Genomic DNA, 57,105 nt, shown 5'->3' on the forward strand with positions numbered 1-57,105 from the left:
TATCCCGCCGCCATGACCAGCCTGTGCAAGGAGCTGTCCGTGGAGGCGATCGCGGCGGGGATCGAGAACGACCTGCCGCCACTGCTGGAGATGCGGGACGACCTGGCCGCTTTGGGGGTGAAGGTCTGGCTTCCGGACGCGGCCTCGGTGGAGACCTGCCTGGACAAGGCCGCCTTCCACGACGCCCTCACCGCGCACGGCATCCCCACCCCTCGCACGTTCCTCCCGGAGGAGGTCGACGCGACACCCGCCAGCCTGGAGCTGGTGGTCAAGCCCAGGCGCGGCCACGGCGCGCAGAACGTCTACTTCTGCCACAGCCGCGAGCAGGCCCGCGTCCTGTGTGAGCTGGTCCCGGACGCCATGGTCCAGGAGCGGATCTATGGCAGCGAGTTCACCGCCGACTGCCTCGTGGACCGTGCCGGCGGCGCCTCGGTGATCCTGCGGCACCGCGACCTGGTCAAGGCCGGGCTGGCGGTTGTAGCCAGCACCTTCCATGACACCGCTGTCAGCGACCGGGTGAAGGAGACCTTGCGCGCGGTCGGAGCGGCCGGGCTGTGCTGCGTCCAGGGCTTCATCCCCGACGGGGAGCCCAGCCGGATCACCATCACGGAGCTGAACGTGCGCGTGGCGGGCGGCTTCGCCCTCGCGGAGGCCGCCGGAGCCGACCTGGTGGGCCAGTGGGTGAGCGGCCTGTTCGGCCTCCCCGTCGATCACGACCGGCTCACGTACAGGCCCGGGGTGTTCCTCACCAAGTACGTCGAGACCCTGGCGACCGGTGACGTGGACACTCTCCCCCTCCCCTGACTACCGATAGGAGCACCGCCATGCGCCAAACCCCTGTCAGGCCCGATGCCAGCCACAACGCCGGCCCGTTCCTGTACGGGCAGGAGGCGGACGCGGTGGCGCGGGTGTTGGAGATCGGCCAGTACGGGCACACCGACGTCACCGAGGAGTTCGAGGCGAAGATCGCCGCGTTCCTCGGTGTCGAGGACGCGGTGGCCGTCACTTCCGGGACGGCCGCGCTCCACACTGCGCTCATCGCCGCCGGGGTCGGCCACGGCCAAGAGGTGATCGTCCCGTCCCTGACGTTCTGCGCCACCATCCAGGCGATCCTCGCTGTCGGGGCCGTCCCTCGGTTCATCGAGATCAACCCGGCCACCCTGTGCGTCGAAGCGCAGCAGGTGGTGGAGGCAGTCACCCCGGCGACCCGGGCCGTGATGCCCGTCCTGTTCGGCGGGCGGGCCGTCGATCTCGACCCGATCCGCGGCACCCTCGCCGATCGGGGCATCACGGTCATCGAGGACGCCGCCCACGCCTTCGGCTCCTACGCCGACACCTCTCGCCGTGTCGGTGCGACCGGTGTCCTGACGTGCTTCTCCTTCGGGCCGATCAAGAACCTCACCTGCGGCCAGGGCGGCATGGTCATCCCCCGCACTGCCGAGGAAGCCGAGCAGATCCGGCGGCTTCGCCTTCTCGGGGTGGTCCAGTCGCAGGCCGAACGCGCGACCATCACCTCCTACCAGGTGGACGGCTTCGGCCTGCGCTACCAGCTCTCCTCGATCAACGCGGCGATCGGCCTCGCCCAGTTCGACAAGTTCGCTACCACCGAGGTGAGCCGGAAGGAGCTGTGGCGGGCCTACCGGTCCGCCCTGCACGGAGTGGAGGGGGTGGAGCTGGTTGACGTGGACGTGGACTACTCGGTGCCGCACCTGTGCGTGGTACGAGTGCCCTTCCGGGACGAGGTGTTCCAGTTCATGCGCGCCCGGAACATCGGGGTGGGCGTCCACTACCCGCCGAACCACCTCCAGCCCGCGTTCGCCCCCTGGCACCGGAGCCTTCCGGTCACCGAACAGGCCGGGCAGGAAATCCTGAGTCTGCCGTTCCACCAGCACATGACCGAGGACGACGTCCACCGAGTCGTCGCCGCCCTGGAGCAGGCCCTCTCGACGGGGGCGTCCCGATGACCGACGAGCCCGCACCCCGGCGCATCCTGACCGTCTGTCTGGGGAACTACTGCCGCTCCCCGCTCGCCGCCGCCGTTCTCGCCCAGCAGGTCGGCGGCGCCGTCGAGGTCCGGTCGGCCGGTCTGATCGGCAAGTGGCAGGACAAGCCCGCCCACCTGGGCATGATCGCCGCTGCAGCCAAGCTCGGCTACGACCTCACCGCCCACCGTGGCACCCAGGTCACCATCGAACTGCTGGACTGGGCCGACCTGATCCTCGCCATGGACAGCTCCGTCCTCGGCAAGCTCCGCGCCCTCGGCGGAGAACAAGTGGACGCGAAGCTGCGTCTCTACCTCGGTGACGAGGACGTCCCCGACCCCATTGACCAGCCCGAGGAGGTCTTCGCCTCCTGCGCCGCCCTCATCAAGGCCGGGGCCGCCCGCTACCTGCCCCTGTAGTCCTTCGGCAACATCCCTCCCGTCAGTGACTCGTTGACGAGAGAGATCGACTTGACCCTGTTGGGGTGCCCGGCAAGGCTCAGTCGGGCACCCTTCGACTGATGGAGACCTCGCACCCCATGACCCGATCTCCCGTTCTCCGTATGGCCGTTACCGGCGGCGGCACCGGAGGGCACACCTACCCGGCCCTGACGACCATCACCGCGCTGCGCGAACAGCTCGCCCAGCAGGGCCGGACCTTGGAGGTGACCTGGTACGGCAACCCCAAGGGCCTCGAAGCACGGATCAGCGCCGCCAACGGCATCGCATTCCGGCCGATCGCCACCGGCAAGGTCCGCCGCTCGCTGAGCCCCGCCGCCCTGACCCGCACCCTGGTGGACATGGCCCGCGTCCCCTACGGCATCCTCCAGGCCACCGTCCATCTGGCCCGGCAGCGTCCGGACGTGGTGCTCTCGACCGGCGGCTACGTCGCCGTCCCCGTCGGACTGGGGGCCGCGCTCACCGGCCGCCCGCTGGTGATGCACGAGCAGATCACCTCCGTGGGTCTAGCGAACCGGCTCCTCGCCCGCGTCGCGAAAGCCGTCGCCCTCAGCCACGAGTCCTCCAGGGAGGCACTACCCCGACGCGCACGTGCCCGTGCCCACGTCACCGGCAACCCCGTCCGTCCCGCCTTGTTGCGAGGCAACGGAGACAAGGCCCGCGCCGAGTACGGTCTGGAGCCCGGTGTTCCGCTGGTCTACGTGACCGGCGGAGCACAGGGCAGCGCCCAGGTGAACAACCTGGTCCTGGAGGTGCTGCCGGCGCTGCTGCCAGGATGTCAGGTGCTGCACCAGTGCGGCCCTGACCACCACCAGAAGATGACCGACCACGCCACCACGCTGGACCCTCGCCTGGCGCACCGGTACCGGCCCGTGCCTTACATCGACGGGGAGCTGGCTGATGTGTTCACCGCCGCCGACGTGGTGATCTCCCGGGCCGGGGCCGGGACGCTCGCAGAGCTGACCGCAATCGGCAAGCCCGCCGTTCTCATCCCCCTGGAGCCCACCGCTGCCGACGAGCAACGCCGCAACGCGGATTACCTGGCGGAGCATGGCGCAGCAGTCGCCATCACGCGCCCGAACGTCACTGCGGACCGCCTGGAGCAAGGCGTCCGGCGGCTGATCGAGGACGACGCGCTGCGTACCGAGATGGCCGCGAAGTCACGGGCATTGGGACACCCAGACGCGGCACAGGCACTCGCGGACCTGGTTCTCGCCCAAGCACGCTGAGACACCGGGCGTCTCCACTCATGAATGTGCCGTCCACCATCACGGTGGGCAGGCACTTCGTCAACGCTGGGGCCGCAGGCCGGGCGGGCCGCTCACCGCATTCGTGAGCGGCCCGGCGTCGTGGCATCGGCAGCAATCGGGACAGCAGGCGCGGGGCGTGCTGCCAGGCAGGCTGCAGGTGGGTGGCGGCCACCCACAGGGTCACTGCGTCCAGGGCGTGCTCGGACGGCAGGATGACGAACCGGGCGATGGCTGACCGAAGTTCGGACAACAGGCCTGCGCCTGGTGTGGCCGGAGCGACCGGGGCAGAGGTTTCGTCGGTCACCCCATCGGATGTCGCCCGGTCACCAGACCAGGCCCCCGGGTCGTCGGTGTCAGACTCGGCGGTCGGCCGGTCACTCTGTCCACCGACCATGGACGGCACGCGGTCAGTGACCGGGGTGACCGGGCCACTGACCGGCTGGTCCACGGTCGTGTCGGCCAGCCCGGTCACTTCGGTGGAGTTCCGGTCAGCGTCACCGGTCAGTTCGGCGTTCTGACCGACCACAGATCGGTACTGACCGGGCTTTCCGGGGACAGCGGTGGGGGGCCAGCCCGGCTTTGGGCCTCCCGGCAGGGGGTGCGGGGAAGTAGAGTCCATGGTGAAGCTCCTCGCTGGAGCGCGCGACCGGGTAGTCGGGCGCCGCCGGTTCGAATGGTTTGGCTGATCTGGGGTGGCTTCGTCAGGCCCTCGGTGTTCGCAGCACCGGGGGCCTTCGCATAGGTGGGCACAAGCAGGTGCTCGTCGACGCCTGCCTCAACCTGCAGACGCCCTTGGATGGTTGCCGAGTGGTGGTCCCTCGGCATTTCGCTCGCCGAGGGACCACGAAGCTATGTCCACAGGACCGGAAGATCCACTCCACCCGTGCAAGTACGCCAATGGCAGACAGGCTTGTGGATCGGCCTCTCACGACGTCAAGCTGCATCAGCCGCCAGGCCTTCAGCGCCCGGCGCCTCGACACCGAGCAGCCGCAGGAGGTCCGCCGTGATGACGCGGTACTTCTTGCCCAGCCGGAGCACCCGGCACGGGTAGGCGTCACGGCGCGCGAGCTCGTAGCCCTTGCTGCGACCCAGCCCGATAGCCCGGTTGGCCGTATCCAGGTCGATGGCCGCCGGGAGGGCCAGGAGCTCAGTCCGACCCATACCCGGCAGGGCAATCGACGTCATATCAGTTCGCATAGGAATCTCCGAATTAGACAGCACAAAGAGGCGGGTATCGGCGCGTCACCGAACCCAGGAACAGAGTGCACGAACCTAAAGTGTCGATATGACACACGACGATGTGGAACCGTGGGCAACCCGGATGACCAAAGCAGTAATCGCCGAGGTCCAGAGACTCAGAAAGGAGCTGGGCATGACCGCACAGGACCTAGCAGACGCCTGCGAGGAGCTCGGGCACCCGATCCCGCGCAACGTCATCGCCAACTGGGAGTCCGGGCGGCGACTGACCCTCACCGTTCCCGAGCTCCTCGTCCTCGCGCAGGCCCTCGACACACCGCCGGCCGCCCTGGTCTTCCCGCTCGCCGGGACTACCAACGTCGGCTACCTCCCCTTCGAGAGCGCATCGCGCGCGGAGGCGTTCGCCTGGTTCACCGGCGACGGATCGATCGCCCTCCACGGAGACCTACAGCTCCTCCGAGATCACGCCTCTCGGGAGAGAAGGATTCGCGCAGCGCACCGCGACGCCTGGCAGCTCCAATTCCTGCCCGGCCGGGAAGCCTGGCCTCCTGGATCTGACGAGCAGTTCGAGCAACTCGTCCAAGCCGTCCGGTCGGATCTCCTCCCGCTCCGTGCCGAAATGCGCGAGTGGGAGATCGCTCTGCCCCCGCTACCGAAACACCTCGCATTCCTCGATGAGGAACTCGACGCCATCAGCAACACCCAGGAAGGACCGCTTTGAAGGGCTCCACCTACCACCGCTGCTACTGCCGCGACACCGAAACCGGGAAGCCTCTCGGCAAGGCCTGCCCGAAGCTCGGCAGCCGCAAGCGCGGCTCCTACTCCATACGCCAGGAGCTGCCCAACCGGGCCGACGGCGCTCGCCGCGCCTTCAACCGTGCCGGACACGAGACCCTCAAGGAGGCGCAGGTCAACCTCGACCACATCCGCTCCCTGCTCGCGCTCGCCAAGGATGAGCCGGAGGACCTCGCACTCATCGCCGAGCTGCTGGAGAAGGTCGCTGACGCAAAGTCAGCCTTGCCCGATATCGAGGAGACCCGCCGCCGGCTGAAGAGCGGCGTCGATCTGGCAGGCCGGATCACCGTCGGTGAGTGGCTGGACAGTTGGCTGGAGAACAAGCGCGCCCGAAAGTCCACCGTCAGCCGGTACGAGGTCGACATCCGCCTGCACCTCAAGCCGCGCATCGGGTACCTCCGTCTCGACCGGATCCGGGTGAGTCACCTGGCCGAGATGTTCAACGGCATCTGCGAGACCAACGAGGAGATCCTGGAGGCGAACGCTCTTCGGCGCGCGGCGACGGACAAGCTCCGGACCTCCTCCTGGAAGGGAGAGGGGAACCGCGCCCGCCGAGCTGCGCTGAAGGCCGCCATCGCCGAGATGCCGCCGTTCAGGCGCGTCACCGGGCCGACCACGCGCCAGCACATCCGACGCACCCTTCGCGTCTCGCTCAACGACGCGATCGCCGACGGTCTCATCACCTTCAACCCGGCCTCCCACGTGAAGATCGATCCCGCGAGCAAGCCCAAGGCGCTGCTCTGGACCCCGGAGCGCGTCGCCGAGTGGCGCGAGACCGGTGGCAAGCCATCGCCCGTCATGGTTTGGACACCCGCTCAGACCGGCGAGTTCCTCGACTTCGTGGCCGACCACCGCCTGTACGCGATGTGGCACCTTATGGCCTTCCGCGGTCCTCGCCGCGGTGAAGCCTGCGGCCTCGGCTGGTCGGAGACCAACCTCGACTCGTCCTCGCTTACCGTCACCACCCAGCTGGTTCAGGATGGTTGGGACGTCGAGGAGTCGATACCGAAGTCCGACGCGGGCTTCCGGGTCGTACCGCTCGACGAGCAGACCGTCCGCGCCCTCAATGCCCACCACGTCCGCCAGCAGGCGGAGGCAGACAAGTGGGGCCAGGCCTGGCAGGACACCGGCCGCGTATTCACCGACGAGGACGGCGGCTGGCTGCACCCCGGCAAGGTCACCGACATGTTCGAGCGGCTCGTGGCCCTCTCCGGCCTGCCGCCGATCCGCCTGCACGACCTTCGCCACGTCGCGGCGACGCTCCTTCTCGCGGCGGGTGCCGACCTCAAGGTGGTCCAGGAGCTGCTCGGTCACTCCTCCATCACCATTACGGCCGACATCTACGCCAGCGTCCTGCCCGAGCTGGCCTTCGCCCAGGCCGAGGCCGCTGCCGCGCTGGTCCCCCGGGCAAGGCTGTCGAAGGACGCCAAGTCCACCACCGCGCCGGGCGCTGATTCACAGTCCGCTCACGCATCGCTCACGCAGACGGCCTGAGAACGCAGCAGCACCCCGGCTACTCGAATTAGCCGGGGTGCTGCGCTGCAGGTCAGAGGGGGTTTCCCCGCCCCGTTCCACGTGGGCCGCCAGGGGCTCGAACCCTGAACCTACGGATTAAAAGTCCGCAGCTCTGCCAATTGAGCTAGCGGCCCGCCAGCTCGCGCTCCACCGCGGTGGTAGAGCACCTGCCAGGGTGATCCTACCCGGAGATCACCGGCGGTTGGCCAGTGGTTTGCCCGGGCCGGCCCGGTTTTCCTGCCGGGTGCGGGCGTTCGGGGCGGTCAGGCGGGGGAGGGCAGGTGGGCCAGGCGGACGCGGCGGAGCCAGGATTCGGCGGGTCCCTCGTCGGGCGCGGCCGGAAGGACGCCGGAGCGGTCGAACCGGGACTCCGCGTCGGCGAGCAGGCCGGCGGCCAGCTCCGGGCGGTCCGCGCAGCGTTCGCCGAGTTCGCGGACCCGCTCGGGGTCGGTGAGCCGGATCCGCAGTTCGCCGGTCTCGTGCAGTGCCAGTCCCTGCCGGACCAGCCTGACCAGATGCCTGGCGTGCTTGGCGGCCCGCCGCCGGGACGTCTCGTCGGACGGGTCGCGGCTGCTCAGTTTCCTGAACTGCTGGGTGGCGTAGCCGAGATAGGAGTTCCGTACCGCGCGCTCGCTCAGGAAGGAGCGCCGGATCCCGATCAGTTCCTCGCCGAGCGGCGTCCGCACCTCGTACAGCTCGGCGGGCAGCCAGGCCAGTTCGGCGGCGGTCGGGTTGCAGCTCAGGGCGAGCCGGCACCACTTCGCCGCCTCGTGCAGGGTGCGGTCGGGGGCGGTGGTGACCTGTGACTCCGTCGGGCGGTGCAGACCGTGGAACTGCTCGGTGGGCGCGGCGAACAGGCCGAGCCGGTCGATGTCCGAACCGGCGTGCGCGAGGCCGTAGGCGGTGGAGCCGACGATGCCGGAGAGCAGTATGTGCACGGGTGGACCGCCCCCTCGGCGCGGTGACGGATGTCGGGATGTCGGCAGTCTCCCCGCTCGGCGCGCCAAGTGCGAACGAATTCCCGGTGCCGGGCCACGGGAGTGCGCTCGCCCGGCACGTCGATCCGGCCCGTCGGCCCCGGCACGTCGCTCCCCGAACCCCCGCCGCCCCGCGCCGATACTGGACCGCATGGCGAACAGCGAGATCCCGGCAGCCGCACTCCGTGCCTGGTGGGCGCATCGGCAGTGGCTGGACGGCACGCACCAGGACGCCTCGGCCGCCGAGGTGCTGGCCGCCACCGGCTGGGCCCGCTCGGTCGGCGGCGCCGCCCCGTACCTCGGGCTGTTCGCCCGGGCCGGCCTGGGCCGGGAGGCCGTCGACGCCGCCGTCGCCGCGCTGCAGGTGCACGAACTCCCGTCCGCCCGGGGCTGCACCTACGTCCTTCCGGCGGCCGACTTCGCGCTCGGCCTGGCCGTCGGCGCCGCCGCGCCCGAGGGCGAGCTCGCCGCGGCGGTCAAGCACCTGGGGGTGAGCCGTGACGAGATCGAGAAGCTCTGCCTGCGGATCGGCCAACTCCTGGACGGGTCAGTGCCGTTGCCACCGGCCGCGATCCGCGAGGCCGCCGGGGGCGCCGTCCGCGGCCTCGGCGAGGCGGGCAAGAAGCGCGGGCTGACCACCACCCTGCCGCTGGCCCTCGGGCTGATGCAGGCCCGCGGCCGGATCCGCCGGGTACCGGTCAACGGGCGCCTGGACCAGCAGCGTTACGGCTACGTCAGCTGGGACCAGACGGTCAAGGGGTCCGCCGCCGAGCTCGCACAGCGGTACTTCTCCTGGGCGGCCCCCGCCTCGCTGAAGAACTTCCGCTGGTTCTCCGGCTTCCCCGCGGCCACCGCGAAGCAGGCCGTCGCCACCCTCGGCCTGATCCCCCTGCCCGGCACCGACCTCCTGATCAGCCCCGAACTCGCCGATGAGCTCACCGCCTTCACCGTACCCGCCACGCCGTCCTACGCGCTGCTCGCCGGCATCGACGGCCTGCACCTGCTGCACCGGGACCTGTCCCGGCTGGTCGACGAGGCCGACGCCGACCGCCCGGCGCCCGGGGCCGAGGCCGGACGGAGCTTCGGCAGCGAGGCCGACCCGCAGACGCACATCGTGGTGGACCGCGGCCGGATCATCGGCTTCTGGGAGTACGACACCGAACAGCGCGAGATCGTGCACCAGTTGTTCGTCCCGGCCGACACCCAGCTGCGCGACACCATCGCCCGCACCGAGGCCTTCGTCCGCGACCAGCTGGGCGACGCCCGGGGGTTCAGCCTCGACTCGCCCAAGAGCCGCGCTCCGAAGATCGCCGCGCTCCGGGCCGCCAGCGGCCGGGATCTGCCTGAGAGTTCCGACGACGGGTAGTCGCACTCGGGCGCGCCCGGCCGCGCCCACGCACGCCCGGTCCGGCGATCGATCCGGTGTGAGACTCGGCGATCGATCCCGTGCGGGGTTCGGCGTTCACGGCGGCACGACCGCCCCAAGTCCCCTCCTCGGTCGGACACTTACGCCATGTGGACTACGGTGGCCCGAGCAGTGCACCCAGCCGGTATCGAAAGGCTCCAGCATGTCCGAGGTCGTACTGGTCACCGGCGGCAGCCGCGGTATCGGCGCCGCCACCTCCAAGCTCGCCGCCGCCCGTGGGTACCACGTGTGCGTCAACTACCGTGCGGACGAGGCCGCGGCGGCCGCCGTGGTGGCCGGGATCCGCGAGGCCGGCGGTACCGCGCTCGCCGTCCGGGCCGACGTCAGCCGAAGTGCCGAGGTGGAGCGGCTGTTCCGCACCGTGGACGACGAACTCGGGCCGCTGACCGGCCTGGTCAACAACGCGGGCACGCTGGAGACGCAGTGCCGCCTGGACGAGTTGGACGGGGAGCGGCTGGCCAGGACCTGGTCGGCCAACATCACCGGGCCGTTCCTGTGCGCGGGTGCGGCCGTCCGCCGGATGTCCACCCGGTACGGCGGCAGCGGCGGCGCGATCGTCAACGTCTCCTCCGCCGCCGCCCGCCTCGGCGCGCCGAACGAGTACGTGGACTACGCCGCCGCCAAGGGCGCCCTCGACACCATGACCCGCGGACTGGCCCTGGAGGTCGCCCGCGAGGACATCCGGGTCAACTGCGTCCGGCCGGGCCTGATCCACACCGGCATCCATGCGCTCGGCGGCGAAGCGGGCCGGGTGGACCGGATCGCCCCCAGCCTGCCGATGGGCCGCGGCGGCCGGCCCGAGGAGGTCGCCGAGGCCATCCTCTGGCTGCTCTCCCCCGCCGCCTCGTACGCCACCGGCACCTTCCTCGACCTCTCCGGCGGGCGCTGAACACCGGGCGGCGGCACCGGCGGACACTGCCGGCAGCGGTCCCCGACGGCACCGACGCCCACCGTTCATCCCGAACGCCCCGCGCTGGACACCCCGGCGGGCTACCGTGGCGGGCATGAGCCTGTGCGACTCCGACGCAGCGTCACCCTTCCTCGACATCCCCGGCGTCCGGAACCTCCGCGACGCGGCCATCGGACCGATCCGCCCGGGACGGCTCTACCGTTCCGGCTCGCTCAACCAGCTGACCCCGGAAGGCGCACAGCGCCTCAAGGCCCTGGGCATCCGATCCGTCGTGGACCTCCGCGGCGCCGTGGAGCTGGCGCACTGGCCGGACGAGCTCCACGGTCTCGACCTGACCACCCTCAACCTGCCGACCCTCCCGGAGCGCCACGGCGACGAGCGGCCCTGGCCGGACGACCAGGCCGCGCTCTACCTCTACATGGCCGAGACCGCCGGTCGCTCGATCGCCGCCCTCGTCCGGCACCTGGCTTCCCCGGGCGCGCTCCCGGCCCTGGTCCACTGCGCGGTCGGCAAGGACCGCACCGGCCTCACCACCGCCGTCCTGCAGCGCCTGCTCGGTGCCGCCGAGGCCGACATCACCGCCGGCTTCCTCCGCTCCAACGCGGGCCTGGGCCTGCTCGACGGGCCCGTCCCGTACACCGACGAGACCGGCGCGGAACGCCTCTCCCGTCCCGTCACCGCCGAGTGTCTGCTCGACGCCCTGGACCGGCTGCACGAGCTGCACGGCTCCGTGGAGTCCTTCCTCCGCGCCCATGGTGTGACCACCGGCGAGCTCACCGCCCTCCGCACGGCCCTGACCGGATAGGACCGGCCGAGCGACGCTGACCGGGTGAGCGGCCCTGACCGGCTGAGCCGCGGCACTCCCCACGCCGGGTGCGCGTTAGGTTCATCGGAAATCCGAGGAACAGCGCACCTGAGGCGTTGGACGATGGCGAAGATCCCGACAGCGGCGGTGGCGGCGGCCGGTCTCATCGGCGGGTACGGGACCGCACGCTGGAGCGGCCGGCGCGAGCTGGGCGGGGCGGTCCTGGCGGCGGCGGGAGCCGCCTCGGCGTACCAGTGGCAGCGGCAGGCCGGCACCGGTACGGCCGCTGCCCTGACCGGTCTCTACGTCGCCGCCTTCGGCGGTTCGCACCCGCTCGCGAAGAAGATCGGCGCCTGGCCCTCCGTCTTCGCGGTCACCGGCGTCGTCGTGGCCGCCTCGGTGATCGCCACCCGTCGCTGAGCGCCCCGGTGCCCGGGATCCGTCCGAGCGGCCGAGCGCCCCGGCAGGGGAGCTCAGCCGGCCGACCTGCCGAAGCGCCGCTCGAAGGCCGTACGGTTCACTGACCCCGCGGCCCGGTTCCACACCGCGAACACCACCCGCGTGAACGCCGCGCCGTACGCCCCCAGCGCATGCTCGAACGCCGCCGCGACCTCCGCCGGGTCGTTGCGGAAGACCCCGCAGCCCCAGGCGCCGAGCACCAGCTCCCGCACCCCGTGCCGCGCCGCCACCGCGAGCACCCGCTCGGCCCGTTCGGCCAGCACTCCCCGCACGTCCACCGGAGTACCGCCCGCGCGCAGGGCCAGCTGACCGGCATTGGGCGCCGGCGAGGTGAGGAAGGAGACCGTGTGGGGCCGCGCCAGCAGCGCGCCGTTGCCCTGCCGGATCACCGGTACCCGCGGGGAGAAGACCACCCGGTGGCTGTAGCGGAGGTCCGCTGAGGCCCGGTGCGCCTCGTAGTAGTCGGGGGCGGCGAGCAGGCAGTGGTACAGCAGCGCGCTGCGGCAGAGGTCCTCCTCCTGCGCGCGGGCGCCCCGCAGGTACCCGCCGCCCGGGTTCCGCGCGGAGGCGAAGTTGAGCACGCCGACGTGCTCGCCGCCCTCCTCCACCAGCCGCCGGGCCGCCTGCATGCTCCCCTCGGCGGTGACCTCGGGCGCCCCGGTGAACGGACCCCGGCCGATGCCCCCGACCACCTCCGCAGGCCCGTACGAGACCGTCCCGGCCCGGGCGGCGGCCAGCAGCCCGCCGATCTCCACGACTGCTCCGGTGCCGTCCGCCCGGTAGCTGCCGCGCTCCGCGATCTCCTCGTTCACGACCGCGATCTGGTGCAACCTACTGCTCATGTCGGCGACCGTAGTTGAGCCGGCGCCGCGCCACCACGGAGTTTCGGGCGCAACGCGGCCGGGCCCGCCCCACCGAAGTGGAGCGGGCCCGGCCGGAGCTCAGCGCGGTGCGTCAGTTCTTCCAACGCGGCTTGCGGTCACCGCCGTTGTAGCTGCCGCCACGCGAGTCGCGGTCGCCGAAGGAGCGGCCGCCGCGGTCGTCGCGGTTGAAGCCGCCCTGCGGACGGCCACCGGAGCGGTGGTCGTCACGGCGGGCGAACGGACGGGTGTTGCCGCCGCGGTCGCGGTCGAAGGCCGGACGGTCGCCGAAGGAACGGGCCGGACGGTCACCGAAGGAACGGCCACCACGCTCATCGCGGTCACGGCCGAAGCCACGGTCACCGCGGTCCCGGTCGCCGAAGGAACGGCCGCCACGGTCGTCGCGGTTGAACCCGCCCTGCGGACGGCCACCGCGGTCACCGCGGTCGCGGTCGAAGGACGGACGGTCGCCGAACGAACGGGCCGGACGGTCACCGAAGGAACGGCCACCACGCTCATCGCGGTCACGGCCGAAGCCACGCTCACCGCGGTCCCGGTCGCCGAAGGAACGGCCACCACGGTCGTCGCGGTTGAACCCGCCCTGCGGACGGCCACCGCGCTCGTCCCGGTCCCGGCCGAAGCCGCGGTCACCGCGGTCGCGGCCGAAGGACGGACGCTCCCGGTCGCGGTCCCGGCCGAAGCCGCGGTCCTCACGCCCACGGTCGCGGTCGCCGTAGGAGGCACGCTCGCCGCGCGCCTCGCGGTACGACGGGGTACGGGTGGCCTCGGCCGCCGGAGCGGCGGTCTCGGTCTCGGCAGCGTCGGCCTTGGCCTCCTCGGCGGCGGCCTCGACCTCGTCCTCGATGCCCAGCTCGGCCCGCTCGCGGGCGGCCCGGGCAGCCAGCCGGTCGGCCTCCTCGCGCAGCTCGGCAGCGCGCTTCTGGGCCCGCTCCAGCTGGCGGGTCATCTCGGCGACCTCACGCTCGGCGGCACCGGCGATGCCCGAGGCGGACTCGGCCTGGACCTCGATCAGCGAACGGGCGCCGGTGATCTTGGCGACCTCGGGGTCGAAGGCGTGGTCCAGGATGTGGCGGCCGGCGTCGACGCCGGCGTCCTCCATCAGGCGGAAGACGCTGCGGCGCTGGTGCGGCAGCACCAGGGTGACGACGGTGCCGGAGCGGCCCGCGCGGGCGGTACGACCGGAGCGGTGCAGGTAGTCCTTGTGGTCGCCGGCCGGGTCCACGTTGAGGACCAGGTCGATGCCGTCCACGTGGATACCGCGGGCGGCGACGTCGGTGGCGACCACGACGTTGACGTAGCCGTCCTTGAAGTCGCCCAGAACCCGGGTACGGGCGCCCTGAGTCATACCGCCGTGCAGCGCGTCCGCCTTCACGCCGGCCTCGATCAGCTGCTCGGCGACCCGGTCAGCACCCATCTGGGTGCGCACGAAGATGATCGTGCGGCCCTTGCGGGCGGCGATCGCGTTGGTGATCGGCGCCTTGTCCTTGGGCTTCACCACGAGGATGTGGTGGGTCATGGTGGTGACGGCACCGGCCGACGGGTCGACCTCGTGGGTGACCGGGTCGTTCAGGTAGCGCTTGACCAGGGTGTCGATCTCGTTCTCCAGGGTGGCGGAGAACAGCAGGCGCTGGCCCCCGGCCGGAACCTGGTCGAGGATCTCGGTGACCTCGGGCAGGAAGCCCATGTCGGCCATCTGGTCGGCCTCGTCGAGCACGGCGACCTGGACGTCGTCCAGCTTGGCGCTGCCGCGGTTGATCAGGTCGCGCAGGCGGCCCGGGGTGGCGACCAGGACGTCGACACCGCGCTCCAGCGCGTAGATCTGGTTGGACATCGAGGTGCCGCCGCAGACGACCTTGAGCCGCAGGCCGAGCACCGAGCCGAACGGCTCCAGGGCGTCGGCGACCTGCATCGCCAGCTCGCGGGTCGGCACCAGGATCAGGCCGCGCGGGTGCTTGGGCTTGGTGCGCTCGCCGTCGGCCAGGCGGGTCAGCAGCGGCAGACCGAAGCTCAGGGTCTTACCGGAGCCGGTACGGCCGCGGCCCAGCACGTCCTTGCCGGCCAGGGCGTCCGGGATGGTCGCGGCCTGGATCGGGAACGGGGTGGTGACGCCGCGCTTGGCGAGGGCGCGCACGACCTCGTCCGGCAGGCCCAGGTCACCGAAGGTGACGGTGGGCTCGGCGGTCTCCGCGTCGGTGATCTCGGCGATCTCGGTGGAGTCGGCGGCGGCAGGAACATCGGCGTCCGAACCGTTCGCGGGCATGGCGAAGCGGTCGTCGTCAATGAGAGACATTCAAAACCTTCCGGAAGTGGCACGCGCCTAAGTCCGGGGTTCTGTTCACAACCGCCTCTATGCGGTCAGCCACGGATCGCCGGAACGCGCCAAGGGCGCCAGATGGGAACAGGGCGCCAGTCAAATGGATCAAACGAACGATCTACCACCATAGAGGAACCTCCGGATCCAAGGCAAATGCGCTGGCCACAGCGCTAGTGGCCGGTGGATCCGCCGGTCGGGGCCACCGTTTGGCTGCCGCTCGGCGAAGGGTCCGGCGTCTTCGTGGGTGGCGGCCCGGGCGTGCTCGGGGCGGTACTGGGCGGGGCGGCCGAGGAGGCGGACGCAGACGCGCTCGGCGGGCCCGGAGGCTTCGGCGCACTCGGACGGGTCTCCGGGCTCCCGCTCGGGGCACCGCCCGGCTCCGTGCCGGGCGTCGACCCCGGCTGCCCGGCGGCCGGCGGCGGGGTGGCCCCGGGCGCCGGCGCTCCCGGCGCGCCCCCGGCACCCCCGGCGGCCGGCGCCTCGCCGGACGCACCGTGCTCACCGGGACGCTCCACCCGCAGACCGCTGCCGGCCTTGACCGGCGCGCCGCTGGCTCCGGCCTTCCCGATCACATCGGTCTGCCCGACCGGCTGCGTGCCGGGCTGTTCGGCGGAACCCGCCCCGACCGACATGCACCCGGCCATCCCCATCCCGGCCAGGGCCAGCACCACTGAGCCGGCCACCCGCGCCCGCGCGCTCCCGCCCGGACGGCGCCCCCCGCTGCCCCCCGCGACCACCCGGACCACGCGCCCGGCCCTCACCCGCCCTGCCATCACCGAGCCACCTCTCCTGCCCGCCCCGCCCGGGCCGGCCTGGGACGGCCGCCCGCGCACGCTCCGCTTACGGTGCCCAACGCGCGCGGAGCCGCCCGGACACGGGCAGCGGCCGAGTCGATGGCCGTCCGGCACCGGGACCGGGCCCGGGGCCGTACGGGTGAACCGGCGGCGTCCGCCGCCGGACGGGGACCCTGCTCAGGCCCAGAGCGCGTCCGCCAGCCCGGTCCCCGCCCAGACCGCGCCGAGACCGGCCAGCAGGCTCCCGGCCACGTTCGCCACCGCGAGCAGCCCGGCCCCGCTCTCGACCAGCCGGAGCGTCTCGTACGAGAAGGTGGAGTACGTGGTCAGCGCCCCGCACAGGCCGGTACCGAGCAGCAGCTGCGCCTGCGAGCCGACCGCTCCGGCGGTCACCGCTCCCGTGACCAGCCCCAGCACCAGGCAGCCGCCGACGTTGACCGCGAAGGTCCCCCAGGGGAAGACCGTGTCGTGCCGGGCCTGCACCGCACGGTCCGTCAGATAGCGCAGCGGCGCACCGACGGCGGCCCCGGCGAGCACCAGCAGCCAGTTCACCAGCGTCGCGGTACTCATTCCGCCTCCTTCGACCCGCTCCGTCCGACGTACCGGATGACCTCGCACTCCTCGAGCGTCACCAGCCCCTCCTCGACCAGTCCGTCGAGCTGCGGCAGGAAGGCCCGGATCCGCTCGGCGGTGTCCACGATCACCACCGCCACCGGCAGGTCCTCGCTGAGCGACAGCAGCCGCGCGGTGTGGACCAGCGAGGAGGCCCCGAAGCCCTCGATGCCCCGGAAAACGCTGGCCCCGGCCAGCCCCGCGGCGTGCGCCCGGTGGACGATCTCGCTGTACAGCGGCCGGTGGTGCCGGATGTCGCTCTCCCCGACGAACACCGTCAGCCGCAGCGCGACGCCCGTCAGCCTGGTCATTCCGCACTCCGATCGCTCTCGCGGGGCTCACCCTCACCGGCCGGGGACTCGGCCCACAGGCCCGCCCTGGCCGCGCCCCGGGTCTGCCACACCGCCCGCAGCCGCCGGGTCAGCGCCGACGCCCCCCAGACGGCCGCCAGCGCGGCCAGCAGGGTCCCCGCCAGGTACGCCAGCCCCTGCGCCGTCTGCCCGTGCCCGACCAGGCGGCGCACGTCCACCGCGTACGTCGAGAAGGTGGTGAACCCACCCAGCACACCGGTGCCGAAGAACGGGCGCAGCAGCGGGTGCGGCGTCCGCCCCTCGGTGATCTGCACCAGGAAGGCGCCGATCACCGCGCAGCCGACGACGTTCACCACCAGCGTGGTCCATGGGAAGGCGGTCGGCGCGGTGGGCCACAGCAGACCGGCGGCGTACCGTACGGCGGAACCGAGCATCCCGCCGAGCGCGACCACGGCCACCGCCGGGCCCTGCCCGCGGAGGACCGGTGGCCGCCGCTTCACCTGCACGGCCCTCCCCCGCCCCTGCTGCCTGCTCTGCTGTGAACTCACACTCCAGTGAATCACCGCCGGACCACCGCCCCGCACGGCCGCTCACCCACCGGGACCGCCCCGCCACCGGAACCGCCGCCACCGATCATCTGGCAACGCGTCACCCGTCGTCCGACAATGGGTCGGTGGAGATGACCCGGGACGAGTTCGAGACGCTGGTCGCAGATGCCCTGGACCAGATTCCCCCGCAGCTCGCGGCCGTGATGGACAACATCGCCGTCTTCGTCGAGGACGAACCGGATCCGGACCACGCCGACCTGCTCGGGCTGTACGAGGGCACCCCGCTCACCGAGCGCGGCGAGTGGTACGCGGGCGTGCTGCCGGACCGCATCCTGATCTACCGGGACCCGATCCTGCGGCACTGCGAGACCCGCGAACAGGTCGTCGAGGAGGTCCGCACCACGGTGATCCACGAGGTGGCCCACCACTTCGGCTTCGACGACCACGAGCTCCACGAGCTCGGCTGGTCCTGACCCCGACCCCGTCCGTGCGGCCCGTTCTGACGGTCCGCCTCGCCCGGACGGAATCCGTTTTGGTGTTCGCGCCCGGCATCCCATATGCTTCTCGACGTCCCCGAACGCTGGATAACAGCCGGAAGGGCCGCAAGCCCTCATCGTCTAGTGGCCCAGGACGCCGCCCTTTCAAGGCGGTAGCACGGGTTCGAATCCCGTTGGGGGCACGCAGTACCGTAGTAAAGTCAGTGCCGCAAGGCCTGCGCGGAGAAATACCGTGCAAGGTCCCGTGGAGCAGTTGGTTAGCTCGCCACCCTGTCAAGGTGGAGGTCGCGGGTTCAAGTCCCGTCGGGATCGCTCGTCTCGAAAGAGACGGTGCAGTACGGCCAGGTAGCTCAGTTGGTACGAGCGTCCGCCTGAAAAGCGGAAGGTCGCCGGTTCGACCCCGGCCCTGGCCACAACGGCCTGAAAAGGCAAGAAGGCCCCGGAGAGATCACTCTCCGGGGCCTTCTGCATGCCTGGTACGCCTACCCGTACGTCAACGGCTCAGGAGAGCCGACCACTGGGCGGGTACCGGCTCCGCCGGAGGTTGTCCGGTTCGATCAGCACCCCGCCCCCGGTGAACACCGGACCCGTCTCCTTCGACCGCTCGCTGGCCGCACCTGCTCCTGCCGTCCCCAGTCGGCCCGCAGGGCCTCCTGGGTTGGAAACGTCTGACAACCAGGTCCCGTCCGAGCTCGCCGCTGTCGCCGTCGAACTGGTTTCCCCCTCGAACCCGGAGAACGACTGGGTCGGGAAGGTGCGCGACTACCCGTTGATGGGTATCCCGCTGTACTTGTTGGTCGACGCCGGGCAGAAGACCGTCACCCAGGGGCCCGGCCGGCCCGGCGGCTCGGCCGAGCGCCGCGGCTCCGATCTGACGCGCCTTCGGGATGCGCCCCGTCGGCCGCGCCGAGATCGCGGGGTCAGCGGTCGGCCAGCAGCGCGGTGGCCAGCGCCAGGGCGGTGCTCGGTCCTCTGCCGCGGCGGGACCGCGCCTTGGGCAGTGACGGCATGTGGCTGGGGCCGCGCTCCTGGCGGACCCGCTCGATGACCGTGGTCCCGGTCTCCGCCTCCAGCACGGGTGCGTAACCGGCGGCCCGCAGCGCGCCGAGGGTCGCTTCGGGCCCGGCGGTGCTGATCAGCACGGTCGGCGCGATCCGCCGCAGCCCGAGCTTGGACAGCGCACGGGCCTTGGAGAGTTCGAGTACCAGCGCCTCGTCGTCGGAGCGGATGCAGCATGCCGAGCGCACCACGCGCATCCGACCGTGGGTCCGCGCAGTGTCCTTGATCAGGTACTCGAGAGGCTGCGGAAGCGGCCGCCCACCCTCCGAGACCTCGGTCAGCCGGGCCAGCAGGTCCGCGGCGTCCATCCCGGAGTCCAGGGCCCGGCGGACCGCTGCAGGGGTGACCCGCCACACCACGGCATGGCCCTCGGATTCCCGCTCCGCACAGCCGGACAACAGGTCGGTCAGCTCCGGCGCGGCCGCACCGGCGACCACCGCCGTGAGGTCCGCCTGAAAACGGGCGGTGGTCCGCGGCGCGGGCAGCAGTGCGTCCAGGACCGCGGACAGGTGCCCGACCGCGGCGTCCAGAGCGGGGTAGTCACGCAGCACCGGTCCGGCACCCGGAACGGCGGGGAAGTGGCGGTGTGCGCCCGCGTTCAAGAGCCCGAGGACGGCGTGTCCGACCGGGCTGAGCGCCCCGTGGGCAACGACCCCGAGCAACTCCGCCTCCGACAGGGTCGCGGCGATGCGATCGGCCTCCCACGGGCCCCGACCGATGACGGCCGGACGGAACCAGGCCGCCGTGGCCATGAGACCGGCCGGAGTGGAACCCCCGTCCCCGTCGGCTCGGCGCGTACCGACCCCGCGCCCGGCCGGCAGGGTGGCCAGCGCCTCCAGCACCGCGCGGCGCACCTCGACGGCCTCGACGTCCTGCGGGCTGACCAGCGCGACCGGGGTGTCGTCCCCGTCCGGCCAGTGGGTGAACACCTCGGGCACCACCGCCCAGGTGGCGACGAGCGGCAGCAGCCGCCGCGCGGGCGAGGAGGCCAGCCACTTCTCGTACCGCCCGGTGGGAAGCATCCGGACGGACGGACGGGGCACCGCCGAACGCGCCGGGGCCCGCCCCTTGGCAGCGTTCTCCATTTCCTCGGCGACGGGGGTGATCAGGTCCGCGTTGGCGGCCAGATCGAGCCACAGACGGGCCTGTTCCTCCGGCACACCGACCGCCTTCGCCATGCGCCGGGTGTCCCGGACTGCGATACCACCGGCTTTGCGCACCGCGAGCGGCTGCTCCGCGATCCAGCGCAGCATCAGCTCGACCCTGGAAACGGCTTCGGCCATCGCGGCCTGCGCCTGGCCGTCGACGGCGACGGCGACGGGGATCTCCACCGCACCGGCGACCGGGGGCGGGAAAGGCTCGTACTCCGGCACGCGGTCGTGGTCACGCAGCGCGTCGGCCACCTCGTACGGCAGCTCCGCCAGGTCCGCACCAGCCGGCAGCACGAGGGCGCGAGCGGCCAGCCAGTCCGTTCCCGGATCTCCCGAGCCGCCTTCGCGGAAGGTGAACTTGCCTTCGGCGCCCGCCTGGTAGCCGAATACATAGCGGGCGACGAAGCAGTGGGTCCGCAACAGCGGCGGGCCGGCGACCAACTTGTTCAGCAGCTCGCGGGCCTCAGGAGGCGCCTCGGCGGCCAGGGACCGCACCCGCTCCCCGTCACGGAGCACCGCGACGATCCACCGCTGCGCCTCGTCGCGGGTCCGTGCCTTCGAGAGCCCCAGGCCCTGCGCGACGCGGTGGACCTCCGGGGCGTTGAAGGCCTCACTCAGCAGCTGGTCGGCCGGCCGGCCGTAGCCGCTCGCCTCCCTGGACCGACGGTGGAGCAGGATCGGGACGACGATCCTGCTCCCGAACGGCGGCAGCACCAGGGCCCGCTCGGCCAGCCGGGACAGCGCGGCCTCGGCGACGGCCCGGCCGTCGGCATCGAGCTCCAGGAACCGGAAGAGCTGTTCCCGTGTCACCGCCCGCTCGGCGGGATCGGCCGCGGGCAGGTGCGGACGTGGCCGGTATCCGTCGTAGCCCATGATCAGATGCGGAACGCGCGGTGCGGCGGGAAGCGGCCCGTGCAGCCGCTCCGCCAGGGCCGTTACGGCGGTGAGCAGTTGAAGGTCCCCGAGGTCGATCTCGCGCAGCCCCAGGTCGACCGACGGGTCCATCAGCAGGTGATCGGCCAGCTCGGCCATACTTTCGACCCTGCCCGCGTAAGGAAGTTCGCGCTGCTCCATCAGCTCGGCCAGCTGCGACGGGGTGCGCTCGGCCAGCCAGGCCGCGAGGTACTTGACGGTCGTCACGGCACCCAGCGTAGTGAGTCGTCAGCGCCGCCGGCAGCGAACTCCGGCAGCCCGAAGCCGGGAAGCCGGCCACCACCGGGAGCGCCCGCCCGACCGATCAACCGCCGGCCCCAAGGGCGTGCAGGCACCGTCCGGATCGACCCGGCTGCCGGCTGAGGGCGGGCGGGCCGCCGCCCCCGGGCAAGGCACGCGGCCGTAGCGCCGAGCGGTCTGTGACACTGGAGGAGCTCGAAAACCGAGGTGCGCCTGCCTGCGCCTCCTTGCGAACCTAGAGGGATGTCCGCAGTGAGTTCTCCCGTAGCCCAGCCCGCCGATGTGCCCACCATCGGGGGGCTGGCCGCCCGCCTGCCCGAGCTCACGATCCGTGACCAGCAGAGGATCGGCCGGCGGCTGGACGGCGCACGACGGGTCCGCAAGCCGGAGGCCCGGCAGAAGATCGCCGAGGAGCTGGCGGCGGAGATCGACAAGGCCGAGCTCCGCGTCCAGGCGCGCCGCGCGGCCGTCCCCGTGATCGGCTACCCGCAGGAGCTGCCGGTCAGCCAGAAGAAGGACGAGATCCTCGCCGCGGTCCGGGACCACCAGGTGGTGATCGTCGCGGGCGAGACCGGCTCCGGCAAGACCACCCAGATCCCGAAGATCTGCCTGGAGCTGGGCCGGGGCATCAAGGGCCTGATCGGCCACACCCAGCCGCGCCGGATCGCCGCCCGAACGGTGGCCGAACGCGTGGCCGAGGAACTGAAGACCCCGCTCGGCGAGGCGGTCGGTTGGAAGGTCCGCTTCACCGACCAGGTCGGCCAGGACACCCTGGTCAAGCTGATGACGGACGGCATCCTGCTCGCGGAGATCCAGACCGACCGCGAGCTGCGCCAGTACGACACCCTGATCATCGACGAGGCGCACGAGCGCAGCCTCAACATCGACTTCATCCTCGGCTACCTCAAGCAGCTGCTGCCCCGCCGCCCCGACCTCAAGGTCGTGATCACCTCCGCGACCATCGACCCGGAGCGGTTCGCCGCGCACTTCGACGACGCCCCGATCATCGAGGTCTCCGGCCGCACCTATCCGGTCGAGGTCCGTTACCGCCCGATCCTGGAGGACGGCGAGGGCGAGGAGGACGGCGACCGGGACCGCGACCAGGTCCAGGCGATCTGCGACTCGGTGCAGGAGCTCCAGGCCGAGGGGCCGGGCGACATCCTGGTCTTCCTCTCCGGCGAACGCGAGATCCGCGACACCGCCGACGCGCTGAACAAACTGAACCTGCGGTTCACCGAGGTCCTGCCGCTCTACGCCCGCCTCAGCTCGGCCGAGCAGCACCGGGTCTTCCAGCGCTCGGGCAGCCGCCGGATCGTGCTGGCGACCAACGTCGCCGAGACCTCGCTCACCGTCCCGGGCATCAAGTACGTGATCGACCCGGGCACCGCCCGGATCTCCCGCTACAGCCACCGCACCAAGGTGCAGCGCCTGCCGATCGAGGCGGTCAGCCAGGCCAGCGCCAACCAGCGCAAGGGCCGCTGCGGCCGCACCTCGGACGGCATCTGCATCCGGCTCTACTCGGAGGAGGACTTCCTCTCCCGTCCCGAGTTCACCGATGCCGAGATCCTGCGCACCAACCTGGCCTCGGTCATCCTGCAGATGACGGCGGCCGGCCTCGGCGACATCTCCGCCTTCCCGTTCCTGGACCCGCCGGACTCCCGCAACATCAAGGACGGCGTCAACCTCCTGCACGAGCTCGGCGCCCTCGACCCCGCCGAGAAGGACCCGCGCAAGCGCCTGACCGCCCTCGGCCGCAAGCTGGCCCAGCTCCCGGTGGACCCCCGGATGGCCCGCATGGTGCTGACCGCCGACGGGCTGGGCTGTGTCCACGACGTGATGGTGATCGCGGCCGCACTCTCCATCCAGGACCCGCGCGAGCGCCCCGCCGAGAAGCGCCAGGCCGCCGACGACCGGCACCGCCGCTTCACCTCGGAGACCTCCGACTTCCTCTCCTACCTGTCGATGTGGCGGTACGTCAGGGAGCAGCAGCGCGAGCTCTCCTCCTCCGCGTTCCGCCGGATGTGCAAGTCCGAGTTCCTCAACTACCTGCGGATACGCGAGTGGCAGGACATCTTCCACCAACTGCGCACGGTGGCCAAGCAGTTGGGCGTCATCGTGGACGAGCCGCTGCCGGACGCCGAACCTGACGGCGACCGGATCCACCAGGCGCTGCTCTCCGGGCTGCTCTCGCACATCGGCCTGTTCGACGTGGAGAAGCGCGAGTACGGCGGCGCGCGCGGCGCCCGCTTCGCGGTCTTCCCCGGATCCGGCCTGTTCAAGAAGCCGCCGCGCTGGGTGATGTCGGCGGAACTCGTCGAGACGTCCCGGCTCTGGGCCCGGATCAACGCGAAGATCGAGCCGGAGTGGATCGAGCCGCTGGCCGGCCACCTGATCAAGAAGACGTACAGCGAACCGCACTGGGAGAAGAAGGCCGGCGCGGTGCTGGCGTACGAGAAGGTCACCCTCTACGGGGTCCCGATCATCGCCCAGCGCAAGGTCAACTACGGCCGGATCGACCCCGCGCTCTGCCGCGAACTCTTCATCCGAAACGCGCTGGTGGAGGGCGACTGGGAGACCCACCACAAGTTCTTCGGCGAGAACCGCAAGCTGCTCTCGGAGGTCGAGGAGCTGGAGAACCGGGCCCGCCGCCGCGACATCATGGTGGACGACCAGACCCTGTTCGACTTCTACGACGCCCGGCTGCCCGAGGAGGTCGTCTCCACCCGGCACTTCGACTCCTGGTGGAAGAAGGCCCGGCACGAGCAGCCGGACCTGCTCAACTTCGAGAAGTCGATGCTGATCAACGACGCCGCTGACGGCGTCACCGAGGCCGACTACCCGGACTACTGGCAGCAGGGCAAGCTGCGCTTCGAGCTGACCTACCAGTTCGAGCCGGGCAGCGACGCGGACGGCGTGACCGTGCACATCCCGCTGCCGGTGCTCAACCAGGTCACCTCGGAGGGCTTCGACTGGCAGATCCCGGGCCTGCGGGCGGAGCTGGTCACCGCGTACATCCGCTCGCTGCCCAAGGCGATCCGCCGCAACTTCGTCCCCGCCCCGGACTTCGCGGCGGCCGCGCTGAAGCAGGTGAAGGACCGCCAGGAGCCGCTGCTGCCCACCCTGGAGCGGATCCTGCACCGGATGTCGGCGATCCCGATCCCGGCGGACGCCTGGGACGACTCCCGGATCCCCGACCACCTGAAGGTGACCTTCCGGGTGGTGGACGGCAAGCGGAAGCTGGCCGAGTCCAAGGACCTGGAGGATCTGCGGCTGAAGCTGAAGCCCAAGCTGAAGGAGACGCTCTCCAGCGCCGCCTCGGGCAGGGGCATCGAGCGCGCCGGCCTGACCGCCTGGCCCGCCGACCTGCCGGTGCTCCAGCGCACCTTCGAGCAGCGCTCGCGCGGGCACTCGCTGCGCGCGTACCCGGCACTGGTGGACGAGGGCGAGAGCGTGGGCATCCGACTCTTCGACACGCCCGAGGCGCAGGCACGGGCGATGTGGGCGGGCTGCAGGCGGCTGCTGATGCTCACCGTCCCCTCGCCCGCCAAATCCATCCAGGGCCGGTTGGGCAACCAGGCCAAGCTCGCCCTCTCCCACAACCCGCACGGCTCGATCACCGCGCTGTTCGAGGACATCGTCGCGGCGGCCACCGACCGGCTGATGGCCGTGAACGGCGGCCCGGCCTGGGACGAGGCGGCCTTCGCCAAGCTGTACGACAAGGTGCGGGCCGACCTCTACGACCTGTCCGCGGACACCACCCTGAAGACGGCCGGCGCGCTGATCGCCTTCCACAAGGCCTCCACCCGGCTGAAGTCGGTCTCCAGCCCGGTGCTGCTCTCGGCGGTCAACGACGTCCGGCTGCACCTGGCCTCGCTCATCCACGCGGGCTTCGTGACCGAGACCGGCTGGCAGCGGCTGCCCGACCTGAAGCGCTATCTGCTCGCCGTGGACCGGCGCCTGGAGGCGCTGCCCAACCACCCGCAGCGCGACCTGCTGCACCTGGGCAAGGTCCAGCAGGTGCAGGAGGCCTACGGCGAGCTGCTGGCGAAGGTCCCGGCCGGCCGCGAGCCCTCGCCCGAGGTCCGGGCGATCCGCTGGATGATCGAGGAGCTCCGGGTGAGCTTCTTCGCCCAGGGGCTCGGCACCCCGGCCCCCGTCTCGGAGAAGCGCATCCTCAAGGCGATGGACGCCGCCGGCAGCACCCTGTAGGACCGCCGTCCGCCCCCGAACCGGGGGCGGACGGACTCAGTTCGACCTGGGGGCCCGACATGCAGTACGATCTGTCTTGTTCGCGAGCGACGAGCAAGCGGACAAGAGATCAGAACACTCTGGTCCCGTGGAGCAGTTGGTTAGCTCGCCACCCTGTCAAGGTGGAGGTCGCGGGTTCAAGTCCCGTCGGGATCGCAGTACAGGAGAGGCCCGGAGCCGAAAGGTTCCGGGCCTCTCGCTTTGCCTTGACCGGGCGTCAGTTCCCGTTACCGCAGGGTAGGTCTAGACCACAAGGTAACGATCCTGTGATGGTCATCACTTATCTTCCCTTGAGACCGGACACTCCAGACACCCTGAACGCTGGCCCTAATTTAATATATAAAATTGCACATGCATTTCCCAGGAATTCCCCCACCCACATCAGCACCAATAGGAACATGCGATTCCGGACATGCGTGAGGGGCCGCACCCCAGACCCGGCGGAGTCAGGGATACAGCCCCTCACGAAATGCGTCAGCGGGCCTCTCAGGCCTCTGTACGCTGCGCCGGAATACCGGCCAGCAGTGCGCGCACCTCCGCCTCGCGGTAACGGCGGTGGCCGCCGAGAGTGCGGATGGACGTGAGCTTGCCAGCCTTGGCCCAACGAGTAACCGTCTTAGGGTCCACGCGGAACATGGTGGCGACCTCTGCCGGTGTCAGCAGCGGCTCAGCGTCAGGGGTACGAGCGGTCATGAGCGGCCTCCTCGGGAGAACCGAACCAGGGCGGTTCTATCCTTCAAATTCTGCACCTTGGCCCGCGATGCCCGAAATGGCACAGACGGGCCGAGTCGGTTATAGGACGAACGGCTTGTCCTGGTGTCTACAACTACACCATTCGTCCAGCCCCATCGGCCAAACCGCCAAAATTGACCCCTCACGGGTTCAAGCACGACGGAAGGCCATGGACCGGCCCATAGCGGACAGTCACCGTACGGTAACCATCGGTCAGGAGCGGACCAGACCCTTAGTTTCCCCGCAAAGCACGCACTACCGCCAGATCCACCCAAAAGTGGACACACGTGAGTGAACTTGGGCCGGTTGTCCCATTTTTGCATATAGGTGTAAGTTCGCGTCAACGGTGAGTAGTGTCACGTTCGAGGGGTATTGACCCGAACCGGGACCTAGGTCCCCGCTCGCCTGTTCCAAAGGGCCCGACCATCCTCACCCGGACCACTGACACCCTCCCCCCGAAGGGCTGCTGAGGGCCCGTCAGGCGCCCCTCGATCGCCTGTCACACCGCGGCCGGCCTGCCCCGGCCCGGCAGCCCTCCCCGTCAGCTGGCGTACCGCAGGGCCAGCACCTGGCGCCAACGCGCCGTCACCGTCTCGTATGCCCGCACCGCGCCGGCCTCGTCGCCGGAGCGCAGCGCCAGCAGCCCGGACTCGACCTCGGCCACCGAGTCCTCCACCGCCAGCCGTTCGGGACCCAGCAGGTGCACCAGACCCCCGTAGTCCAGTTCCACCAGGGACCGCGGGTGGAACTCCTCCAGCCAGCGCCCGATCTGCTCCACCTCCTGCACCAACGGCCCACCCTGGCCGGCCGGTCCCCGCGCCGGGCCGCCGGCACTGCCGAGCCCCTGCCGCTCCCGGAGCGCCCGGTAGGCGCGCGCCACCCGGCGGCGCGCCTGCGCCATCGGCGTCAGATAGAACAGCGCCGGCGCGACCTGCCCCCGCCGGTCCTCGGCGCTGCCCGGCACGAAGCAGCGGTCCTCCGCCCCGAACGGCAGGAACCAGCGCAGCGGCACCTCCCAACGGCTGGTCAGGATCCACGGCCGGTCGTCCGGGTGACCCGCCTGCCAGCGCTCCCGCTGCGCCGTCGCCGCGGCCCGCGCGGCCGGCGGCAGCACGGTGTCCAACAGCGCCACCGGCAGCGAGGCGCGCAGCTCGTCCAGCGCCTGCCAGCTGCGCAACCGGGTGGCCCACGGACAGACGTAGGTCACCCCGTCCAGCTGCCGGACGAAGGCCTGCTCGCTCTCCCGGTCCGGCAGGGCGCGCGGGGTGCGGCCCACCACCTCGGCGAGCGCCTTGCGCTGTTCGACGAGTGCGGCCGGGGCGACCGAGTGCTCGGGGACGCTGGCGTCCGGGCCGTGCGTGGCGGCATATGCCTGCCAACGGGCCCGCTCGGGCTCCGGATAGGCGGCCAGCGGCTCGTAGACCCGCAGATGGGCGGCGTACGGCGGAAGAACCGAAGTGCGCACGGTGGTCACGCATCGCATCGTCGCACGCCGCCCCCGCCCGCCGGGAGGGTGTTCCGCGCCTCTTTGCCGCCGCCCGCTCCCGTTGCCCGCCACGGCCCTGGCTCGTTGCCGGTTCCGTCCCCCTTTCGTTGCCGCACGGGGGCAGATCCGGGGCCCTCCCCGGGGCTACTCTTCCCCCAGCCGCCCACACCACAGCAGTGGGCCACAGATACTGGAGTCACCACAGTGACCGACGTACAGACCTCCGCGACGCACCCCGCACCCGGTGTGCTGAGCAGGATCTTCCGCACCGAGCAGGACGGCGCCCCCGGCGACGGCCACGAGCAGGTGGTCCTCTGCCACGACCGCAGCAGTGGCTTGAAGGCGATCATCGCCATCCACTCCACCGCGCTGGGCCCGGCCCTCGGCGGCACCCGCTTCCACCAGTACGCCTCCGAGGAGGAGGCCCTGGAGGACGCGCTGCGCCTGTCGCGCGGCATGAGCTACAAGAACGCGCTGGCGGGCCTCGACCTCGGCGGCGGCAAGGCCGTCATCATCGGTGACCCCGACAAGGCGAAGAACGAGGCGATGCTCCGCGCCTACGGCCGCTTCGTGCAGTCCCTGCGCGGCCGCTACATCACCGCCTGCGACGTGGGCACCTACGTCCAGGACATGGACGTGATCGCCCGCGAGACCGAGTTCGTGACCGGCCGCTCGCCGGAGCACGGCGGTGCCGGCGACTCCTCCATCCTGACCGCCTTCGGCGTCTTCCAGGGCATGCGCGCCTCCGCCCAGGCCCGCTGGGGCCAGCCCACCCTGCGCGGCAAGCGGGTCGGCGTCGCGGGCGTCGGCAAGGTCGGCCACTACCTCGTCGGCCACCTGGTCGCCGACGGCGCCACGGTGGTCATCACCGATGTCTCCGAGACCGCCCTGAACCGGGTCCGCGCGGCGCACCCGGAGGTCGAGGTGGTGGCCGACACCAAGGCCCTGCTCCGGGCCGACCTGGACGTCTACGCCCCGTGCGCGCTGGGCGGCGCGCTCGACGACCTGACGGTGGGCGCGCTGGGCGCGGCCGGCACCTCGATCGTCTGCGGCGCGGCCAACAACCAGCTGGCCCACCCGGGCGTCGAGAAGGACCTCGCCGACCGCGGCATCCTCTACGCGCCCGACTACCTGGTGAACTCCGGCGGCGTGATCCAGGTCGCCGACGAGATCGACGGCTTCAACTTCGAACGCGCCAAGAACAAGGCCACCAAGATCTTCGACACCACCCTGGAGATCTTCACCCGGGCCGCCACCGACGGCGTCCCGCCTGCCGTCGCCGCCGACCGCCTGGCCGAGAAGCGGATGCGGGAGATCAGCGCGCTGCGCACGATCCTGCTGCCGGGCGCCCGCAAGGGCTGAACCTGGCCGGTCCCGGCCGACGGGCGAGCCGGTGCCTGAGCCGGGGAACACCGGCACCGGGGAGAGCGCCCGGGGGCGGCCGGCCGAGCCACCGGCCGCCCGAACGGACCAGTGCGCCCGAGGCGGGGGATCCGAGGTCCCCGGGCTCCGCCCCGGGCGCATCACAATGTGGAACCGGATTCTCGATTTATAGCCCGAACGGGCGATCCTGCGCCCCGGGCGAGGGATAATCGGTCCCGGAACGACGGAACCGGCGCAGGCTCCGAACAGCCTGCGACAGCCCGGAAATCCCCACCTGACCAGGAAAGAACCGGTTACGGGGACAGACTGTGCGCGCCACGTCACACCGGCGACGTACCGTCCGGCGGCGGAAACAGGTACCGTTAATGCTCCAAGGGACGGCACTCCCACTTCGGGCGCGCCGCTCCTGATCATGAACACGTGTCAGACTCGGGGCCGTGAGCCCCACCGTTGAGGGGGTCGACCCATGGGGCGCGGCCGGGCCAAGGCCAAGCAGACGAAGGTCGCCCGCCAGCTGAAGTACAACAGCGGCGGCTTCGACGCTAACCGTCTGTCCAACGAGCTGGGCGTAACTCCGAACGCTTCGATCAACCCTGAGCCGATCGAAGAAGAGGACGACGACCCCTACGCGGCGTACGCGGCTCGCTACGACGACGAGGACGACGACGCGGAGGACGCGGGCAGCAACAGCCAGTCCCGCCGCCGCGCGTAAGAGCCCGACCGGACCGGCCTGGCGCTCCCGGAGCGCCAGGCCGGTCTTCGGCGTTCCCGTACACCTGCCAACCGGGCCGGGCCCGCGGGGACAACGGCGGCTCCTCGGGCGGTGATGAGCCTCCGGGGACGCCTGGGAACGCCTGGAGGGGCCTCAGCCGCCTCCGGAGCGGCCGAACGCACAACCAGGCGCACCTCAACGCCGGGAGCACGGAAAAGGGGCCCGCTCGGGGCCCCTTCGTCCGGTGTCGCGGGTGTCAGAGCTGGAAGCCCTCGTACGCGTTGTAGAGGGCCGCAGCGCCGTCGTGCTCGTCCGTGCGCTCGACGACGTCACCGAGCAGCCATGCCTCGACGCCGCGGTCCTCCAGGACCGCGAGCACCACGTCGACCGAGGACGGCGGAACCACGGCGACCATGCCGATGCCCATGTTCAGGGTCTTCTCGATCTCCAGCGCGGCCATCCGGCCGACCTGGGCGACGGTCTGGAAGACCGGCAGCGGGGTCCAGGTGCCGCGGTCCAGGCGGGCGTGCAGGCCGTCCGGGATGACCCGGCCCAGGTTGGCCGCCAGGCCTCCGCCGGTGACGTGCGAGAAGGCGTGGATCTCGGTGGCCCGGGTGAGCGCCAGGCAGTCCAGCGAGTAGATCCGGGTCGGCTCCAGCAGTTCCTCGCCCAGGGTCCGCCCGAACTCCTCGACCTGGCGGTCCAGCGACCAGCCGGCCTGGTTCAACAGGACGTGGCGCACCAGCGAGTACCCGTTGGAGTGCAGCCCGGACGCGGCCATCGCGATCACCACGTCACCCGCACGAACCCGGTCGGCGCCCAGCAGCGCGTCGGCCTCCACCACGCCGGTGCCGGCGCCCGCGACGTCGTACTCGTCCGGGCCCAGCAGACCGGGGTGCTCGGCGGTCTCGCCGCCGACCAGCGCGCAGCCGGCCAGCGTGCAGCCCTCGGCGATGCCCTTCACGATCGCGGCGACCCGCTCGGGCACGACCTTGCCGACGCAGATGTAGTCGGTCATGAACAGCGGCTCGGCGCCGCAGACCACCAGGTCGTCGACGACCATGCCGACCAGGTCGTGGCCGATGGTGTCGTGCTTGTCCATGGCCTGGGCGATGGCGACCTTGGTCCCGACGCCGTCGGTGGCGGAGGCCAGCAGCGGACGCTCGTAGCGCTTGAAGGCGGAGGCGTCGAAGAGCCCGGCGAAACCGCCGAGGCCGCCGACCACCTCGGGCCGGTCTGCCTTCTTCACCCACTGCTTCATGAGCTCGACGGCACGGTCGCCGGCCTCGATGTCGACACCTGCGGCGGCGTAGGTGGCACCGCTCTCGTTGCTGGTCACTGCTGTGCGGCCCTCTCGGGTCGAAGGGGGTTTGGAACGGACACCTCGGTCAGCGAGGAAGTCTTCGGGGACGGGAACCGGCTCGGGGCGCGGAGAGCCGCGCGGCGCGGGGCCCCGGTGCGCTGGTCGCGCCCCGAGGCCCCCGGCCGTCCGTGGGACCGTGCGCCCGCGGCCCTCCGCTTCGCGCACCCGGTCGACCGGGCGGTTCCCCGCGCCCCTGGCGGCCTGCGCCCGTTACGGCCGTCGCAGCGCGTCGCCCGCACCCGCGCCCCCGATCAGCGACTGGACCCCGTCCAGGTCGCTGGTCGTCTTGCCGCGGACGGGCTTGTGTTGCTGCTTGCCGCCGGCGATCTCGGCCTCCAGCAGGAGCTTGCCGAGCAGCGCCGGATCGGGCAGCTCCATCGGGTACTCGCCGTCGAAGCAGGCCCGGCAGAGCCGCTCCTTGGGCTGCTTGGTGGCCTCGATCATGCCGTCGAGCGAGATGTAGGCCAGGGAGTCGGCACCGAGGGTGCGGCCGATCTCCTCGACGCTCATCCCGTTGGCGATCAGCTCCGCGCGGGTGGCGAAGTCGATGCCGAAGAAGCAGGGCCACTTGACCGGCGGGGAGGAGATCCGGATGTGCACCTCGGCGGCACCGGCCTCGCGCAGCATCCGGACCAGCGCGCGCTGGGTGTTGCCGCGGACGATCGAGTCGTCCACGACCACCAGGCGCTTGCCCGCGATGACTTCCTTCAACGGGTTGAGCTTGAGCCGGATGCCGAGCTGGCGGATGGTCTGACTGGGCTGGATGAAGGTGCGCCCGACGTAGGCGTTCTTCACCAGGCCCGAGCCGTACGGGATGCCGCTGGCCTCGGCATAGCCGATCGCGGCGGGGGTGCCGGACTCCGGGGTGGCTATCACCAGGTCGGCCTCGACCGGGGCTTCCTTGGCCAGCCGGCGGCCCATCTCCACCCGGGAGAGGTGGACGTTGCGCCCGGCGATGCTGGTGTCGGGGCGGGCCAGGTAGACGTACTCGAAGACGCAGCCCTTGGGCCTGGCCTCGGCGAAGCGGCTGGTGCGCAGGCCGTTCTCGTCGACGGCGATCAGCTCGCCGGGCTCCACCTCGCGGATGAAGGAGGCGCCGACGATGTCCAGGGCCGCCGTCTCGGAGGCGACCACCCAGCCGCGCTCCAGCCGGCCGAGGACCAGCGGGCGGATGCCCTGCGGGTCGCGGGCGGCATAGAGGGTGTGCTCGTCCATGAAGACGAGCGAGAAGGCGCCCTTGACCCTGGGCAGGATCTGCCGGGCGGTCTCCTCGATGGACAGGTCCGGGTAACCGGCGAGCAGGGCGGTCACCAGGTCGGTGTCGTTGGTGGCCGCGGTCCGCCCCGAGCGGGAGACGTGCTCCTCGCCGGGCAGCTCGGCGACCATGGCCGCCAGTTCGGCGGTGTTCACCAGGTTTCCGTTGTGGCCGAGGGCCAGCGAACCGTGCACGGTCGCCCGGAAGGTCGGCTGGGCGTTCTCCCAGACCGACGAACCTGTGGTCGAGTAGCGGGCATGTCCGACCGCGATATGCCCGTGCAGGGATCCCAGTGAGGCCTCGTCGAAGACCTGGGAGACCAGTCCCATGTCCTTGAAGACGAGAATCTGGGAGCCGTTGCTCACTGCGATGCCCGCGGATTCCTGTCCACGGTGCTGCAGGGCATAGAGGCCGAAGTACGTGAGCTTTGCGACCTCCTCGCCGGGAGCCCAGACACCGAAGACGCCACAAGCGTCCTGGGGGCCTTTCTCGCCGGGAAGAAGATCGTGGTTGAGTCTTCCGTCACCACGTGGCACGCCTTCGAGTCTAGGGCAGTTCCGTACGCGTTCCGGAACTGGGGAGCGCCCGATTATTGCCCGATCGAATAGCGACGCGCGTAGACAAAACATAGCGACGCGCGTAGACAAAACCCCTTACCGCAAGCGCAATTCCGGCACCGCAATTCGCCGAGCCCCGGAGTTTCCTTGCGCCGCGCGCCTTCGGGGGATATCGGACGGCTGACGGCGCGTCGGGGGCGGGGCGGCGACGTGACACTGCTCACCCGGCGGGCAGCACCAGCTCCCACGCCCCGGCTCGCACCGTCCAGGTGCGGGCGCCGAGGGGGCCGAGCGCGCGGCCGTCCGCCTCGCAGCCGAAGCCGCGGCCGGCCACGGTGAGGCTGCCCGCCCTGACCCGCCGCGGTTCGCCGCCGGTGTGCAGCCACAGCTCCAGCACGCCCTCGCCGACCGGGACGGTGATGTCGAGCCGGCACGGCGGCCGGTGGACGTCGGCGAGCAGGCGGCCGTCCGCCTCGATCCGCAGCCGGGGATGCCCGGCGGGAGCCGTCGCCTGCTCGGCCGCAGCGAATTTCGCCCATAGCGAACGCAGCCCGCCCGCCCGGCCCCAGCGGTACGGATGGATCCGCAGATCCCCGAGGACCACCTCGTCGGTGTCGTCGATCAAGAGGTCCAGTTTCCGCGAGACGCCGGCTATCACCGCGCGGGCCGCGGCGACCGGCTCCGGCGGGACACCCAGCGCCCGTATCTTGGCCACCGCGCCGGGACGCCCGACCGGTACCACGCCGAGCGCGTCGGCACCCAACTCGCGGTGCCGGTGCAAGGCCTGAAGTACCCGCTGCACGGCCAGATCGGAACCGATCACGACCGGTCGCCGGCGGCCGCGACGCGCCAGGGCCCGGTCAAGTTCGGACGGGCTCTCCGGCAGCGCCACCTTGACGTCCGCCCCGCCGCACAGGACGTCCCGGGCGATCCGCACCGACTCGCCGTCGCTCCGCCGGGCCACCGGATCCAGCAGCACCAGGAGCGGGTCCGGACCCGGCCGGCCCGTCGGACGGGATTCGGACGTGGACAGCGACGACACGACCGGTCCTTCCTCAGGTAATCTCTCGGTGCAAGAGCCCCTTGCGCCATTGCGCCAGGGGCTTCGTCTATCTCGGGGCAGACAGCGGCCTACGCAGGATGCCCCAACCGGAAGGGGTGTACGCCTGTGCCGGCACTCGTGCTCGTTGGCGCCCAGTGGGGAGACGAGGGCAAGGGGAAGGCCACCGACCTCCTCGGCGGCTCCGTCGACTACGTCGTCCGCTACCAGGGCGGTAACAACGCCGGTCACACGGTGGTCATCGGCGACCAGAAGTACGCCCTGCACCTGCTGCCCTCCGGCATCCTCAGCCCGAACGTGACACCGGTGATCGGCAACGGCGTCGTCATCGACCCGGGCGTGCTGCTCTCCGAGCTCGACGGCCTGAACCAGCGCGGCATCGACACCTCCAAGCTGCTGATCTCGGGCAACGCCCACCTGATCACCCCGTACCACCGCACCCTGGACAAGGTCACCGAGCGCTTCCTCGGCAAGCGCCGGATCGGCACCACCGGGCGCGGCATCGGTCCGACCTACGCGGACAAGATCAACCGCGTCGGCATCCGCGTGCAGGACCTGTTCGACGAATCGATCCTGCAGCAGAAGATCGAAGCGGCCCTGCACGACAAGAACCAGATCCTGGTCAAGCTCTACAACCGCCGCGCCATCCCGGCCGACCTGGTGCTGCAGGAGTACCTGGGCTACGCCGACCGGATCAAGCCCTTCCTGGCCGACACCACCCTGGTCCTGGACCAGGCGCTCAAGGACAACAAGGTCGTCCTGCTGGAGGGCGGCCAGGGCACCCTGCTGGACGTGGACCACGGCACGTACCCCTTCGTGACCTCGTCCAACCCGACCTCCGGCGGCGCCTGCACCGGCGCCGGCATCGGTCCCACCAAGATCGACCGGGTCATCGGCATCCTGAAGGCGTACACCACCCGCGTCGGCTCGGGCCCGTTCCCGACCGAGCTGCTGGACGCCGACGGCGAGGCGCTGCGCCGGATCGGCGGCGAGCGCGGTGTCACCACCGGCCGTGACCGCCGCTGCGGCTGGTTCGACGCGGTGATCGCCCGCTACGCCACCCGGGTCAACGGCCTGACCGACTTCTTCCTCACCAAGCTGGACGTGCTCACCGGCTGGGAGCAGATCCCGGTCTGCGTGGCGTACGAGATCGACGGCCGCCGGGTCGAGGAACTCCCGTACAACCAGTCCGACTTCCACCACGCCAAGCCGATCTACGAGACGCTGCCCGGCTGGAACGAGGACATCAGCAAGGCGAAGACCTTCACCGACCTGCCGAAGAACGCGCAGGCGTACGTGAAGGCGCTGGAGGAGATGTCGGGCGCCCCGATCTCCGCGATCGGCGTCGGCCCCGGCCGCGACGAGACCATCCAGATCAACTCCTTCATCTAGTCGCCCGGGCCCGCCTGCAGGCCGGCCGTGAAAGGGCCCGCACCGAGTCGGTGCGGGCCCTTTCGCATGGGCCGGTCCGGGACTTTGAACTAGTTCATATATCTATTGCACCTAGTTCAATTTGCGGCTAGCGTGCGGCACATGACCGCCAAGCCGCCCGCCCCCGTCACCCTCGCCGGCACCCACGTCCGCCTGGAGCCCTTCGACCGGATCCACCTGTCCGACCTGTTCGCGGCGACCGGCCGGGACGAGGAGGTGTGGCGGTGGATCCCGGTACCCGTCCCGCAGACCGAGCACCAGCTCGCCGAGCGGATCGACGTCTGGCGGGACAACGGCTTCCTGCCGTTCGCGGTGGTCGGCCAGGAGACCGGCCGCACCATCGGTCTGACCTGCTACCTGGACATCAGCACCGCCGACGAGCGGTTGGAGATCGGCGGCACCTTCTACGCCCGCTCCCACTGGCGCACCGCGGTCAACACCGAGGCCAAGCTGCTGCTGCTCGCCCACGCCTTCGAGGAACTGGGCATGGGCCGGGTCTGCTGGAAGACCGACAGCCGCAACGAGCGCTCGCGAAACGCCATCAGCCGCCTCGGCGCCCGGCACGAGGGCACCCACCGCCGTGACCGCCACTGCCCGGACGGCACCTTCCGGGACACCGCGTACTTCTCGATGCTGCGCGACGAGTGGCCGGCCGCGAAGGTCCGCCTGACCGAGCGCCTGGCCGCTGGCTAGACCGATCGGGCCCGCGTACGCGGCACGGCCGACCGGGCACCGCGTGCTCGGGCGGCCGGGGAGGCCTGCCTCCCCGGAGGTCCAGAGGCCCCCGGTCCGCTGTCGGATTACCCGAGTAGCATCCCGCTATGACGCAGTCCGACGCCGCACCCACAGGTAGACGCCGCTCAGGGTTTGTCGCCCTGGGCATGGTCGGCACGCTCGCGCTGGCACTGACCAGCTGTTCGTCCAGCAACAACCCGCCCCGGCGCTGTGTCGACCCGGGCACCCTCAAGGTCCTGGACAACCACTCCTGCACCGACAGCAAGTCCACCGGCCGCTGGTACTACTGCGGTTCGGGCACGACGGTCGCCACCGGCGGCACCTTCGACAAGGCCGCCACCAAGCGCGGCGGCTTCGGCTGCCCCACGCGCTCCCACCCGGTCGGAGGCTGACGGGCCGTGCGGCGCCGCACCATCGAACCCCGCCCCGGCTGGCGGCAGACCGTGGAGGGCCAGGGCCTGCTGTACGCCGTCTGCGACGACCCCCGCAATCCCGGCCAGGAGTACGCCTACTGGGACGAGAGCGCGTACTACGAGTTCTCATCTCCCGAGGTCGAGCGGCTGGAGGGCGTGGTCGAGGAGCTGCACGAGCTGTGCCTGCGGGCCGCCGACCACGTGGTGCGCGAGCGCCGCTTCGCCGACTACGGCATCACCGCCCCCGGGCTGGCCGAGGCGGTGACCGAGTCCTGGCGGCGGCGCGACGAACAGCCGTCCGTGTACGGCCGGTTCGACCTCGCGTACGACGGCAGCGGCCCGGCCAAGCTCTTCGAGTACAACGCCGACACCCCGACCTCACTGATCGAGGCGGCCAGCCCGCAGTGGTTCTGGATGGAGGAGCGCTTCCCCGGCGCCGACCAGTGGAACTCGCTGCACGAGCGGCTGGTCGACGCATGGGCCCGGCAGAAGCACCTGCTGCCGCCCGGCCCGGTGCACTTCGCGCACTCGCGCGGGGACACCGAGGGCGAGGACTGGATGACCACCCTCTACCTCCAGGAGACCGCCGAACAGGCCGGGCTGACCACGGTCGGCATCGCGATGGAGGACATCGGCTGGGACCCGCTCTCCGGCCGCTTCGTGGACCTGCAGCAGCGCTACATCCGGTCCGTCTTCAAGCTCTACCCGTGGGAGTGGCTGGCCACCGACGAGTTCGCCGGGCAGCTGCTCGACGGACTGGACCAGGGCGGCGGCACCGGCAACACGCTGTGGATCGAGCCCGCCTGGAAGATGCTGCTCTCCAACAAGGCGCTGCTGGCGGTCCTCTGGGAGCTGTTCCCCGGCCACCCCAACCTGCTGCCCGCCTACCTCGACGGCCCGCGCGAGCTGGCCGATCCCGGCGGGCCCGGCTACGCGGCGAAGCCGCTGCTCGGCCGCGAGGGCGCGGGGGTGCGGATCGTCGCCCCGGACGGCTCGCAGAGCCGGCTGGCCGACTGGGCCGGAGACCCCGACCGCTACGGCGCCGAGGGCTACTGCTACCAGCAGTTCTGCCCGCTGCCGGAGTTCGACGGCAACCGCCCCGTCCTCGGCACCTGGGTGGTCGACGGCGAATCCGCCGGCCTCGGCATCCGCGAGACCGAGGACAGCCTGATCACCCACCAAGGTGCCCGCTTCCTGCCGCACATCATCGTCTGAGCCGCTACCGCACGTGCTCCTTGAGGATCTCGGTGTCGTCCAGGGTGATGCCGACCGGGTCGGGGATCGCCACGGCGCCCCCGAAGAAGTACGTCCGTGCGTGGTACCGGCCGTCCACCGGATCGGAGTGGACGACGATCTCCCCCCGCTCGCGGTCGACGAGCAGGTGGACCGGGATGCCCGACTGCGCGTAGGCGGCCGGCTTCTCCCGCAGGTCGCGGCGGCCGGCATCGCGGTCGTACGAGGTCACCTCGACGACCATCAGCACCCGGTCGGCTTCGGCCCACTCACCCTGACCGGAGAAACTCCCCTTCGGCGCCAGGGTGCCGCCCGGACGGGCCCGGCCCGTCCGGTAGCTCTCTACGATCAGACCGCGCTCCGGATAGAGCCACAGATCGGGCCGCTGCTGCATACAGCGTTCCATGAGCCACCTGACGATCTCGTCGTGGCCCCCGTCCGGCACCGGCTTCACTCCGATCCTGCCGTTGATGAACTCCAGCCGGACGTCGTTGCGCTCTGCGGTGGCGGCGAGGTCCTCGAAGGCCTCGGCACTCATCTGGGGCGAATCGGCGATCGCAGTCATCTCCCGCTCCTCGTCGCAGTCCGTGGTGATGCCAACACCGACGGGTACAACGCGAGTCTATGCACGCGGTCACGGGCCGGAATGGGAACGGACACCGTGCGGTTTGATTGGTGCATGGCTTCTCGTGCACGTGTACGCGCCCCCGAACTGGTCGGCAAGGGCGGCTGGCTCAACACCGGCGGCAAGGAACTCACCCTGGGTGATCTCCGAGGCAAGATCACCATCTTGGACTTCTGGACGTTCTGCTGCATCAACTGCCTCCATGTCCTGGACGAACTAAGGGAGTTGGAGGAGAAGCACCGCGACACCGTGGTGATCGTCGGCGTGCACTCCCCCAAGTTCGTGCACGAGGCCGACCACCAGGCCGTGCTGGACGCCGTCGCGCGCTACGAGGTGCACCACCCGGTGCTGGACGACCCGGAGCTGGCGACCTGGAAGCAGTACGCCGTCCGGGCCTGGCCGACGCTGGTGGTGATCGACCCCGAGGGGTACGTGGTCGCGCAGCACGCGGGCGAGGGACACGCGCACGCGATCGCGAAACTGGTCGAGGAGCTGGAGGCCGAGCACCGGGCCAAGGGCACGCTGCGGCGCGGCGACGGCCCGTACGTGGCACCCGAGCCGGAGGCCGGCGACCTGCGCTTCCCCGGCAAGGCCGTCCGGCTGCCCGGCGGGACCTTCCTGGTCGCCGACTCCGGCCACCACTCGCTGGTCGAGCTCGCCGAGGACGGCGAGACGGTGCTGCGACGGATCGGTGACGGCGAGCGCGGGCTGGTGGACGGCACCGCCCCCCGGTTCAGCGAGCCGCAGGGCCTCGCCCTGGTCCCGGCCGAGCTGGGCCTGGACTACGACGTGATCGTCGCCGACACGGTCAACCACGCACTGCGCGGCGTCCGGCTGGCCGACGGCGGCGTCACCACGCTGGCCGGCACCGGGCGGCAGTGGTGGCAGGGCTCGCCCACCGAGGGCCCGGCCCGTGAGGTGGACCTCTCCTCGCCGTGGGACGTCGCCTGGTTCGACGGCCGGTTCTGGATCGCCATGGCCGGGGTGCACCAGCTGTGGGCGTTCGACCCGCTGGCCGGCACCACCGGCGTCGCGGCCGGCACCACCAACGAGGGCCTGGTGGACGGCCCGCTGGCCGAGGCCTGGTTCGCCCAGCCGTCCGGGCTGGCGGTCTCGGCCGACGGCGAGCGGCTCTGGGTGGCCGACTCGGAGACCTCCGCCGTGCGCTGGGTTTCACGTGAAACCAAGTCCGTGCACACCGCCCTCGGCACCGGCCTGTTCGACTTCGGGCACCGCGACGGCGCCGCCGACCAGGCGCTGCTGCAGCACCCGCTCGGGGTCACCGTGCTGCCCGACGGCTCGGTCGCGATCGCCGACACCTACAACCACGCACTGCGCCGGTACGACCCGGCGAGCGGCGAGGTCACCACGCTGGCGACGGACCTGCGCGAACCCTCCGGCGCGGTGCTGGTGGAGGGCGACGTCGTGGTGGTCGAGTCGGCCCGGCACCGGCTGACCCGGCTGCGGCTGCCCGAGGAGGCCGTCCGGGTCGAGTCCGTGGCGCACCGCACCCAGCGGGCGGCCACCGAGGTCGCCCCGGGCAGACTTCAGCTGGACGTGGTCTTCTCGGCGCCCGCCGGCCAGAAGCTGGACGAGCGCTACGGCCCGTCCACCCGGCTGCTGGTCAGCGCGACGCCGCCCGAGCTGCTGACCTTGGGGGCGGGCGCGGACACCGCGCTCTCCCGGGAGCTGGTGCTCTCCGCCGAGGTGGCCGAGGGTGTGCTGCACGTGTCCGCGATGGCCGCCTCCTGCGACGACGATCCGGAGATCGAGTTCCCCGCCTGCCACGTCCACCAGCAGGACTGGGGCGTCCCGGTGAAGCTCACCGCCGACGGCGCCACCCGCCTCCCGCTCGTCCTGGCCGGCATGGAGTAACTTCCGCCCACGGCAAGAGTGTTGGGGGAGAAAACGAGCAGGTCAGGGCGCGGGGAAGTGCGCCCTGACCTGTTCACCCCCGCCAGCTGCTCAGCCCTCCAGGAAGGCCTTGATGGCGCTGGCCAGCAGGTACGGGTCGTCCGCGCCGCAGAGCTCGCGGGCCGAGTGCATGGAGAGCGCGGCGATACCGCAGTCCACGGTGGTGATGCCGAGGCGGGCCGCGGTGATCGGGCCGATGGTGGTGCCGCAGGGCATGGCGTTGTTGGAGACGAAGGTCTGCCACGGCACACCCGCCTTCTCGCAGGCGGCCGTGAACACCGCCCGGCCGACCGCGTCGGTGGCGTACCGGTTGTTGACGTTGACCTTGAGGATCGGCCCGCCGTTGGGCAGCGGGTGGTGGCCCGGCTCGTGCCGCTCGCTGTAGTTGGGGTGGACTGCGTGGCCCATGTCGGAGGAGAGGCAGACCGTGCCGGCCAGCGCCCGGGCGCGGTCCTCGGCACTGCCGCCGCGCGCGTACACGCTGCGGTCCAGCACGTTGCCCAGCAACGGGCTCTGCGCTCCGGTGTCGGACTCGCTACCGGTCTCCTCGTGGTCGAAGGCGGCCAGCACCGGGATGTACGGCAGCTCGGCGCCCGCGACGGCGGCCAGCGCGGCGGTCGCGGCGTGCACCGAGAGCAGGTTGTCCAGCCGGGGAGCGGCCAGCAGCTCGCGGTCCCGGCCCAGGTAGGCGGGCGGCTGCACGTCATGGGTCATCAGGTCCCAGCCGATGACGTCCGACGCGGCCACCCCGGCCCGCTCGGCGACGAACTCGATCAGCGACCCCTCGGTGACCTCACCCAGCCCCCAGATCGGCGTGAGGTGGCGCTGCTTGTCCAGCTTGAGGCCCTCGTTGACCTGCCGGTCCAGGTGGATGGCCAACTGCGGTACGCGCAGCAGCGGTTCGTCGATCTGCACCAGGACGGTGCTGCCGTCGCGCAGCGCGAGCCGCCCGGACAGGCCGAGGTCGCGGTCCAGCCAGGTGTTCAGCGGCACTCCGCCGTAGATCTCCACGGCCACCTGCCGCCAACCCGCTGAACCGGTGTCAGGCAGCGGCTTGACCCGCAGGTTCGGCGAGTCGGTGTGCGTGCCGACCACGCGGAACGGCGTCTCGGGGCCGGCCCCCTCAGGCACGTACCAGGCGATCAGTGCGCCACCCCGGATCAGGTACCGGCCGCCGGGAGCCGCGTCCCAGGCGTCGGTCTCCAGGACCCGCCGGAACCCGGCCTTCTCCAGCCGCTCCGCAGCGCTGGCCACGGCGTGGAACGGCGACGGCGAAGCGCTCAGGTAAGCGATCAGGTCGTCGGTGTGCGTTCGGTCGAAGGCGGCCTGACGGGCGGCGGTTGACATGCTGCTCCTGAGTTGAGGGAGGGCGGAAACCGGATGGGGGACCGGCTTCGCCCTTGAGCATATGCCCGTACACGGACACGGCACGGGGAACCCGGAAACAGTGACGGAATGGTGAAGATCGGCGTTCGCCCGTGCGGTCCACGCCCTGCTCCGGCGGGCCTGGCGCGCGGCGGACCCACCGGCCGGAGCGGCGGGCATCCGGGCGGCGAAACGCCGCGGGGCCCGGCTGGTTGCAACCGGGCCCCGCAGTGTGAGGGTGTGTCAGGCAGTCACCTGGGCCTTGCTCAGAAGGCCTCCTCCGCAAGCTCCATGATCTCGTTGTCGACACCCTCGGCGATCTGGCGCTGGGAGGCGACGGTCGGCAGGATGTTGCGGACGAAGAAGCGGGCGGCCGCGACCTTGCCCTGGTAGAAGGCGACGTCCTTGCCGGCGGCGCCGGCCTCCAGCTTGGCCAGGGCGACGACGGCCTGACGGAGCAGCAGCCAGCCGACCACGACGTCGCCGGAGACCATCAGCAGGCGGGTGGCGTTCAGGCCCACCTTGTACATGTTCTTGACGTCCTGCTCGACCGAGGAGAGGTCGGCGAGCATCTTGCCGACGATGGCCTCCAGGTCGCCGGCGGCCTTGCCGAGCAGCTCGCGCTCGGTGGCCAGGGCGTCGCCGCCCTCGTTCCCGCCGAGGAACTTCTGGATCTGCTCGGAGACCGCGGTCAGCGCCTGGCCACCGTCCTTGACGATCTTCCGGAAGAAGAAGTCCTGGCCCTGGATCGCCGTGGTGCCCTCGTAGAGGGTGTCGATCTTGGCATCGCGGATGTACTGCTCGATCGGGTACTCCTGCAGGTAGCCGGAGCCACCGAAGGTCTGCAGGGACTGGGCGAGCTGCTCGTAGGACTTCTCGGAGCCGTAGCCCTTGACGATCGGCAGCAGCAGGTCGTTCAGGCGCTCGGCGGCCTCGTCGCTCTCGCCGCGCAGGCGGGCGGCGATCACGTCGTCCTGGACGGAGGCGGTGTACAGCACCAGGGCGCGCATGCCCTCGGCGTACGCCTTCTGGGTCATCAGCGAGCGGCGCACGTCCGGGTGGTGGGTGATGGTGACGCGCGGGGCGGTCTTGTCCAGGAACTGGGAGATGTCCGCGCCCTGCACGCGCTCCTTGGCGTACTCCAGCGCGTTCAGGTAACCGGTGGAGAGGGTGGCGATCGCCTTCGTGCCGACCATCATCCGGGCGAACTCGATGATCTTGAACATCTGGCGGATGCCGTCGACCTTCTCGCCGAGCAGCCAGCCCTTGGCCGGGTGCTTGGCACCGAAGGTCATCTCGCAGGTGTTGGAGGCCTTCAGGCCCATCTTGTGCTCGACGTTGGTGGCGTAGACCCCGTTGCGCTCGCCGAGCTCGCCGGTCTCCCAGTCGAAGTCGTACTTCGGCACGATGTAGAGGCCGAGGCCCTTGGTACCCGGCTTGCCGCCCTCGGGGCGGGCCAGCACCAGGTGGATGATGTTGTCGGACATGTCGTGCTCACCGGAGGTGATGAAGCGCTTCACACCCTCGATGTGCCAGGAGCCGTCCTCCTGCTTGACCGCCTTGGTGCGGCCGGCGCCGACGTCCGAACCGGCGTCCGGCTCGGTCAGCACCATGGTGGCGCCCCAGAGGCCGTCGATCATGCGCTGGGCGACCTTCTGCTGCTCCTCGGTGCCCTCGTCGTAGACGACGCCGGCGAAGGCCGGGCCGGAGGAGTACATCCAGATCGCCGGGTTGGAGCCGAGGATCTGCTCCGCGTAGGCCCAGACCAGCGAGGACGGGGTGACCTGGCCGCCGATGCCCTCCGGGATGCCCAGGCGCCACCACTCGGCGTCCATGTACGCGTTGTAGCTCTTCTTGAACGTCTCCGGGATCGGAGCGGTGTTGGTCTCCGGGTCGAAGACCGGCGGGTTGCGGTCGGCGTCGGTGAACGAGGCAGCCAGGTCGTTCTCGGCCAGGCGCGCGATCTCGCCGAGGATGTTCTTCGCGGTGTCGACGTCCATGTCGGCGAACGGACCGGTGCCGTACACCTGGTCGCGGCCGAACACCTCGAAGAGGTTGAACTCCACGTCCCGCAGGTTGGACTTGTAGTGACCCATGACCGTTCTCTCCGGTTCGTCGCTTCCGGGGGTCCGCCGCTACGAGCGCCCCACTTACCCACCAGTAGAGCCCATGATGCTACCCGTTGGTAACTTGTTCAAGCCCCTGTCGCACCCTTCCGATGCGAAAGTCCTATGAAGGTGGTCACGTCGCCTCCGGGCCGCACCCCACAACCCGATGGCACCACGAGTTGTCCGGATCGGCCGCCCCACGGAGGCCCTTGATCCCGATAGCCTGTCCCCGTGTACGGCTACGACCAGAGCACCTACCAGGGCGACCCCTACCAGCAGCAGGCGGGGATGAACGGCATGCCCGGCCCCGGCCCGTACGGAGAGCAGCAGACCGCGTCCCAGCAGTCGTTCTACCCGGAGCCCTCGCCACCCTCACTCGCGGACGCCGTCCGGGCCTTCACCACCGGCTCGATGACGGTCGAGGACTTCCAGGCCATCTTCATCACCTCCAAGGTGCACTGCCCGCGCGGCGACCGCCCCGGCTTCCTGGCCCTGCACAACACGCCGACCCCGGTGATCCCGATGTTCAGCTCGCTCAAGGAGCTGCGCCGCTACGCGGGCAAGGAGTCCAAGCACTTCAGCGTGACCGGCGCCGAGGTGCTCGACCTGCTGCCGACCGGGTACGGCTTCGCCCTCGACATGGAGGGCGAGCACCGGATGGTCTTCGACGCCAAGGCGGTCGAGCAGATGGTCGACTTCACCATGCGGCGGATGTACGGCTGACACCCCCGGCGGGCCCGCCACGCCCCCGCGGCAGCACGCGACACCCGGCGGCACCCGGCCGGTCGCGCACACCCGAGCGGGGCATCACCCCGACCACATGGTTCAACTTTCAACTTGCTTCTAGTTGAGCATTGAACTAATCTGCTGAACGTAGGCCACAGACCCCGAAGGAGGCCCACATGCCCGCCGTGACCGTCGAGAACCCGCTGACCCTCCCCCGCGTCGCCACCCCGGATCCCGCCGCGAACACCGCCCGTCCGGTCCTCACGGTGGTCACCGCCCCCGAGGGCCACGAGGGCGAGGGCTTCCCGGTGCGCCGCGCCTTCGCCAAGATCAACACCAAGTACCTCGACCCGTTCATCATGATGGACCAGATGGGTGAGGTGGAGTACGCGGCGGGCGAGCCCAAGGGCACCCCGTGGCACCCGCACCGCGGCTTCGAGACGGTCACCTACCTGATCGACGGCGAGTTCATCCACAAGGACTCGCACGGCGGCGGCGGGCACCTCGGCGGCGGTGACACCCAGTGGATGACGGCCGGCTCGGGCATCCTGCACATCGAGACCCCGCCCGAGCAGTTGGTGATGACCGGCGGGCTGTTCCACGGCATCCAGCTGTGGGTCAACCTCCCGGCCGCCGACAAGATGACCGCACCGCGTTACCAGGACATCCACGGCGGGCACGTCAAGCTGCTCTCCACCCCGGACGGCGGCGCGATCCTGCGCCTGATCGCCGGCGAGCTGGACGGCCACCGGGGCCCAGGCGTCACCCACACCCCGATCACCCTGCTGCACGCCACCGTCACCCCGGGCGCCAGGCTCACCATCCCCTGGCGCAGCGACTTCAACGCGCTGGCGTACGTCCTGAACGGCGACGGCACGGTGGGCGACCAGGCCCGCCCGATCCGCACCGGGCAGGCGGCGGTCTTCGGCGAGGGCGACACCCTCACCGTCTCCGCCGACGCCAGGCAGGAGTCCCGGCACCCCAACCTGGACGTGATCATCCTGGGCGGGCAGCCGATCCGCGAGCCGGTCGCCTGGTACGGGCCGTTCGTGATGAACAGCCACCGCGAGTTGGAGCAGGCCATGCGGGACTTCCAGTCCGGCGCCTTCGGCCAGCCGACCGACTGACCCCGCACTCGGGGGCCCGGACCGCACCGTCCGGCCCCCGACGCCGTTCCGGACGGTGCGGACACGCCGTCGGGCCGGGGACCGCGCGGGGACGACCGGTGACGGACATTCGGCTGCGCCACCGCCGCGATCCGCCGTCAGATCCTGGCGTAGAGCGCCGAGGCGTCGTCGTGGGCCTTGCCCCGGGGCCAGCGCTCACACCTGGCGTCGGCCCGCTCCACCACCCTGACCTGGGCGATCAGCTCGGCCGGCCCCGACTCGGCGAGCAGCCGCAGCGCGTCCGACCAGCTGCCGAGCCCGAACCGCTCGGTGAACCGCGAGGCGCCGTCGGTCACGGCGGCCACCGCGTGCAGTGCGGACAGCGGGACGAACCCGGTCTCCGCCCGGGCCGCGGCCTTGGGGGTGGCGGCGGCGATCCACGGGCCGTGGCCGGTGTTCCGGGCGGCGCGGAGGGCCAGTGCGTACCGCAGGTGCAGGGCCTCCCGTTCGGCCGAGCCGGGACGGTCGCCCAGACCTGGCGCCGCAGCTGCTCGCCGCCGGGAAAGCGCTGGTTGTCGCCGATCACCCGGGGCGGACCGTCCTTGGGGTGCAGGATCAGCAGCGAGTCGCCGAGCACCAGGTACTCCAGCGATTTGCCGTGCAAACGGGCGGCGACCACCATCGCGGCCGGGGTGTTCGGGTGGGCCAGGTCGCAGCGCCCGCCGTGCAGGGCAGCCGTCTCCACGATCGCGTCGGCCAGGCACTCGGAGATCGACCGGTCCGACCGATCGGTGAGCCGGGCCAGCAGATGTACCCCCAGGCGGCGTACGTACCAGGCGGTTCCGTGCCGGCAGCCGGACTCCATCCCGGCCGGTGAACTCGAGCCGTCGAGCAGTACCAGTGCTTCGGGCGAGGCGGCCGCGAAGTCCTCGGTCTGCCGGCCCGGCTCCTGCGGTTCCCCAGCGAGCTCTACCTGCATGCCGCCCAGTGTGGCGGGCCGACGCGGAGTCGGACAGAGGTCCGCTGATGATCCCTCGAAGGGGGCACGGGCCGGGGCAGCGGATGACAAAGGGATGAATTCGGACATACCGTCGGTGCTGGCTGCCGGTGGGCACTCACCGCGCTTTCACCGAGTTCTCTGGAGCCCGCCGTGATGGTCCTTCAGTTCATCGTCCTCGTGATCGCCTCGATCGGCTTCCCGGCCGCCGCGCTGCTGTTCCTGATCGGCGGGCCGAAGTTCCGGCCGCCCCGCCAGTGACCTGCCCCGGTGGGAAAATGTGGGACGCCAACGGCGTTCGACGTGGGATGGTGAGCCCTGCACATCAGCTCTCGTCCAGGAGGTCACGCATGAGCAGCGACGCAGCCGAACCCGTCGAGCCGCAGGCACCGGAGGCCGCGCCGGACGGCCAGGGCGACCCGGACGACCTGAAGGCGAAGTTCCGTGCCGCCCTCCAGCACAAGCACGGCGGCCGCGGCGGCGTCGGCGGTCCGGGCCCCGAAGGATCGAAGATCCACGGCTCCCACTCGGCGGCCGGCGGCAAGCGCACCTTCCGGCGCAAGAGCGGCGGCTGAGCAGCGCCCGTCGGCGGGGCGCGGGCTCGGCGTGGCCGACCGCGCCCCGGACGGGTCCACCACGCGGCGGCCGTGCCCCTACGGCGTACCCCCGGGGCCGCCGTAGGGGCACGGCGCGAGGGCACGCCTGGCGCTACCGCGGCGGCGCAACGCCGGGCGCCCCGCCGAACACCGGCTCGATCTGCGACGCCCAGGCGATCAGCTGTTCGTCCGCGCTCTCCGCGCCGACCAGTTGCACCCCCAGCGGCAGCCCGCCGGGCGCACGGCCCGCCGGCAGCGTGACCGCGGGCAGGCCCGCGTGGCTCCACGGCAGCGACATGACCGCGTCCCCCGTGCTGCCCAGCCCCAGCGGTGCCGGCCCGGTCGCCGCCGGGGTCACCCACAGGTCAACGCCCTGCGCCACCATGACGTCCGCGATCCGGCGCCGGTAGGAGCTCCTGGCCTGGAGCGCCGCCGCGTACGCCACCCCGTCGATCTCCCGGCCGCGCCGGATCGCGGCCGCCGTCCCGGGCCGGTACAGCGCCGCGAAGCGGGGGAACAGCTCGGCGTGCACCCGGGCCAGCTCATAGCCGCTGATGGTCCGGAAGGTCCGCACCACGTCGTCGAAGTCGGGCAGCAGCACCGAAACCTCGCGGACCGGCAGACCGCACCCACGCAGCGTGTCCAGCTGCCGGGCGAAGGCCGCCCGGGCGAGCGGCCCGGCGTGTTCCAGGTACGGGCCCACCGGGACCCCGAGCGCGGGCGGTCCGTCCCCCGCGACCGGCGACCAGTCGTCGCACAGGACGGACGCCGCGAGCGCCGCGCCCGCCAGGTCGGTGGTGAAGGTGCCGATGGTGTCCAGGGTCGGCGCGCCGGCGAGCACCCCGTCGGTCGGAATCCGCCCGTACGTCGGCCGGAAGCCCACCACCCCGCAGTACGCTGCCGGGCGGATCACCGACCCCATGGTCTGGGTGCCGATGGCCAGCGGCACCAGGCCCGCGGCGACCGCTGCCGCCGAACCACTGCTGGAGCCGCCGGGCGTGTGCCCGGGATTGTGCGGATTCCGGGTCGGCCCGGGCGCGTCGATCGCGAACTCGGCGGTCACGGTCTTGCCCGCCACCAGCGCGCCCACCGCCCGCAGCCGGTCCACCACCTCGGCCTGCGGCCCGCTGAGCACGCCCGGCGGCAGCGCGGACCCGGCATGGGTGGGCAGGCCGTCCACCTGGATCACGTCCTTGACCCCGACCGGCACCCCGTACAGGCTGGGCGGCTCGGTCCGTCCGGCGCATGCCCAGGCCGCGTCGGTCCGCCGGTAGCGAGCCTCGACCGCTCGGGCCTCGGCGGTCAGCCGCGCGTGCCGGCCGGGTTCGGGGGTGAAGGCCCGGACGACCGAATCGGTCCGCTCGATGCGGCTGCACAGCCGCTCGACCTCGACGGCCGGGCCCTGATCACCGGCGCGCAGGGCGGCTGCCGCGGGCACCAGCGGGATCGGTGGCTCCATGACTCCACGCTACGGCGCCGGGGCCCGCGGGCCCGCGCCGCGACGCCCGCGGGCCACCGGGATTCCTCCGGCCACCGCCTGCGCTCCAGGGTTCCCCCGGCCGGTGCGCCGAGGACGCTGTGATGCCGGTCCACCCCGGACAGCAGACCGCCGCACCGCCGTTGTCGCCGGCGTGCCGCCCCACCCGCCGGATCACCCCGGCAGTTGGCGGCGCCCCCGCCGCACCCGCGTCGGGTCCGCCTTCATCACCCCAACCACCCACCGCGGCAACGGACTTGTCCGCCGCAATGGCCCTGGCGGGTCACCGGTGAGGGCGCCGGGGAACTCAGGAGACCGCGCGCAGCAGCGAACCGTCCCGGCGCTTGAGGATCTTGTCGAAGCTGACGATCGCCCCGCGCAGCGGATGGTTCCGCAGCTGGACGTGGTCGGTGAGCGCGTGGATCAGGAAGAGCCCGCGGCCGCTCTCCGCGTCGAGTGCCGGCAGGTCGGGCCCCACGCACTCCGACAGCACGCTCGCCCCGCCCAGGTCGGCGAGGCCGGCGTCCCACAGCGCGGTGGCCGACGGGCGGAGCGAGGGGCAGGGCAGGACATGGGTGTCGTACGGCGCGGGGCGGTCGGTGTGCCGGGGACGGTACGCGGTCAGCACCGGCACCGCGAGGACCGCTCGGCCCCGGCGGCCGCGCCGGCGTCCGGTGGCCGGACGGACGGGCCTGGCGGCCGACACCCCCGTACGCCGTGGTGTGGCCGCCCCGAGCGGCGACACCGGGGCCGCCGCCGTGCCGGAGGCGGCGGGCAGCGCGGGCACCGGCGGTGCGGGCGGCAGCGCGAGCGGCGGGGCCGAGCCCGGCAGTCCGGGACCCGAGTCCACCACCTCGACCCGGAGCCTGTCCCCGGTGATCGAGGCGGTCACCTGGAAGCCGTCGTCGGGCCGGCCGCCCACCGCGTGCTCGACCGCGTTGGCGCAGGCCTCGGTGAGGGCCACCCCGAGGTCGTGCGCGACCTGCGGATCGACCCCGGTGGTCTCCATCGCGCTGAGCAGGATGCGTCGGGCGAGCGGAACGCTGGCCGGGTCGCGCTTGAGGTGCAGAGTCCACCAGATGTCCACGGGAGGTCCCTCCTGGCTACGGCTCCACATAGGCTGCGGCTCCACATAGAACGAGGTATCTCCGGACGATCCCACGGCGAACCATGCGCCGCGTCCGGGACCGCCCGTTCGGCGGATGGACGGGGGCAGCAGCCTGTGCCGGGCGGCGCACTGCGCGACGCGCGCGCCGGGCCCGAACGGGCCAATCCGATACAGCGGCGCCCCCCTCCCTGGGCCGTGGTTGTAGGCGGTGAGATGATGTGCCGGCCATGACCGACCGCCACGCCGCCCCGCGCACAGGCGCCGCCGCCCCGGAATTCCGGGCCCCGGCCGCCGCCTGGGACCTGCGGGTGGCCCGGGCGGTCCCGTTCGCGCTGGTCTGCACGCTGATCGCGGCCGCCGGACACGCCGTGGTGGGCGGCGGGCACGTCGCCCTGCCCGCGCTCGCGGCCGGCTTCGCCGCGGTCTGCCTGGTGGCGGTGCTGCTCGGCGGCCGTGAGCGGTCGCTGGCCGCCATCGCCGGTGCGCTCGGCGCCGGGCAGCTGGGGCTGCACTGCCTCTTCCACAGCCTCTCCCCGCACCCCGCGATGGCCGGTATGCACACCGGCACCGGCCAGGACGGCCCGCTCACGCTGGCGCAGGTGGCCGGACGGCTGGTCTGCGACGACTCCGGCCGCGCCGGGTTCGCCGTCCTCCCGGCGGCCTCGCCCGAGCAGTTGGTCAGCGCCGCGGGCCTCGACCCACAGGCGTACCCGGCAGCAGCGCCGCACGACGCGCTGCTCGGGCTGACGCCCTCGATGCTGCTGGGCCACCTCGCCGCCGCCGTGGTGGCGGGCTGGTGGCTGCGGCGCGGCGAGGCCGCGCTGTGGCGGCTGCTCCGGGTGACGGCCGCCGCGGCGCAGCAGTGCGCCGTCGGGCTGCGGACCGCGTTCGCGCTGCTCGCGACGCTGCTGCTGGGCAGTGCCTCCGAGGGGCGGCCGGCCCGGCGGGCCCGTGGCCGGGCTGAGGACTGGCGGCTGCCGACCGCCGCCGCGCTGCGGCACAGCGTGATCCGGCGGGGTCCGCCGGTGGCGGCCTTCGCGCGCTGAGCCCTCCTCCCCTTCCGGCAGCTTCGGCTGCGGGTGATCGGGGAGCTCCGGGCGCGTCCGCGCGCCGCCGCGTCCCACGCAGCGGTACGAGTCCGGCCGGTGTCGTCCCTGGCGCCCGGGCCTTCGGACCGTACGAGCTCGGTACGTCACCGGCGGCGCGGCCGTACGCCACCGCGGCGTCACGGCACCGTCCCCCCATCGCCCCGCCACGTGCGCCGCCACCGCGGCCCGCGCGTGTGCCCCTCGCCGTTGGAGAACATCCCGATGCGCATGACTCCCGCCCGCCGGCTCGCCGTCTCCGCTGCCGCCGCCACCGCCGTGGTCGCCTTCGCCGTCCCCGCCTCCGCCCACGTCACCGTGCAGCCGGGCGACGCCCAGCAGGGCGGCTACACCGCCGTCGCGTTCCGGGTGCCGGACGAGAGCGACACCGCCTCCACCGTGAAGCTGGAGGTCAACCTGCCGATGGACCATCCGATGGCCTCGGTCCGGATCCTGCCGCTGCCGGGCTGGACCGCCACCCTGGAGAAGTCCAAGCTCGACAAGCCTCTGAAGTCGCACGGCCAGGACATCACCGAGGCCGTTTCCAAGATCACCTGGACCGCCGACGACAGCGCCAAGATCGCACCCGGCCAGTTCCAGGAGTTCAAGGTCTCGCTCGGCGCCCTGCCGACCGACACCGACAAGCTGACCTTCAAGGCACTCCAGACCTACGACAACGGCGACATCGTCCGCTGGATCGACGAGGCCAAGGACGGCCAGCCCGAGCCGGCCCACCCGGCCCCCGTACTGACCCTCACCAAGGCCGCCGCCGCTGCCGGCGACCACCACGGCGGCGCCCCTTCGGCGGCCGCCACCCCCTCGGCGGCCGCCGGCTCCTCGCAGGACGCCCAGGGCGACAAGCAGACCGCGGCCAAGTCCAGCGACACCACCGCCCGTACGCTCGGCGTGGCCGGCATCGTCGTCGGCGCGCTCGGCGCCGGCCTCGGTGTCGCGGGCCTGCGCCGCAGGAGCAACGGCTCCGCCTCCTGAGACCGGTCGGGTGGGGGCCGCGCCCATCGCGGCCCCCACCCGGCAGCACCACGCGAACGATCGGACCCACCGCCATGCCACGTACCGCCACCGCGACCACCTCCACCGGCGCCCCGCGCGCCGGGCGCCGCGCACTCGGCGCCACCGCCCTCGCACTCGCCGCCGCCCTCGCCCTGAGCGCCTGCGGCTCCAGCGCCGGCAGCGGCGACGGCGACGGCGCCGGCGCCGCGAAGGTCGTCCAGCAGACCAGCAACTCCCCGTACAAGGGCAGCGTGCTGGCCAAGCAGTTCCAGAAGCCCGACCTGGTCCTCGACGACACCTCCGGCCAGCCCTTCGACCTGCGCAAGCAGACCGACGGGCACCCCACGCTGCTGTTCTTCGGCTACACCAGCTGCCCCGACGTCTGCCCGACCACCATGGGCGACATCGGCGTCGCGATGGCCTCGCTGCCCGAAGCGGACCGGAAGAAGATCGACGTGGTCTTCGTCTCCACCGACCCCGAGCGCGACACCCCCAAGGTGCTGCGCACCTGGCTGGACTCGATGGGCAAGGACTTCATCGGGCTCACCGGCGACCTGAACAAGGTCAAGGCCGCCGCCCAGACCCTCGGCGTCATGGTCGAGGACCCGATCGTCAACAAGGACGGCACCGTCACCTCCAGCCACGGCGCCCAGGTGCTCGCCTTCCTGCCCCCGGACAACAAGGCCCACCTGCTCTACCTGAGCAACAGCTCGGTCGACACCTACAAGCACGACCTGCCGCTGCTGGCCAAGGGGGTGCCCGCGTGACCACCCTCATCGGGCGAGCGGAGGCGGCCGCATGAGCAGGCAGTTCCGCCGGACCGCGCTGATCGGCGCCGGCGTGGCCACCGTCCTCACCGCCGCGACCATACTCGTCGCGTGCGGCACCGGTGGTGACGGCGGCGCGGACGGCCGACAGCCCCGGCTCACCGTCGCCGACTCCTACATCCCGCTCCCCGCCACCCCCGGCGGCATGGCCGCGGGCTACCTGACCGTCAACAACACCGGCTCGGCCGACGACCAGCTGATCAAGGTTTCCAGCCCGGACGCCAGCTCGGTGACCATGCACCGCTCCACCGACAGCACCATGCGGGAGGTCGGCGCCCTCGACGTGCCCGCCCACGGCACGCTCTCGCTCGACCGGGGCGGCAACCACCTCATGATCATGGGCTGGGAGAAGACCCCGGCCGTCGGCGACGAGCTCGAACTCGACCTGACCTTCGCCAAGGGCGACAAGATCTCCGTCCAGGTGCCGGTCAAACCCCTCACCTACCGACCGGGAAGCTGACCGCGACATGTTGAAGAGACTCGGCGCCCTGGTGGCGGCGCTCGGTGCCGCACTGGTGCTGCTGCTCGGCACGGCCGGACCGGCCGCCGCCCACGCCGCACTGGTCAGCACCGACCCCGCCCAGAACTCGGTTGTCCCGCAGGCCCCCACCGCGGTGACGCTGACCTTCAGCGAGGGCGTCTCGCTCTCCGCCGACTCGGTCCGGGTGCTCAGCCCGACCGGGCAGCAGGTCGACGCCGGCAACCCGAGCCACCTGGACGGGAAGAACGACACCGCCCGGGTCTCGCTCAACAGCGGCCTGGCGAACGGCACTTACACCGTCGCCTGGCGAGCCGTCTCGGAGGACTCGCACCCCGTCGGCGGCGCCTTCACCTTCTCCATCGGCGCCCCCTCCGCCACCACGGTCTCCACCGGCCAGCTCCAGAGCGCCAAGGCCGACGGCACGGTCGCCTTCTGCTACGGACTCGCCCGGACCGTCGCCTACGCCTCCTTCGCCCTGCTCGCCGGGGCGGCCGCCTTCGTACTGATCTGCTGGCCCAGGGGCGCGGCCGTGCGCTCGGTGCAGCGGCTGCTGATGACCGGCTGGATCGGGCTACTGGTCGCCACCGTGGCCGTCCTGCTGCTGCGCGCCCCGTACGAGCGCGGCAGCGGCATCGGCGTGGCCTTCGACCTCTCGCTGGTGCGCAGCACGCTGGAGGAGCGGATCGGCACCGCGCTCTCCGCGCGACTGCTGCTGCTCGCGGCGGGCGGGGTGTTCCTCTCGCTGCTGGTGGGGCAGTTGGGGCAGTCCGACGGCTCCGCGGACTCCGTCGAGGACACCGGCGGCCGCGAGGAGACCGCCGAGAGCACCGGCGACCTCGAGGAGGACGAGCTGCGCCGCCTGGAACGGCTGGCCGCCGAACGTCCGCAGCGGGACGCCCGACTCGGCCTCGGCATCGCCGGAGTCGTCCTTGCCACCGCGCTCGCCGCCACCTGGGCTGGCGCCGACCACGCCTCCGCGGGCATCCAGGTCTGGCTGGCCCTGCCGCTGGGGATCCTGCACCTGCTGGCGGTGGCGCTGTGGCTGGGCGGGCTGGTCGCCCTGGCCGCCGGACTGCGGGCCGGCCTCGCGGTCACCGCCGTGGAACGCTTCTCCAAGCTCGCCCTCGGCGCCGTCTCGGTCCTCGCCGCCACCGGCGTCTACCAGTCCTGGCGCGGCGTCGGCTCCTGGAGCGCACTGCTCGGCACCGAGTACGGGCGGCTGCTGCTGGTGAAGATCGGCTGCGTGGTCGCGATGGTCGGCGTCGCCTGGATCTCCCGCGCCTGGGTCACCCGGCTCCGGGCGGGATCGGCCGCCGAAGGTGTTGAGGGTGCCGAGGCCGCCGGCGAGGGCGCTGCCCGTGTGACCGCTTCCGTCGAGGTGCCCACGAGCACCGGGGCCGAGGACACCGCCGAGGACGCCATCGAGAACGCCGCCCAGGGCGGGCCCGAGGCCGCCGACCCCGTGCGGCAGGCGCAGCTGGCCCGACAGCGGGCTGCCCGGCAGACGGCCATGGTGCAGCGGGCCCAGGACGGCCCGCCGGCCCGTGCCGGGCTGCGCCGCTCGGTGCTGACCGAGAGCGCCGTCGCGGTGGTCGTTCTGGTGGTCACCACCATGCTCACCAACTCCCCGCCCGGACGGGTCGCCCGGGCCGCCACCGGCGGCGACCCGGCGGCGACCGCGACCGGCAGTGCTCCGGGCACCGCCCCCGCGAAGACCGTCGAGCTGAAGATCCCGTACGACACCGGTGGCAGGACCCCCAACGCCAAGGGCACCGCCACGGTGGTCCTCAACCCCGCCGCGACCGGGTCCAACACGGTGAAGCTCAGCCTGGACGACTCCTCGGGCAAGCCCGCCGAGGTGCCCGAGCTGCAGCTGGCCTTCACCCTGCCCGACCGGGACCTCGGGCCGCTGCCCGCGTCCCTCAACTCCGACGGGCCGGGCCGCTGGTCCGGGACGGCTCAACTCCCGCTCGCCGGCGACTGGGTGGTGTCGGTGACGGTCCGCTCCTCGGACATCGACCAGTCGACCGAGGTCAAGTCGCTCAAGATCGGGTGAATGTGATGACCGAGCAGACATCGGAGCGGTCCGAGGCACCGGAGACGGCGGCGCCCGCCGCCGCGGGCCTGACCCGCCGCGCCCTGCTGGGCAACGCGGGGGCCGGGCTCGCGGTCGGCGCCGGCGCGGGCGCGGTCGGCGGCTGGGCCGTCGCCGCGCCGCGCGACGGGAGCCGGAGCAACGGCGCCCCGGCGCTCGGCCAGGCGTCCGTGCCCTTCCACGGGGCGCACCAGGCCGGGATCGTCCAGCCCGCGCAGGCGCGCGCCCAGCTGGCCGCGTTCGACCTGACGCCGGGCACCGGCCGGGACGGGCTGCGCCGGCTGATGAAGGGCTGGTCCGAGACCGCCGCGCTGCTGGCGCGCGGGGAGCAGGCCGGGGCGCACGAGAACCAGATCGCGCTGGACGCAGGCCCCTGCACGCTGACCGTCACCTTCGGGTTCGGCGCCCCGCTCTTCGACAAGACCGGCCTGGCCTCGCAGCGCCCGCCGCAGCTCGCCCCACTGCCGGACTTCCCGGAGGACACCATCGACCGCTCCCGCAGCGACGGCGACCTCTGGGTGCAGATCGGCGCGGACGACGCACTGGTCGCCTTCCACGCGCTGCGGGTCCTCCAGCAGCAGGCCTCCGGGTTGGCGACACTCCGCTGGCAGATGTCCGGCTTCAGCCGCACACCGGGTGCCACCGACCGCCCCAGGACCCCGCGCAACCTGATGGGCCAGGTGGACGGCACCAACAATCCCCGTCCCGCCGACCCCGACTTCGCCGCCAAGGTCTTCGCCGACGGCCCCGGTTGGCTGGCGGGCGGCTCCTACGTGGTCTTCCGGCGGATCCGCATGCTGCTGGACAACTGGGAGAACCTGCCGACGGACCGCCAGGAGCGGGTGATCGGCCGCCGCAAGGTGGACGGCGCACCGCTCTCCGGCGGCACCGAGTCCACCCCCGTCGATCTGGCGAAGCAGAACGGCGACGGACTGCTCGCAATACCCGTCGACGCGCACATCCGGGTCGCCGCACCCGCGTCCAACGGCGGGGCGGCCATGCTCCGCCGGGGGTTCTCGTTCCAGGACGGGCTGCTCCCGGACGGTTCGCTGGACGCCGGGCTGCTGTTCATCGCCTTCCAGGCCGACCCGGCGCACGGCTTCATCCCCGTGCAGCGCCGGCTCGCCCGGGGGGACAGCCTCTCCCGCTTCCTTCGGCACGAGGCCAGCGGCCTTTATGCCGTCCCGCCGGGCGCCCCGCAAGGCGGCTACGTCGGCCAGGCCCTGCTGGAGGGGTGAGCCCTCCCGGGGCGAGTTCCCGGGAGGACAGGCGGACTGCCGGGCCCTGCCCTCGGGGCCCCGTTCTCCTCGCGGGGCGGCCGTTCACGGAGTGGAAGGCTTCGCCGACGGCCGTCCCGAGTGGCTAAGGTGACAGGTCGAGCACGATCGCGCACACCCCTTTCGCATTTCGCACGGAGGCGTCATGTCGGCCACCCGCTACACCTATCTCGGGCCCGCGGGCACCTTCACCGAGGCCGCCCTGCGCACCCTGCCCGAGGCGGGTACCCGGGAACTGGTGCCGCTCGCCTCGGTGCCGGCCGTGCTGGACGCCGTCCGGGCCGGGGAGGCGGCCGGGGCCTTCGTCCCGGTGGAGAACTCGGTCGAGGGTGCCGTGACCGCGACCAGCGACGAACTGGCCACCGGCAAGCCGCTGATGATCTACCGCGAGGTGCTGCTGCCGATCGCGTTCGCGCTGCTGGTCCGTCCCGGCACCGAGCTGACGGACATCAAGACCGTCACCAGCCACCCGGTCGCCCAGCCGCAGGTGCGCCGCTGGCTCGCCGCCAACCTGCCGGACGCCCGCTGGGAGTCGGCCGCCTCCAATGCGGACGGCGCCCGGCTGGTGCAGGAGGGCCGTCACGA

At 71.9% G+C, this 57,105-nt stretch carries 49 protein-coding genes, 5 tRNA genes and 1 pseudogene (2 of these 55 only partly in view); 33 read left to right on the forward strand and 22 right to left on the reverse strand.

The window, feature by feature from the left end:
• From ABD369_RS17425 to ABD369_RS17440, 4 genes are all read left to right on the forward strand, one after another.
• Positions 1-804, forward strand: partial view of an ATP-grasp domain-containing protein gene (locus ABD369_RS17425; RefSeq protein ID WP_344637334.1) — the 3' portion only. The gene continues 177 nt to the left of window position 1, outside the view; 804 of the gene's 981 nt are visible here — the last part of the coding sequence; its start codon lies beyond the left edge, outside the window; the stop codon is at positions 802-804.
• Between the two features lie 20 nt (positions 805-824).
• On the forward strand, positions 825-1,964 hold the full coding sequence (locus ABD369_RS17430; RefSeq protein WP_344637335.1) for a DegT/DnrJ/EryC1/StrS family aminotransferase: 1,140 nt from the start codon (positions 825-827) through the stop codon (positions 1,962-1,964).
• Positions 1,961-2,401, forward strand: coding sequence for a low molecular weight protein-tyrosine-phosphatase (locus tag ABD369_RS17435; RefSeq protein WP_344637336.1), 441 nt, complete (start codon positions 1,961-1,963; stop codon positions 2,399-2,401). The genes ABD369_RS17430 and ABD369_RS17435 overlap by 4 nt, the downstream gene beginning before the upstream one ends.
• 143 nt (positions 2,402-2,544) lie before the next feature.
• Positions 2,545-3,669, forward strand: coding sequence for a UDP-N-acetylglucosamine--N-acetylmuramyl-(pentapeptide) pyrophosphoryl-undecaprenol N-acetylglucosamine transferase (locus ABD369_RS17440; RefSeq protein ID WP_344637337.1), 1,125 nt, complete (start codon positions 2,545-2,547; stop codon positions 3,667-3,669).
• A gap of 145 nt (positions 3,670-3,814) precedes the next feature.
• On the opposite strand, the pseudogene ABD369_RS17445 reads toward ABD369_RS17440, so the two are convergent.
• Both ABD369_RS17445 and ABD369_RS17450 read right to left on the reverse strand, forming a co-directional pair.
• A pseudogene (locus tag ABD369_RS17445) lies at positions 3,815-4,084 on the reverse strand (DUF3631 domain-containing protein); the annotation flags it as partial.
• A 539-nt stretch (positions 4,085-4,623) separates the two neighbouring features.
• Positions 4,624-4,887 carry a hypothetical protein gene (locus tag ABD369_RS17450; RefSeq protein WP_344637338.1) on the reverse strand — a complete coding sequence of 88 codons (264 nt, stop codon included), beginning with the start codon at positions 4,885-4,887 and terminating at the stop codon, positions 4,624-4,626.
• An 88-nt stretch (positions 4,888-4,975) separates the two neighbouring features.
• On the opposite strand from ABD369_RS17450, the gene ABD369_RS17455 reads away from it, so the two are divergent.
• Both ABD369_RS17455 and ABD369_RS17460 read left to right on the forward strand, forming a co-directional pair.
• Positions 4,976-5,608, forward strand: coding sequence for a helix-turn-helix transcriptional regulator (locus ABD369_RS17455; protein ID WP_344637339.1), 633 nt, complete (start codon positions 4,976-4,978; stop codon positions 5,606-5,608).
• Positions 5,605-7,176, forward strand: coding sequence for a site-specific integrase (locus tag ABD369_RS17460; protein ID WP_344637340.1), 1,572 nt, complete (start codon positions 5,605-5,607; stop codon positions 7,174-7,176). Before ABD369_RS17455 ends, ABD369_RS17460 begins: the two co-directional genes overlap by 4 nt.
• Before the next feature lie 82 nt (positions 7,177-7,258).
• Here the strand turns inward: ABD369_RS17460 and ABD369_RS17465 are convergent.
• Both ABD369_RS17465 and ABD369_RS17470 read right to left on the reverse strand, forming a co-directional pair.
• Positions 7,259-7,331, reverse strand: a tRNA-Lys gene (locus ABD369_RS17465).
• 129 nt (positions 7,332-7,460) lie between these two features.
• On the reverse strand, positions 7,461-8,135 hold the full coding sequence (locus ABD369_RS17470; RefSeq protein ID WP_344637341.1) for a nucleotidyltransferase domain-containing protein: 675 nt from the start codon (positions 8,133-8,135) through the stop codon (positions 7,461-7,463).
• 190 nt (positions 8,136-8,325) lie between these two features.
• On the opposite strand from ABD369_RS17470, the gene ABD369_RS17475 reads away from it, so the two are divergent.
• The 4 genes from ABD369_RS17475 (at position 8,326) to ABD369_RS17490 (ending at position 11,735) form a co-directional block, all read left to right on the forward strand.
• Positions 8,326-9,540, forward strand: coding sequence for a DNA glycosylase AlkZ-like family protein (locus tag ABD369_RS17475; protein ID WP_344637342.1), 1,215 nt, complete (start codon positions 8,326-8,328; stop codon positions 9,538-9,540).
• A gap of 202 nt (positions 9,541-9,742) precedes the next feature.
• Positions 9,743-10,489 (forward strand): SDR family oxidoreductase, encoded by a 747-nt coding sequence (locus ABD369_RS17480; protein ID WP_344637343.1) that lies wholly within the window; start codon positions 9,743-9,745, stop codon positions 10,487-10,489.
• 115 nt (positions 10,490-10,604) lie between these two features.
• Positions 10,605-11,315 (forward strand): tyrosine-protein phosphatase, encoded by a 711-nt coding sequence (locus tag ABD369_RS17485; protein ID WP_344637344.1) that lies wholly within the window; start codon positions 10,605-10,607, stop codon positions 11,313-11,315.
• 123 nt (positions 11,316-11,438) lie between these two features.
• On the forward strand, positions 11,439-11,735 hold the full coding sequence (locus ABD369_RS17490) for a hypothetical protein (RefSeq protein ID WP_344637345.1): 297 nt from the start codon (positions 11,439-11,441) through the stop codon (positions 11,733-11,735).
• A gap of 53 nt (positions 11,736-11,788) precedes the next feature.
• On the opposite strand, the gene ABD369_RS17495 is transcribed toward ABD369_RS17490, so the two are convergent.
• The 5 genes from ABD369_RS17495 to crcB (ABD369_RS17515) all read right to left on the reverse strand — a co-directional run bounded on the left by ABD369_RS17495 (position 11,789) and on the right by crcB (ABD369_RS17515) (position 17,192).
• The gene (locus tag ABD369_RS17495) at positions 11,789-12,616 is read right to left on the reverse strand and encodes a TIGR02452 family protein (protein WP_344637346.1); all 828 of its coding nucleotides are present in this window, start codon (positions 12,614-12,616) and stop codon (positions 11,789-11,791) included.
• A 112-nt stretch (positions 12,617-12,728) separates the two neighbouring features.
• Entirely contained in the window at positions 12,729-14,945 is a 2,217-nt protein-coding gene (locus ABD369_RS17500; RefSeq protein WP_344637347.1) for a DEAD/DEAH box helicase, read from the reverse strand.
• Positions 14,946-15,940: 995 nt separating this feature from the next.
• Entirely contained in the window at positions 15,941-16,315 is a 375-nt protein-coding gene (crcB, locus tag ABD369_RS17505; protein ID WP_344637445.1) for a fluoride efflux transporter CrcB, read from the reverse strand.
• 14 nt (positions 16,316-16,329) lie between these two features.
• A complete protein-coding gene (locus tag ABD369_RS17510; RefSeq protein ID WP_344637348.1) occupies positions 16,330-16,686 on the reverse strand; it encodes a DUF190 domain-containing protein in 357 nt (118 codons plus the stop codon).
• On the reverse strand, positions 16,683-17,192 hold the full coding sequence (crcB, locus tag ABD369_RS17515) for a fluoride efflux transporter CrcB (RefSeq protein ID WP_344637349.1): 510 nt from the start codon (positions 17,190-17,192) through the stop codon (positions 16,683-16,685). Before crcB (ABD369_RS17515) ends, ABD369_RS17510 begins: the two co-directional genes overlap by 4 nt.
• Before the next feature lie 173 nt (positions 17,193-17,365).
• Between crcB (ABD369_RS17515) and ABD369_RS17520 the strand changes: the two genes are divergently transcribed.
• The 4 genes from ABD369_RS17520 (at position 17,366) to ABD369_RS17535 (ending at position 18,144) form a co-directional block, all read left to right on the forward strand.
• Positions 17,366-17,707, forward strand: a complete 342-nt coding sequence (locus tag ABD369_RS17520; protein WP_344637446.1) for a metallopeptidase family protein — start codon at positions 17,366-17,368, stop codon at positions 17,705-17,707.
• A 133-nt stretch (positions 17,708-17,840) separates the two neighbouring features.
• Positions 17,841-17,913: transfer RNA gene (locus ABD369_RS17525), tRNA-Glu, on the forward strand.
• Between the two features lie 56 nt (positions 17,914-17,969).
• Positions 17,970-18,043: transfer RNA gene (locus ABD369_RS17530), tRNA-Asp, on the forward strand.
• A 27-nt stretch (positions 18,044-18,070) separates the two neighbouring features.
• Positions 18,071-18,144 (forward strand) — tRNA-Phe (locus ABD369_RS17535).
• A gap of 507 nt (positions 18,145-18,651) precedes the next feature.
• On the opposite strand, the gene ABD369_RS17545 is transcribed toward ABD369_RS17535, so the two are convergent.
• Positions 18,652-21,081, reverse strand: a complete 2,430-nt coding sequence (locus tag ABD369_RS17545; RefSeq protein ID WP_344637350.1) for a helicase-associated domain-containing protein — start codon at positions 21,079-21,081, stop codon at positions 18,652-18,654.
• Positions 21,082-21,357: 276 nt separating this feature from the next.
• Here ABD369_RS17545 and hrpA point away from each other — a divergent pair, with 276 nt between their 5' ends.
• On the forward strand, positions 21,358-25,323 hold the full coding sequence (hrpA, locus tag ABD369_RS17550) for an ATP-dependent RNA helicase HrpA (protein ID WP_344637351.1): 3,966 nt from the start codon (positions 21,358-21,360) through the stop codon (positions 25,321-25,323).
• Positions 25,324-25,444: 121 nt separating this feature from the next.
• Positions 25,445-25,518: transfer RNA gene (locus ABD369_RS17555), tRNA-Asp, on the forward strand.
• Positions 25,519-25,848: 330 nt separating this feature from the next.
• Here the strand turns inward: ABD369_RS17555 and bldC are convergent.
• On the reverse strand, positions 25,849-26,055 hold the full coding sequence (bldC, locus tag ABD369_RS17560) for a developmental transcriptional regulator BldC (protein ID WP_014137253.1): 207 nt from the start codon (positions 26,053-26,055) through the stop codon (positions 25,849-25,851).
• 580 nt (positions 26,056-26,635) lie between these two features.
• On the reverse strand, positions 26,636-27,568 hold the full coding sequence (locus ABD369_RS17565; RefSeq protein ID WP_425557645.1) for a DUF8083 family protein: 933 nt from the start codon (positions 27,566-27,568) through the stop codon (positions 26,636-26,638).
• A 216-nt stretch (positions 27,569-27,784) separates the two neighbouring features.
• Here ABD369_RS17565 and ABD369_RS17570 point away from each other — a divergent pair, with 216 nt between their 5' ends.
• Both ABD369_RS17570 and ABD369_RS17575 read left to right on the forward strand, forming a co-directional pair.
• The gene (locus ABD369_RS17570; protein WP_344637353.1) at positions 27,785-28,942 is read left to right on the forward strand and encodes a Glu/Leu/Phe/Val dehydrogenase dimerization domain-containing protein; all 1,158 of its coding nucleotides are present in this window, start codon (positions 27,785-27,787) and stop codon (positions 28,940-28,942) included.
• Positions 28,943-29,429: 487 nt separating this feature from the next.
• The gene (locus tag ABD369_RS17575) at positions 29,430-29,675 is read left to right on the forward strand and encodes a DUF3073 domain-containing protein (RefSeq protein ID WP_344637354.1); all 246 of its coding nucleotides are present in this window, start codon (positions 29,430-29,432) and stop codon (positions 29,673-29,675) included.
• A 256-nt stretch (positions 29,676-29,931) separates the two neighbouring features.
• Here ABD369_RS17575 and purM read toward each other — a convergent pair whose 3' ends face one another.
• The 3 genes from purM to ABD369_RS17590 form a co-directional block, all read right to left on the reverse strand.
• Positions 29,932-31,014, reverse strand: a complete 1,083-nt coding sequence (purM, locus tag ABD369_RS17580) for a phosphoribosylformylglycinamidine cyclo-ligase (RefSeq protein ID WP_344637355.1) — start codon at positions 31,012-31,014, stop codon at positions 29,932-29,934.
• A gap of 234 nt (positions 31,015-31,248) precedes the next feature.
• Entirely contained in the window at positions 31,249-32,829 is a 1,581-nt protein-coding gene (gene purF / locus ABD369_RS17585; RefSeq protein ID WP_344637356.1) for an amidophosphoribosyltransferase, read from the reverse strand.
• Between the two features lie 241 nt (positions 32,830-33,070).
• Positions 33,071-33,892 carry a diacylglycerol kinase family protein gene (locus ABD369_RS17590; protein ID WP_344637357.1) on the reverse strand — a complete coding sequence of 274 codons (822 nt, stop codon included), beginning with the start codon at positions 33,890-33,892 and terminating at the stop codon, positions 33,071-33,073.
• Between the two features lie 126 nt (positions 33,893-34,018).
• Here ABD369_RS17590 and ABD369_RS17595 point away from each other — a divergent pair, with 126 nt between their 5' ends.
• The 4 genes from ABD369_RS17595 to ABD369_RS17610 all read left to right on the forward strand — a co-directional run bounded on the left by ABD369_RS17595 (position 34,019) and on the right by ABD369_RS17610 (position 37,704).
• A complete protein-coding gene (locus tag ABD369_RS17595; RefSeq protein ID WP_344637358.1) occupies positions 34,019-35,302 on the forward strand; it encodes an adenylosuccinate synthase in 1,284 nt (427 codons plus the stop codon).
• 141 nt (positions 35,303-35,443) lie between these two features.
• Positions 35,444-36,034, forward strand: coding sequence for a GNAT family N-acetyltransferase (locus tag ABD369_RS17600; protein WP_344637359.1), 591 nt, complete (start codon positions 35,444-35,446; stop codon positions 36,032-36,034).
• A gap of 128 nt (positions 36,035-36,162) precedes the next feature.
• The gene (locus tag ABD369_RS17605; RefSeq protein ID WP_344637360.1) at positions 36,163-36,468 is read left to right on the forward strand and encodes a hypothetical protein; all 306 of its coding nucleotides are present in this window, start codon (positions 36,163-36,165) and stop codon (positions 36,466-36,468) included.
• Between the two features lie 6 nt (positions 36,469-36,474).
• Positions 36,475-37,704 carry a glutathionylspermidine synthase family protein gene (locus ABD369_RS17610; protein WP_344637361.1) on the forward strand — a complete coding sequence of 410 codons (1,230 nt, stop codon included), beginning with the start codon at positions 36,475-36,477 and terminating at the stop codon, positions 37,702-37,704.
• A gap of 4 nt (positions 37,705-37,708) precedes the next feature.
• Here ABD369_RS17610 and ABD369_RS17615 read toward each other — a convergent pair whose 3' ends face one another.
• Positions 37,709-38,287, reverse strand: coding sequence for a Uma2 family endonuclease (locus ABD369_RS17615; protein ID WP_344637362.1), 579 nt, complete (start codon positions 38,285-38,287; stop codon positions 37,709-37,711).
• 114 nt (positions 38,288-38,401) lie between these two features.
• Between ABD369_RS17615 and ABD369_RS17620 the strand changes: the two genes are divergently transcribed.
• Positions 38,402-40,222, forward strand: coding sequence for an NHL domain-containing thioredoxin family protein (locus tag ABD369_RS17620; protein ID WP_344637363.1), 1,821 nt, complete (start codon positions 38,402-38,404; stop codon positions 40,220-40,222).
• A gap of 90 nt (positions 40,223-40,312) precedes the next feature.
• Here ABD369_RS17620 and ABD369_RS17625 read toward each other — a convergent pair whose 3' ends face one another.
• Both ABD369_RS17625 and ABD369_RS17630 read right to left on the reverse strand, forming a co-directional pair.
• On the reverse strand, positions 40,313-41,608 hold the full coding sequence (locus ABD369_RS17625) for a M18 family aminopeptidase (protein WP_344637364.1): 1,296 nt from the start codon (positions 41,606-41,608) through the stop codon (positions 40,313-40,315).
• A gap of 284 nt (positions 41,609-41,892) precedes the next feature.
• Positions 41,893-43,722: an acyl-CoA dehydrogenase gene (locus ABD369_RS17630; RefSeq protein WP_344637365.1), complete on the reverse strand. Its 1,830-nt coding sequence runs from the start codon at positions 43,720-43,722 to the stop codon at positions 41,893-41,895.
• A 243-nt stretch (positions 43,723-43,965) separates the two neighbouring features.
• Here ABD369_RS17630 and ABD369_RS17635 point away from each other — a divergent pair, with 243 nt between their 5' ends.
• Both ABD369_RS17635 and ABD369_RS17640 read left to right on the forward strand, forming a co-directional pair.
• Positions 43,966-44,457, forward strand: a complete 492-nt coding sequence (locus tag ABD369_RS17635; protein ID WP_425557646.1) for an SseB family protein — start codon at positions 43,966-43,968, stop codon at positions 44,455-44,457.
• Positions 44,458-44,636: 179 nt separating this feature from the next.
• Positions 44,637-45,587 (forward strand): pirin family protein, encoded by a 951-nt coding sequence (locus ABD369_RS17640; protein ID WP_344637366.1) that lies wholly within the window; start codon positions 44,637-44,639, stop codon positions 45,585-45,587.
• A gap of 137 nt (positions 45,588-45,724) precedes the next feature.
• Here the strand turns inward: ABD369_RS17640 and ABD369_RS17645 are convergent, their stop codons facing one another.
• Together ABD369_RS17645 and ABD369_RS17650 are read right to left on the reverse strand one after the other, a co-directional pair.
• A complete protein-coding gene (locus ABD369_RS17645; protein ID WP_344637367.1) occupies positions 45,725-45,931 on the reverse strand; it encodes a hypothetical protein in 207 nt (68 codons plus the stop codon).
• Positions 45,919-46,545, reverse strand: coding sequence for a hypothetical protein (locus ABD369_RS17650; protein ID WP_344637368.1), 627 nt, complete (start codon positions 46,543-46,545; stop codon positions 45,919-45,921). The genes ABD369_RS17645 and ABD369_RS17650 overlap by 13 nt, the downstream gene beginning before the upstream one ends.
• 368 nt (positions 46,546-46,913) lie before the next feature.
• Between ABD369_RS17650 and ABD369_RS17655 the strand changes: the two genes are divergently transcribed.
• Positions 46,914-47,138, forward strand: coding sequence for a DUF5302 domain-containing protein (locus tag ABD369_RS17655; protein ID WP_344637369.1), 225 nt, complete (start codon positions 46,914-46,916; stop codon positions 47,136-47,138).
• A 133-nt stretch (positions 47,139-47,271) separates the two neighbouring features.
• Here ABD369_RS17655 and ABD369_RS17660 read toward each other — a convergent pair whose 3' ends face one another.
• Positions 47,272-48,618 (reverse strand): amidase, encoded by a 1,347-nt coding sequence (locus tag ABD369_RS17660; protein WP_344637370.1) that lies wholly within the window; start codon positions 48,616-48,618, stop codon positions 47,272-47,274.
• A gap of 325 nt (positions 48,619-48,943) precedes the next feature.
• Positions 48,944-49,723, reverse strand: coding sequence for an ATP-binding protein (locus ABD369_RS41165; protein WP_425557648.1), 780 nt, complete (start codon positions 49,721-49,723; stop codon positions 48,944-48,946).
• A gap of 248 nt (positions 49,724-49,971) precedes the next feature.
• On the opposite strand from ABD369_RS41165, the gene ABD369_RS17675 reads away from it, so the two are divergent.
• The 7 genes from ABD369_RS17675 to pheA form a co-directional block, all read left to right on the forward strand.
• Complete coding sequence (locus ABD369_RS17675; RefSeq protein WP_344637371.1) at positions 49,972-50,790, forward strand: hypothetical protein; 819 nt, start codon at positions 49,972-49,974, stop codon at positions 50,788-50,790.
• Positions 50,791-51,054: 264 nt separating this feature from the next.
• Positions 51,055-51,819: a YcnI family copper-binding membrane protein gene (locus tag ABD369_RS17680; protein WP_344637372.1), complete on the forward strand. Its 765-nt coding sequence runs from the start codon at positions 51,055-51,057 to the stop codon at positions 51,817-51,819.
• A gap of 74 nt (positions 51,820-51,893) precedes the next feature.
• Positions 51,894-52,607: an SCO family protein gene (locus ABD369_RS17685; RefSeq protein WP_344637373.1), complete on the forward strand. Its 714-nt coding sequence runs from the start codon at positions 51,894-51,896 to the stop codon at positions 52,605-52,607.
• A gap of 31 nt (positions 52,608-52,638) precedes the next feature.
• Positions 52,639-53,127 carry a copper chaperone PCu(A)C gene (locus ABD369_RS17690; protein WP_344637374.1) on the forward strand — a complete coding sequence of 163 codons (489 nt, stop codon included), beginning with the start codon at positions 52,639-52,641 and terminating at the stop codon, positions 53,125-53,127.
• 7 nt (positions 53,128-53,134) lie between these two features.
• Positions 53,135-55,204 carry a copper resistance CopC/CopD family protein gene (locus tag ABD369_RS17695; RefSeq protein WP_344637375.1) on the forward strand — a complete coding sequence of 690 codons (2,070 nt, stop codon included), beginning with the start codon at positions 53,135-53,137 and terminating at the stop codon, positions 55,202-55,204.
• 5 nt (positions 55,205-55,209) lie between these two features.
• Entirely contained in the window at positions 55,210-56,481 is a 1,272-nt protein-coding gene (gene efeB, locus ABD369_RS17700; protein WP_344637376.1) for an iron uptake transporter deferrochelatase/peroxidase subunit, read from the forward strand.
• A 184-nt stretch (positions 56,482-56,665) separates the two neighbouring features.
• Positions 56,666-57,105 carry the 5' end (the start) of a prephenate dehydratase gene (gene pheA / locus ABD369_RS17705; RefSeq protein ID WP_344637377.1) on the forward strand. 496 nt of this gene lie beyond the right edge of the window, so the window shows 440 of its 936 coding nt (coding positions 1-440); the start codon lies at positions 56,666-56,668; its stop codon lies off the right edge, out of view.

This window comes from Kitasatospora cystarginea, from assembly GCF_039533515.1.
Taxonomy (GTDB): Bacteria; Actinomycetota; Actinomycetes; order Streptomycetales; family Streptomycetaceae; genus Kitasatospora; species Kitasatospora cystarginea.

Coding starts and splice junctions, on each gene's coding strand:
- ABD369_RS17690 (WP_344637374.1), top strand. CDS start 52,639: ATGAGCAGGCAGTTCCGCCGGACCGCGCTGATCGGCGCCGGCGTGGCC.
- ABD369_RS17430 (WP_344637335.1), top strand. CDS start 825: ATGCGCCAAACCCCTGTCAGGCCCGATGCCAGCCACAACGCCGGCCCG.
- ABD369_RS17495 (WP_344637346.1), bottom strand. CDS start 12,616: ATGAGCAGTAGGTTGCACCAGATCGCGGTCGTGAACGAGGAGATCGCG.
- ABD369_RS17455 (WP_344637339.1), top strand. CDS start 4,976: ATGACACACGACGATGTGGAACCGTGGGCAACCCGGATGACCAAAGCA.
- ABD369_RS17605 (WP_344637360.1), top strand. CDS start 36,163: ATGACGCAGTCCGACGCCGCACCCACAGGTAGACGCCGCTCAGGGTTT.
- ABD369_RS17620 (WP_344637363.1), top strand. CDS start 38,402: ATGGCTTCTCGTGCACGTGTACGCGCCCCCGAACTGGTCGGCAAGGGC.
- efeB (WP_344637376.1), top strand. CDS start 55,210: ATGACCGAGCAGACATCGGAGCGGTCCGAGGCACCGGAGACGGCGGCG.
- ABD369_RS17640 (WP_344637366.1), top strand. CDS start 44,637: ATGCCCGCCGTGACCGTCGAGAACCCGCTGACCCTCCCCCGCGTCGCC.
- ABD369_RS17650 (WP_344637368.1), bottom strand. CDS start 46,545: ATGCAGGTAGAGCTCGCTGGGGAACCGCAGGAGCCGGGCCGGCAGACC.
- ABD369_RS17435 (WP_344637336.1), top strand. CDS start 1,961: ATGACCGACGAGCCCGCACCCCGGCGCATCCTGACCGTCTGTCTGGGG.
- ABD369_RS17655 (WP_344637369.1), top strand. CDS start 46,914: ATGAGCAGCGACGCAGCCGAACCCGTCGAGCCGCAGGCACCGGAGGCC.
- hrpA (WP_344637351.1), top strand. CDS start 21,358: ATGTCCGCAGTGAGTTCTCCCGTAGCCCAGCCCGCCGATGTGCCCACC.
- ABD369_RS17510 (WP_344637348.1), bottom strand. CDS start 16,686: ATGACCAGGCTGACGGGCGTCGCGCTGCGGCTGACGGTGTTCGTCGGG.
- ABD369_RS17500 (WP_344637347.1), bottom strand. CDS start 14,945: ATGTCTCTCATTGACGACGACCGCTTCGCCATGCCCGCGAACGGTTCG.
- ABD369_RS17615 (WP_344637362.1), bottom strand. CDS start 38,287: ATGACTGCGATCGCCGATTCGCCCCAGATGAGTGCCGAGGCCTTCGAG.
- ABD369_RS17480 (WP_344637343.1), top strand. CDS start 9,743: ATGTCCGAGGTCGTACTGGTCACCGGCGGCAGCCGCGGTATCGGCGCC.
- ABD369_RS17625 (WP_344637364.1), bottom strand. CDS start 41,608: ATGTCAACCGCCGCCCGTCAGGCCGCCTTCGACCGAACGCACACCGAC.
- ABD369_RS17600 (WP_344637359.1), top strand. CDS start 35,444: ATGACCGCCAAGCCGCCCGCCCCCGTCACCCTCGCCGGCACCCACGTC.
- ABD369_RS17450 (WP_344637338.1), bottom strand. CDS start 4,887: ATGCGAACTGATATGACGTCGATTGCCCTGCCGGGTATGGGTCGGACT.
- ABD369_RS17630 (WP_344637365.1), bottom strand. CDS start 43,722: ATGGGTCACTACAAGTCCAACCTGCGGGACGTGGAGTTCAACCTCTTC.
- ABD369_RS17660 (WP_344637370.1), bottom strand. CDS start 48,618: ATGGAGCCACCGATCCCGCTGGTGCCCGCGGCAGCCGCCCTGCGCGCC.
- bldC (WP_014137253.1), bottom strand. CDS start 26,055: ATGACCGCTCGTACCCCTGACGCTGAGCCGCTGCTGACACCGGCAGAG.
- ABD369_RS17475 (WP_344637342.1), top strand. CDS start 8,326: ATGGCGAACAGCGAGATCCCGGCAGCCGCACTCCGTGCCTGGTGGGCG.
- ABD369_RS17695 (WP_344637375.1), top strand. CDS start 53,135: ATGTTGAAGAGACTCGGCGCCCTGGTGGCGGCGCTCGGTGCCGCACTG.
- ABD369_RS17680 (WP_344637372.1), top strand. CDS start 51,055: ATGCGCATGACTCCCGCCCGCCGGCTCGCCGTCTCCGCTGCCGCCGCC.
- ABD369_RS17490 (WP_344637345.1), top strand. CDS start 11,439: ATGGCGAAGATCCCGACAGCGGCGGTGGCGGCGGCCGGTCTCATCGGC.
- ABD369_RS17485 (WP_344637344.1), top strand. CDS start 10,605: ATGAGCCTGTGCGACTCCGACGCAGCGTCACCCTTCCTCGACATCCCC.
- ABD369_RS17440 (WP_344637337.1), top strand. CDS start 2,545: ATGGCCGTTACCGGCGGCGGCACCGGAGGGCACACCTACCCGGCCCTG.
- ABD369_RS17675 (WP_344637371.1), top strand. CDS start 49,972: ATGACCGACCGCCACGCCGCCCCGCGCACAGGCGCCGCCGCCCCGGAA.
- ABD369_RS17520 (WP_344637446.1), top strand. CDS start 17,366: ATGACCCGGGACGAGTTCGAGACGCTGGTCGCAGATGCCCTGGACCAG.
- ABD369_RS17575 (WP_344637354.1), top strand. CDS start 29,430: ATGGGGCGCGGCCGGGCCAAGGCCAAGCAGACGAAGGTCGCCCGCCAG.
- ABD369_RS17685 (WP_344637373.1), top strand. CDS start 51,894: ATGCCACGTACCGCCACCGCGACCACCTCCACCGGCGCCCCGCGCGCC.